General features: G+C 69.9%; 46 protein-coding genes and 1 pseudogene (2 of these 47 cut by a window edge). 13 read left to right on the plus strand and 34 right to left on the minus strand.

The annotated features are described in order from the left end of the window. Positions 1-86, minus strand: the 5' end (the start) of a protein-coding gene (locus tag AB0I71_RS09220) for a DUF2855 family protein (RefSeq protein WP_357582729.1). The gene continues 982 nt to the left of window position 1, outside the view; the window shows 86 of its 1,068 coding nt (coding positions 1-86); it begins with the start codon at positions 84-86; its stop codon lies off the left edge, out of view. Between the two features lie 145 nt (positions 87-231). Here AB0I71_RS09220 and AB0I71_RS09225 point away from each other — a divergent pair, with 145 nt between their 5' ends. Further along, positions 232-828 carry a SigE family RNA polymerase sigma factor gene (locus AB0I71_RS09225; RefSeq protein ID WP_357582730.1) on the plus strand — a complete coding sequence of 199 codons (597 nt, stop codon included), beginning with the start codon at positions 232-234 and terminating at the stop codon, positions 826-828. Next, entirely contained in the window at positions 818-2,173 is a 1,356-nt protein-coding gene (locus AB0I71_RS09230) for a hypothetical protein (protein WP_357582731.1), read from the plus strand. The genes AB0I71_RS09225 and AB0I71_RS09230 overlap by 11 nt, the downstream gene beginning before the upstream one ends. Before the next feature lie 58 nt (positions 2,174-2,231). Here the strand turns inward: AB0I71_RS09230 and AB0I71_RS09235 are convergent, their stop codons facing one another. Both AB0I71_RS09235 and AB0I71_RS09240 read right to left on the minus strand, forming a co-directional pair. Next, entirely contained in the window at positions 2,232-2,702 is a 471-nt protein-coding gene (locus AB0I71_RS09235) for an SRPBCC family protein (protein WP_357582732.1), read from the minus strand. 58 nt (positions 2,703-2,760) lie between these two features. Then, positions 2,761-8,262 carry a biotin carboxylase N-terminal domain-containing protein gene (locus AB0I71_RS09240; RefSeq protein WP_357582733.1) on the minus strand — a complete coding sequence of 1,834 codons (5,502 nt, stop codon included), beginning with the start codon at positions 8,260-8,262 and terminating at the stop codon, positions 2,761-2,763. Between the two features lie 306 nt (positions 8,263-8,568). Between AB0I71_RS09240 and AB0I71_RS09245 the strand changes: the two genes are divergently transcribed. The 4 genes from AB0I71_RS09245 (at position 8,569) to AB0I71_RS09260 (ending at position 12,367) form a co-directional block, all read left to right on the plus strand. After that, positions 8,569-8,790: a hypothetical protein gene (locus tag AB0I71_RS09245; protein ID WP_099851929.1), complete on the plus strand. Its 222-nt coding sequence runs from the start codon at positions 8,569-8,571 to the stop codon at positions 8,788-8,790. 165 nt (positions 8,791-8,955) lie between these two features. Continuing rightward, entirely contained in the window at positions 8,956-10,416 is a 1,461-nt protein-coding gene (locus tag AB0I71_RS09250; RefSeq protein WP_357582734.1) for a DEAD/DEAH box helicase, read from the plus strand. Between the two features lie 152 nt (positions 10,417-10,568). After that, positions 10,569-10,943 carry a helix-turn-helix transcriptional regulator gene (locus tag AB0I71_RS09255; protein WP_357582735.1) on the plus strand — a complete coding sequence of 125 codons (375 nt, stop codon included), beginning with the start codon at positions 10,569-10,571 and terminating at the stop codon, positions 10,941-10,943. Next, positions 10,940-12,367 (plus strand): permease prefix domain 1-containing protein, encoded by a 1,428-nt coding sequence (locus tag AB0I71_RS09260; protein ID WP_357582736.1) that lies wholly within the window; start codon positions 10,940-10,942, stop codon positions 12,365-12,367. Before AB0I71_RS09255 ends, AB0I71_RS09260 begins: the two co-directional genes overlap by 4 nt. 81 nt (positions 12,368-12,448) lie before the next feature. On the opposite strand, the gene AB0I71_RS09265 is transcribed toward AB0I71_RS09260, so the two are convergent. The 12 genes from AB0I71_RS09265 to AB0I71_RS09320 form a co-directional block, all read right to left on the minus strand. Continuing rightward, positions 12,449-13,417, minus strand: a complete 969-nt coding sequence (locus tag AB0I71_RS09265) for an ABC transporter substrate-binding protein (protein ID WP_357582737.1) — start codon at positions 13,415-13,417, stop codon at positions 12,449-12,451. 91 nt (positions 13,418-13,508) lie between these two features. Further along, positions 13,509-14,072, minus strand: coding sequence for an ATP/GTP-binding protein (locus tag AB0I71_RS09270; RefSeq protein ID WP_357582911.1), 564 nt, complete (start codon positions 14,070-14,072; stop codon positions 13,509-13,511). Between the two features lie 19 nt (positions 14,073-14,091). After that, a complete protein-coding gene (locus tag AB0I71_RS09275; RefSeq protein ID WP_357582738.1) occupies positions 14,092-14,529 on the minus strand; it encodes a DUF742 domain-containing protein in 438 nt (145 codons plus the stop codon). Further along, the gene (locus AB0I71_RS09280; RefSeq protein WP_357582739.1) at positions 14,526-14,951 is read right to left on the minus strand and encodes a roadblock/LC7 domain-containing protein; all 426 of its coding nucleotides are present in this window, start codon (positions 14,949-14,951) and stop codon (positions 14,526-14,528) included. The genes AB0I71_RS09275 and AB0I71_RS09280 overlap by 4 nt, the downstream gene beginning before the upstream one ends. Further along, positions 14,941-17,475 carry a nitrate- and nitrite sensing domain-containing protein gene (locus AB0I71_RS09285; RefSeq protein WP_357582913.1) on the minus strand — a complete coding sequence of 845 codons (2,535 nt, stop codon included), beginning with the start codon at positions 17,473-17,475 and terminating at the stop codon, positions 14,941-14,943. Before AB0I71_RS09285 ends, AB0I71_RS09280 begins: the two co-directional genes overlap by 11 nt. Positions 17,476-17,912: 437 nt before the next feature. Next, positions 17,913-18,890: an ABC transporter substrate-binding protein gene (locus AB0I71_RS09290; protein ID WP_357582740.1), complete on the minus strand. Its 978-nt coding sequence runs from the start codon at positions 18,888-18,890 to the stop codon at positions 17,913-17,915. A 57-nt stretch (positions 18,891-18,947) separates the two neighbouring features. Then, positions 18,948-20,903 (minus strand): ABC transporter permease subunit, encoded by a 1,956-nt coding sequence (locus AB0I71_RS09295; RefSeq protein ID WP_357582741.1) that lies wholly within the window; start codon positions 20,901-20,903, stop codon positions 18,948-18,950. Then, positions 20,900-22,045, minus strand: a complete 1,146-nt coding sequence (locus tag AB0I71_RS09300) for a glycine betaine/L-proline ABC transporter ATP-binding protein (protein WP_357582742.1) — start codon at positions 22,043-22,045, stop codon at positions 20,900-20,902. The genes AB0I71_RS09295 and AB0I71_RS09300 overlap by 4 nt, the downstream gene beginning before the upstream one ends. Before the next feature lie 122 nt (positions 22,046-22,167). After that, positions 22,168-23,697, minus strand: coding sequence for a GMC family oxidoreductase (locus tag AB0I71_RS09305; RefSeq protein ID WP_357582743.1), 1,530 nt, complete (start codon positions 23,695-23,697; stop codon positions 22,168-22,170). Positions 23,698-23,845: 148 nt separating this feature from the next. Beyond that, positions 23,846-24,613: a DUF2071 domain-containing protein gene (locus tag AB0I71_RS09310; protein WP_357582744.1), complete on the minus strand. Its 768-nt coding sequence runs from the start codon at positions 24,611-24,613 to the stop codon at positions 23,846-23,848. Positions 24,614-24,626: 13 nt separating this feature from the next. Then, a complete protein-coding gene (locus AB0I71_RS09315; RefSeq protein ID WP_357582745.1) occupies positions 24,627-26,219 on the minus strand; it encodes a GGDEF domain-containing protein in 1,593 nt (530 codons plus the stop codon). Between the two features lie 50 nt (positions 26,220-26,269). Beyond that, on the minus strand, positions 26,270-27,502 hold the full coding sequence (locus tag AB0I71_RS09320; RefSeq protein ID WP_357582746.1) for an MFS transporter: 1,233 nt from the start codon (positions 27,500-27,502) through the stop codon (positions 26,270-26,272). A 276-nt stretch (positions 27,503-27,778) separates the two neighbouring features. Here AB0I71_RS09320 and AB0I71_RS09325 point away from each other — a divergent pair, with 276 nt between their 5' ends. Further along, positions 27,779-29,041 (plus strand): hypothetical protein, encoded by a 1,263-nt coding sequence (locus AB0I71_RS09325; protein ID WP_357582747.1) that lies wholly within the window; start codon positions 27,779-27,781, stop codon positions 29,039-29,041. Between the two features lie 77 nt (positions 29,042-29,118). Here AB0I71_RS09325 and AB0I71_RS09330 read toward each other — a convergent pair whose 3' ends face one another. From AB0I71_RS09330 to AB0I71_RS09355, 6 genes are all read right to left on the minus strand, one after another. Beyond that, complete coding sequence (locus AB0I71_RS09330; protein ID WP_357582748.1) at positions 29,119-31,512, minus strand: ricin-type beta-trefoil lectin domain protein; 2,394 nt, start codon at positions 31,510-31,512, stop codon at positions 29,119-29,121. Between the two features lie 170 nt (positions 31,513-31,682). Beyond that, on the minus strand, positions 31,683-32,534 hold the full coding sequence (locus AB0I71_RS09335) for a sugar phosphate isomerase/epimerase family protein (protein ID WP_357582749.1): 852 nt from the start codon (positions 32,532-32,534) through the stop codon (positions 31,683-31,685). 7 nt (positions 32,535-32,541) lie between these two features. After that, a complete protein-coding gene (locus AB0I71_RS09340) occupies positions 32,542-33,729 on the minus strand; it encodes a substrate-binding domain-containing protein (RefSeq protein ID WP_357582750.1) in 1,188 nt (395 codons plus the stop codon). A gap of 22 nt (positions 33,730-33,751) precedes the next feature. Further along, a complete protein-coding gene (locus AB0I71_RS09345; RefSeq protein ID WP_357582751.1) occupies positions 33,752-34,735 on the minus strand; it encodes an ABC transporter permease in 984 nt (327 codons plus the stop codon). Position 34,736: 1 nt separating this feature from the next. After that, positions 34,737-35,711, minus strand: a complete 975-nt coding sequence (locus AB0I71_RS09350) for an ABC transporter permease (protein ID WP_357582752.1) — start codon at positions 35,709-35,711, stop codon at positions 34,737-34,739. Further along, on the minus strand, positions 35,708-37,216 hold the full coding sequence (locus tag AB0I71_RS09355; RefSeq protein ID WP_357582753.1) for a sugar ABC transporter ATP-binding protein: 1,509 nt from the start codon (positions 37,214-37,216) through the stop codon (positions 35,708-35,710). Before AB0I71_RS09355 ends, AB0I71_RS09350 begins: the two co-directional genes overlap by 4 nt. A gap of 520 nt (positions 37,217-37,736) precedes the next feature. Here AB0I71_RS09355 and AB0I71_RS09360 point away from each other — a divergent pair. After that, positions 37,737-41,288 (plus strand): ThuA domain-containing protein, encoded by a 3,552-nt coding sequence (locus AB0I71_RS09360; RefSeq protein WP_357582754.1) that lies wholly within the window; start codon positions 37,737-37,739, stop codon positions 41,286-41,288. Positions 41,289-41,423: 135 nt separating this feature from the next. On the opposite strand, the gene AB0I71_RS09365 is transcribed toward AB0I71_RS09360, so the two are convergent. The 8 genes from AB0I71_RS09365 to AB0I71_RS09400 all read right to left on the minus strand — a co-directional run bounded on the left by AB0I71_RS09365 (position 41,424) and on the right by AB0I71_RS09400 (position 49,429). Next, positions 41,424-42,404, minus strand: a complete 981-nt coding sequence (locus AB0I71_RS09365; RefSeq protein ID WP_357582755.1) for an aldo/keto reductase — start codon at positions 42,402-42,404, stop codon at positions 41,424-41,426. Next, the gene (locus AB0I71_RS09370; RefSeq protein ID WP_357582756.1) at positions 42,401-43,276 is read right to left on the minus strand and encodes an amidohydrolase family protein; all 876 of its coding nucleotides are present in this window, start codon (positions 43,274-43,276) and stop codon (positions 42,401-42,403) included. Before AB0I71_RS09370 ends, AB0I71_RS09365 begins: the two co-directional genes overlap by 4 nt. Next, complete coding sequence (locus AB0I71_RS09375) at positions 43,273-44,034, minus strand: SDR family oxidoreductase (protein WP_357582757.1); 762 nt, start codon at positions 44,032-44,034, stop codon at positions 43,273-43,275. The genes AB0I71_RS09370 and AB0I71_RS09375 overlap by 4 nt, the downstream gene beginning before the upstream one ends. Then, on the minus strand, positions 44,031-45,056 hold the full coding sequence (locus tag AB0I71_RS09380) for an alcohol dehydrogenase catalytic domain-containing protein (protein ID WP_357582758.1): 1,026 nt from the start codon (positions 45,054-45,056) through the stop codon (positions 44,031-44,033). Before AB0I71_RS09380 ends, AB0I71_RS09375 begins: the two co-directional genes overlap by 4 nt. A 61-nt stretch (positions 45,057-45,117) precedes the next feature. Further along, positions 45,118-46,350, minus strand: coding sequence for a mandelate racemase/muconate lactonizing enzyme family protein (locus AB0I71_RS09385; RefSeq protein WP_357582759.1), 1,233 nt, complete (start codon positions 46,348-46,350; stop codon positions 45,118-45,120). Between the two features lies 1 nt (position 46,351). Then, the gene (locus AB0I71_RS09390; RefSeq protein WP_357582760.1) at positions 46,352-47,179 is read right to left on the minus strand and encodes a carbohydrate ABC transporter permease; all 828 of its coding nucleotides are present in this window, start codon (positions 47,177-47,179) and stop codon (positions 46,352-46,354) included. After that, the gene (locus AB0I71_RS09395; RefSeq protein WP_357582761.1) at positions 47,179-48,162 is read right to left on the minus strand and encodes a sugar ABC transporter permease; all 984 of its coding nucleotides are present in this window, start codon (positions 48,160-48,162) and stop codon (positions 47,179-47,181) included. The genes AB0I71_RS09390 and AB0I71_RS09395 overlap by 1 nt, the downstream gene beginning before the upstream one ends. Positions 48,163-48,166: 4 nt before the next feature. Then, positions 48,167-49,429, minus strand: coding sequence for an extracellular solute-binding protein (locus AB0I71_RS09400; protein ID WP_357582762.1), 1,263 nt, complete (start codon positions 49,427-49,429; stop codon positions 48,167-48,169). A gap of 142 nt (positions 49,430-49,571) precedes the next feature. Between AB0I71_RS09400 and AB0I71_RS09405 the strand changes: the two genes are divergently transcribed. Beyond that, complete coding sequence (locus AB0I71_RS09405) at positions 49,572-50,342, plus strand: FadR/GntR family transcriptional regulator (protein ID WP_357582763.1); 771 nt, start codon at positions 49,572-49,574, stop codon at positions 50,340-50,342. A gap of 97 nt (positions 50,343-50,439) precedes the next feature. On the opposite strand, the gene AB0I71_RS09410 is transcribed toward AB0I71_RS09405, so the two are convergent. From AB0I71_RS09410 to AB0I71_RS09425, 4 genes and pseudogenes are all read right to left on the minus strand, one after another. Further along, complete coding sequence (locus AB0I71_RS09410; protein ID WP_357582764.1) at positions 50,440-51,828, minus strand: RICIN domain-containing protein; 1,389 nt, start codon at positions 51,826-51,828, stop codon at positions 50,440-50,442. Between the two features lie 363 nt (positions 51,829-52,191). Next, a complete protein-coding gene (locus AB0I71_RS09415; protein ID WP_357582765.1) occupies positions 52,192-53,295 on the minus strand; it encodes a glycosyl hydrolase 53 family protein in 1,104 nt (367 codons plus the stop codon). Between the two features lie 203 nt (positions 53,296-53,498). Beyond that, positions 53,499-54,035 carry an alpha/beta hydrolase gene (locus tag AB0I71_RS09420; RefSeq protein WP_357582921.1) on the minus strand — a complete coding sequence of 179 codons (537 nt, stop codon included), beginning with the start codon at positions 54,033-54,035 and terminating at the stop codon, positions 53,499-53,501. Positions 54,036-54,108: 73 nt separating this feature from the next. After that, a pseudogene (locus AB0I71_RS09425) lies at positions 54,109-54,372 on the minus strand (alpha/beta fold hydrolase); the annotation flags it as partial. On the opposite strand from AB0I71_RS09425, the gene AB0I71_RS09430 reads away from it, so the two are divergent. From AB0I71_RS09430 to AB0I71_RS09445, 4 genes are all read left to right on the plus strand, one after another. Continuing rightward, positions 54,262-54,498, plus strand: coding sequence for a hypothetical protein (locus tag AB0I71_RS09430; protein ID WP_357582923.1), 237 nt, complete (start codon positions 54,262-54,264; stop codon positions 54,496-54,498). The pseudogene AB0I71_RS09425 and the gene AB0I71_RS09430 overlap by 111 nt on opposite strands. Further along, a complete protein-coding gene (locus AB0I71_RS09435; protein ID WP_357582766.1) occupies positions 54,495-55,721 on the plus strand; it encodes a serine protease in 1,227 nt (408 codons plus the stop codon). Before AB0I71_RS09430 ends, AB0I71_RS09435 begins: the two co-directional genes overlap by 4 nt. A 100-nt stretch (positions 55,722-55,821) precedes the next feature. Next, positions 55,822-56,256 (plus strand): SRPBCC family protein, encoded by a 435-nt coding sequence (locus AB0I71_RS09440; protein WP_357582767.1) that lies wholly within the window; start codon positions 55,822-55,824, stop codon positions 56,254-56,256. Then, positions 56,253-57,161: an SMP-30/gluconolactonase/LRE family protein gene (locus tag AB0I71_RS09445; RefSeq protein ID WP_357582768.1), complete on the plus strand. Its 909-nt coding sequence runs from the start codon at positions 56,253-56,255 to the stop codon at positions 57,159-57,161. Before AB0I71_RS09440 ends, AB0I71_RS09445 begins: the two co-directional genes overlap by 4 nt. Before the next feature lie 44 nt (positions 57,162-57,205). Here the strand turns inward: AB0I71_RS09445 and AB0I71_RS09450 are convergent, their stop codons facing one another. Then, positions 57,206-57,671 carry the end of an endonuclease/exonuclease/phosphatase family protein gene (locus AB0I71_RS09450; protein ID WP_357582769.1) on the minus strand. The gene runs 650 nt beyond the window's last position, so only the last 466 of its 1,116 coding nucleotides appear in the window; the start codon falls outside the window, past its right edge; it ends in the stop codon at positions 57,206-57,208.

A 57,671-nucleotide genomic window follows, 5' to 3' on the forward strand; every position in this document is an offset into this window, starting at 1 on the left:
CCGGACAGCTCCGGCACGGCACTCTCCACGAGGGTGGTGCGGTTCAGCTCGACACGAGCCACGGCGAACGTCCAGGAGGCAGCCATGCTGAGACGCTAGGCAGCGAGGGCCACCGAGACAAGATGCACTGGTAGTGCAAAATCCCACTCCTCGTCGGCACCGCACAACCTTTCCTGGCGGGTCGGGGTCTTCCTGTCATGAACGATGCCCAGGCGGGGCTGGAGGGCGCAGGTGACCGATGACGGCTTCCGCGAGTTCGTCGAGGTCCGGTACACGGACCTGATCCGGACCGCGTACCTGCTCACCGGTTCCCGGCACGCGGCCGAGGATCTGGTGCAGATCGCGCTGATGCGGGCGATGGGCCGGTGGCGGCAGGTGGACGAACCGATGGCGTACGTCCGCCGGATCATGGTGAACGAGCGGACCAGGCTGTGGCGACGGTTCGGTTCCCGGGAGTTCCTCGCCGGTTTCACCGGTTCCTGGCACGCCCCGACCGAGCCGGGCCGGGACATGGCTGACGATGTCGTGGCCCGCGACGAGGTGCTCGCCGCGCTGCATCGCCTGCCGCCCCGGATGCGCGCGGTGCTGGTGCTGCGCTACTGGGAGGACCTCACCGAGTCACAGATCGCCGACGCGCTCGGATGCTCGGTGGGCACGGTCAAGAGCCAGTCCTCACGGGCACTGGCCCGGCTACGGGCGGTACTGCCGGCAGCACCGCCCCGGCCGACGACGCCGGAACGACAGGCACCACCACGGGACGTCGAAGAGGGTTCGCTGGCCGCGGTGCCGGACGCGTCGAGAAGGAGGGACCTGAGCGATGGCCGATGAGATCAGGCAGGCGCTGGCCCGGCTCGCCGAACCGGTGGTGCCGCAACCCGACCCGTACCAGCGGTTGCTACGTCGCGTGCGGCGACGCCGGCGGCGACAGACGGCGGTGACGGGTGTGGCCGCCCTGGTGCTGGCCGCGGTGACCATACCGCCTGTGGGCCTTGTGGGCCTGCTGAGGAACGACGAGTCCACGCTGGCTACGGTGGCGTACCAGCCGGCGAGTCCGATCGACGATCCGATGGTGCGGCGGCTGCTCGACTCGCCCACCCGGGGCAGTCTGGCCGGCGACACGGCGCTTGTCGCCACCATCGAACGGGAGTACCGGGCCGCCCGCGCCGAACTCCTTGTCGATCCGTCGTTGGACGAGGTGCGGGTGCTGTTCGCCCACGACGCGCCGGGGGCCCGCGTGGTGGTGGTGGCCTACCTGGACGACTCGCACGCACTGATTCGCCAGGCCACCGGCCCGGAAGGTGCTTCCGTGCCGGAGTTGCTCGGCCAGACCGGGACACCGGACGAACCGCAGGAGTTGACTCCGTACCTCTTCTTCGGACGGTACTCCCGGGTTGACGCAGACCAGCCCGACGGTCTCGCGGTCGGCCTGGCACCGGCCGGTTGCCGTGTGGAGACCTCGAACGACGGTCGGCTCCAGCCGGACGGATCCGTCATCAGGTCCTGGCAGCCGGAGACCAACGACGGTTACGTGGTGCAGGCGGGTATGCCGGGCGGACGGTGGCAGTTCACCTGCGACGGGATCGTGCGGTACGCGGGTCCGGGCCGGATCGCCCTACAGACGAACGTGCCGGTCCCTCCGGACCCGCGCCCCGACCTCAGCGTCTCCGCCGTTCGCGAACTGCGCGACATGCTTTACGGCGACGGACTCGCCGGCTCGACGCCCCAGGTGCTCTGGACCGGTCGGTTGCCCACCAGGGTTGCCGACGCGCCGGAAGCCGTCCTGGTCAGGTCCTGCTCGGCCGATGGTGGCTGTGCCGCACTACTCAAGTCCGACGCCCGCGCGCTTGCCGGACCGGAGTCAGCGGTTCTGACCTTTGACCGCACCGGCTTCGGGAGCGCCGACCTTGTCGCAGTGCCGTTGCCGGGCCAGACTGCCGGCGTGCTGGTGGCCGGGCCGGAGTCGGCGACGCGCGCCGAGCTGATCGACGCGCGGGGGTCTACGGTGACCGAGGGACCGCTCACTGGCGGGATCGGGGTCTTCGAGATCGACAGTCGCACGATCGCCGGGGTGCGGGTCCTCGACAGTGCGGACCAGCCGTTGCACACGGTCGCCACGCCGCACCTCACCGCCGACAGATACGAGTTCGCTGAACCGACGGTCTGGGCCTGGTGACGCGTCGCCCCCGAACCTGAAGGGTGCGGGGGCGCCTCGACGGTGGGGCCCGATGCGGCTACGCCGCCATGCGGCGGGTCAGCTCGGCCGCCCGGTAGGCCGCGACGCGACTGGCCTGACCGGCCACGAAGCGCCGCAGCGGTGCCGGTGCGTGAGCGGTGACCCGTTCGTCGACCCGGGTGCCCGCCGGTACCGGAGTCAGCTCGACCACCGCGCGCAGCGACACCCAGCCCGGGCTGCGCACCTCGCTGACCAGCGGGCCGTGCGGTGGCGTCGAGACCAGGCGGACCCGGATGCGGTTGTCCCAGCGCACCGGACCGACCAGCCGGAACCGCTCGACGGCGAGGTAGTCGGCGACCGCCCGGCCCTCGGCGTCGTGACCGTGCCGCACGTCGTCGACCGCCACGATCAGCGGCGACAGTCCGATGTAGCTGCGCGGATCGGCCAGGTGCGCGTACACCACCTCCGGCGGGGCCGCGACGGTGCAGGTCGTCTCGAACGCGATGGGCGGCTTCCGGTCCTCGGGCACGCCCCATGGTGGCACGCCGACGGCGGGACGGTGTCCCGCCGTCGGCGTCCCCGACCGGTCAGGACGGCCGGGCCGCCTTCTCCAGCCCGCGCTCGACGGCCGCGATGAGCTGCGGGCGCAACTCCTCGGGCCGGACGATGGCGTCCACCGAGCCGACCTCGACCGCACGTTGGATGCTGTGCACGCCGTCGAACTCGGCGGCCACCTCCGCCAGCTTCTCCGCCCGCACCGACGCGCGCACGTCCATCAGCTGCGTCACAAGTGCCGCCCGCTGCCCGCCGGTCGCCGCCGCGACGCGCGCCTCCAGCTCGGCAACCCTCGGATCCTTCGCCGTACGGGCGTTGACGTCACCGGCGAACACCACGGCCGCTGCGGGCGCGCCGCCGATGACGGAGGCGAACGAACCTTCCACGGCGAGGACCGTCATGTTCGGGTTGAGGGCCTTGGAGAAGACCACGAACGCACCACCGTGGTACCGCGAGATCACGCAGAAGACGATAGGTCCGTCGAAGTTGACGATCGCCCGGCCGATCTCCGCGCCGTACTCCAGCTGCAACTGTCGCATCGACTCCGGCGAGCCGTCGAAGCCGGAGAGGTTCGCCAGCACCACAAGCGGACGGTTCCCGCTTGCCGCGTTTATCGCTCGGGCGGCCTTCTTGGACGAGCGCGGGAAGAGCGTGCCGGCGGTGTAGGTGTCCGGCCCGTCGGTGGGCGGGAACCCGCGTCGCGGCACCGAACGGGACTCGATGCCGAGCAGGCACACCGGGATGCCGCCCAGGTGCACGTCCTGCACGACAGCCGTCTCGGCATCGGCCATGCCCGCCCAGCGTTCCAGGACCGCGTGGTCCTGGTCGGCCAAGGCCCGCATCAGCGTACGGATGTCGAACGCCTTCTTGCGGTCCGGGTTACGTTCCCGCGAGAAGATCTCACCGACGGTGGTGAAGTCACTGTCCGGTACCGCGTGCGGGTAGTCGGAGATGTCGCGCTCGACCGGGTCGGTGGTGACCGCCCGGCGTGGTCGGGTCTCCCCCGGTGCCACGTACGCGTGGTCGTGGTACGTCATCAGAACCTGGTGGGCACCGCGCAGGTCCGGCGCCCAGTACTGGGCCTGACCGTTGGGGCCCATCACCCGGTCGTAGCCGCCGATGCCGAAGTTGTCCTCGGCGGACACCCCACCGGAGAAGTCCAGCGACTGCTTGCCGGTCAGCACCATCGCCGAATCCGGGGTCATCACCAGGATGCCCCTGGTGTGCATGAGCATCGTGGCTTCGGCGTTCCAGTACGGCTGGGCACCCACGGTGATCCCCGCGACGACGATGTTGATCTCACCGCCGGCCTGGGTGAACTCGACGATCCGCTTGAGCGCGGCGGCCACCCAGTCCATGTTCTCGGTACCCGAACTCATCGAGATCCGCGCGCCGGCCGACAACGCGAACCAGTCGACAGGTAGGCGCATCCGCTCGGCCAGGTCGAGCGCGGCGATCACCCGGGCGCACTCCGGCTCGGCCAGCGCGCCCAGCGCCCTGGTCGGGTCGCCGAGCAGCACCACCCGGGTGACACCTTCCGGGTAGCGCTCGGTCGGCGTGCTCGCCACCCCGACCACGATGCCCGCCCGGTTGTGTCCCTTCGGCCGCTGCACCGGGACCAGCTCGCCGGAGTCGGCCAGGTCGTACTCGACGAAACTGCCGTCACGGCCGGCAAGCATCTCGGTCAGCTCGTACGGGTAGGTGGTGCCGCGTCGCCGAGCCGACAGCACCTTCTGCCGGTAGTCGTCGAGCGGTTGGATCAGCTCCGCCGTCGGCTCGGTGACCGAGATCCGCATGCCCTCGTCGTAGGAGATCTGCACCGCGATGTCGATCAGCTCGCCGGTGTCCTCGTCCCGCTGGCGGCCGAGGAAGAGCACCTCCTCCAGCCCGGCGTCCGCCGTGATCGGCAGCACCCGCTGGGCGACGGTGTTCAGCTCCTCGATGCTGAGGTCGTTCGGCGGCCAGACGAAGAGGGTGATCCGGTTGGTGTCGAACCGCTTCTTCGCCGGGCGCTGCGCCTGCACCTTGCGGATCGCGTCGAGGCAGGCGTCGAGCGCGCCCTCGACCGCGGGCAGCGCCAGGATCCGGCCCTCGGTGTCGCGCAGCGGGGTGAGGTCGCGTACCTGGGCCATCGCGGCGAGCCGCTCGTCGGCCGGATTGTCCGGCGCGACACAGTGGAAGAGGTACACCTCCTCGTCCGCCGAGGGGAGCCGGGTCAGGTCGAAGTTGCGGAGCCGGGGCAGTTGCAGACGCTGGGCGATCAGCGGATGCAGGCCCCGGATCACCCGGTCCTCACCGAGGTCGGACCGGAAGGTGAAGTGGTGGTGCATCTCGGTGCCGTTACGCCCGGCCACCGAGATCGTCGCCCGCTGGAGCACGTCCAGCAGGCCGGCCTGGTCGAGCACCTCCCGCAGGGTCGCGGCCATCGCCTCCACGTCGGGCTGGTCGGCCCAGGTCAGGTACACGTCGGCGACCGTCGGCGCTGGATCGCGGCCGGGAGCCGTCGGGCCGGCCGCCTCGCCGCCGACAAGCGCGGCGACCTTCGTCAGGGTCGCCGGCAGTCCGTCGAAATCCGTTGCCGCGGCGACCAGCCGGAAGCGTTCGTCGTCGCGGTCGTAGCCGGCCGTGAAGAACGACTGCCCCGCCACCTCGACGGCTCGGGCTTCGCTCGCGCCACGGTTGCCGTAGTAGCGGCGGCTGAGCACCTCGAGCATCGGGCCGTGATCGGCACCCGGCCGGCCGATGCGCTGGGCGAGCAGCCGCACCAGCGGCTCGGGTGAGGCGACCATCGTCGCGATCCGCTCGGCGCGGTCGACCGCGTCGGGGTTGCGGTCGAGGTAGCGCAGGTTGCTGCGGACATCGGCGTACACCTCGGCCCGCTTGCGTCGCAGCATCGGCTGCGCCGCCCAGCGGAACACCACGCTGCGGGCGAGGTCACCGACCACCGGGAAACGACGCTGGGTGGCGAAGATCAGGTGTTCCAACGCCTGACCGACCAGCTCGCGCAGGCTCTCGGCCGGCGGCGGCTCGGTCAGCCACCGTTGCAGGAAGGTGACGATCACCTTCACGTCGGCCGCCGCCCGCTGCTGCGCGAGGAAGATCCGGAAGACCGCCTCCTCCAGCTCCGGGGTGCGTTCGAAGCCGTCCACGCCGTAGTGGGCGAGCACCCGGGCGAGGCGCTGACGGAACGTCTCCGGCAGCGCGGCCCGATCGACGTCCAGGCACTGGAGGTAGGTGTGGAAGTACTCGCGCGGGCTGTGCACCCGGGTGTCGGCCCTGGTCTCCTCGCCGGCCGGACGGTTGCGGCTGAGCTCGGACAGGTCGGCGAAGACCTGGAGCAGCTCGACCTCCTCCTCCAGCGGCCGGTGGGGCAGTTCCTCCCGGGCGGCCAGGTAGGCGGCGAGGGCTCGGCGTTCGTCGCGGGGGTCCAGGTCGTACCCGAGCAGCAGACTGCGCAGGTCGGCGATGCCACGTGCGACGCGATCGCCGGCGGACCGGCCGGTCGGCTCGGGCGGCAGCTCCAGGTCCACGGCCGCGGACTTGGCGGGCTCGCTGGCGGCCCCGTCACCGATCGGTTCCAGGCGCAGCAGCGGCGCGCCGGTCTCCACCTGGCTGCCGACGGAGACCAGACACTCGCGCACCTTCGCCGCGAACGGGGCGCGCAGCACGGTCTCCATCTTCATGCTTTCCAGGACCAGCACCGGCGCGCCGGCCTCGACCTCGTCGCCCACCGCGAGCGGGGTCGCGACGACAAGCGCGGGTGACAGGGAGCGCAGCACCCCGCCCTCGTCCCGGCTGACCCGGTGCGTGACGCCGTCCACCTCGACCAGGTGGATGGGCCCGTGGGTGTCGGTGACCAGCCGGAATCGCCGGCCGTTGACCAGGATCCGCCCGCTGTGCTCGTCGAAGCGTTCCAGCTCGACGTCCATCGTGGACGCCTCGCCGACGCCTACCCGGAACCGGTGCGGTCCGGTCTGCGCGACCGAGACGCGGTAGGTCGCACCCCGCAGCTTCAGGTCGATCGGCCGGCCGCTGGCGTGCTGGACCTGGGGACGGCCACCGTGCGCGGTGGAGAGCAGCCGCTGCCGCTCGACGTGCGCCTCGTCCTCGTACGCCTCGATGGCGGCGGCGGCCAGCGCGACGCCGGAGTGCCGGGTGGAGACCAGCCGGCCCTCGGCGCGGACCCGGTCGATCCAGCCCGTGTCGGCGCTCGCGTCGATCACCTCGGGCTGTGCCAACAGGTCGAGCAGGAAGCTCTTGTTGCTCGCGCCACCCTCGATGATCACCGTGGTCTCGGCGACCGCGCGACGCAGCCGGCTCAGCGCCTCGTCGCGGCTGCGGCCGTACGCGATGATCTTCGCGATCATCGAGTCGAAGTCGGCGGGAATCACGTCACCCTCGCTGACCCCGGTGTCCACCCGTACACCGGGCCCACTGGGCAGCACCAGCCGTACGATCCGGCCGGGCGACGGCGCGAAGTCCCGGTCGGCGTCCTCGGCGTTGAGCCGGGCCTCGACGGCGTGCCCCGCCTCGACCGGGATCCGGTCGCCGAGCCGGCCGCCGGCGGCCACCTGGATCTGGGCCTTCACCAGGTCGAAGTCGGTGGTGGCCTCGGTGATCGGATGCTCCACCTGCAACCGGGTGTTGACCTCAAGGAAGGCGAACATCCGGTCACCTGGGTGGTAGAGGAACTCGACGGTGCCCGCTCCGCGATAGTCCACGGCCAGCGCGAGTCGCTCGGCCGCCTCCTTCAGCTCACGGGTCTGCTCCGCGTAGAGCACCGGCGAGGCGGACTCCTCGATCACCTTCTGGTTGCGTCGCTGCACCGAGCAGTCCCGTACGCCCAGCGCCCAGGCGGTGCCCTGACCGTCGGCGATCACCTGCACCTCGACGTGCCGCGCACCGGTGACCAGCCGCTCCAGGAAGACCACCCCACTGCCGAACGCGCGCTGCGCCTCCATGCTGGTGCGCTCGTACGCCTCGGCCAGGTCGGTGTCGCTGCGAACCACCCGGATGCCCCGACCGCCCCCGCCCGCGGTCGCCTTCAGCATCAGCGGATAGCCGATCTCGGCCGCCGCGCGCCGGGCCGCGTCGAGGCTCTCCACCGCGCCTCGGCTCCACGGTGCCACCGGGACACCGACCTCCTCGGCGATCAGCTTCGCACCGATCTTGTCGCCGAGCTTGCGCATCGCCTCCGGGCTGGGGCCGATGAACGTGACGCCGTTCTTCTCGCACAGCTCGGCGAAGGCCGGGTCCTCGGCCACGAAGCCCCAGCCCACCCAGGCCGCGTCGGCGCCGGTCTCGTGCAGTGCCCGTTCCAGGACCCGGTGGTCCAGGTACGGTCGCGCCGAGGCGGGCCCGAGGCAGTAGCTGTGGTCGGCCTCCCGCACGAAGGTGGCCGAGCGCTCCGCCTCGGTGTAGAGCGCGACGGTCTCGATCGGTGGGGCGTCGGTCTCGGCGTTGAGCTCGCGAACAGCGTGGATCAGCCGCATGGCGGCTTCTCCCCGGTTGACGATGGCGATGCGGCTGAACACCGAGCAGGCCTCCGGAAGATTCGTCCCTGACAGGAGGGGACGCTCCCTCGGACAGGGGGTCCCGCTCAACCAACCTTCGTGGCTACCGGCGGGTAAGGAAGACGTGGGAACTGCCACCTCCGGACAACGGATTTTGTCGAGACCCACCAACTCCACCCTCCGGTGCCGGCTCCGGGTGGCCCGGGTCACCATCCACGGCCGCCACCCGACCACGCCCGGTCGAAGCGACAAACACCCTGCGTGTCGGTGACATCTGCCAAGATCATCAACGTTTCCCTCGCGGACCTGGTGCTATACGGTCAGCAGGTGAGAGTTGAGCGTCACTGGTGGAACGGCGACCACACCCCGCGCGGGCGTCGCGACGTCTACATCCGCACCGACGGCGAATCGTGGGAGGTCGAGGCCCGGGCCGGCGGCGGCACCGGCCGCTCGAAGATCTACCCATGTCCCGGTCGCAAGTCGGCGGAGATCCTGGCCGGGGCGTGGATGGGCGGCCAGAGCCGCTGGCGGGTCGTGGCACCCTCCTGAACCTCGCCGAGGCAACCTCCGCACCGCCGGTCGGGTAGGCTGACAGTGCGATCCGCTTGACCGCGGGTCCGATTCGATGTCCCAGGCCCCGCGCCTTCGACGCGCCAGGCCACGGCCGGCACCGCAGCGCCGGGTGGGACGTCCCCTTCGACGTTCGGAGCCTTCATGGCGGCACGCCGCCCACAGCAACAGACCACCCCGCCCGCTCTCCCGACCTTCGCCGACCTGGGCGTGCCTGAGGCACTCACCCGGGTGCTGGCCACGGCCGGGGTGGACCGGCCGTTCCCGATCCAGGCCGCCACGCTGCCCGACGCACTTGCCGGTCGGGACGTGCTCGGTCGGGGCCGCACCGGTTCGGGCAAGACGTACGCCTTCGTCCTGGCCGTGCTCACCCGGCTGGCCGCGACCGCCACCCCGCGCCGACCCGGACGCCCCCGGGCGCTCATCCTCGCGCCCACCCGGGAGTTGGCCAGCCAGATCGACAGCGTGATGGCACCGCTGGCCCAGGCGCTGTCGCTGCGCACCATGACCGTGTTCGGCGGCGTCGCCGCCCGGCCGCAGATCACCGGACTGCGCGCCGGGGTCGACATCCTGGTGGCCTGCCCGGGCCGGCTGGCCGACCACGTGCAGGCCGGACACGCCCACCTGGACGCCGTCGAGATCAGCGTGCTCGACGAGGCCGACCACATGGCCGACCTCGGGTTCCTGCCGACCGTACGCCGGCTGCTGGAGCTGACCCCGCGTGGCGGGCAACGGCTGCTCTTCTCCGCCACCCTGGATTCCGGCGTCGACGTGCTGGTCCGGCGTTTCCTCACCGATCCGGTGGTGCACAGCGTCGACTCGACCAAGTCGCCGGTCGCCGCGATGACGCACCACGTGCTGCACGTGCACGCCGAGGACCGGTTCGCGGTGCTTGTCGACCTGACCGCCGCGCCGGGGCGGACCGTGGTGTTCACCCGCACCAAGCGAGGTGCCAAGACCCTCACCCGCCGGCTGGTCGCGGCCGGCGTGGCCGCGGTGGAGCTGCACGGCAACCTGGCCCAGGGTGCGCGGACCAGGAACCTCAAGGCGTTCTCCGACGGTACGGTGCGGACGCTTGTGGCCACCGACATCGCGGCCCGGGGCATCCACGTCGACGACGTGGCCCTCGTCGTGCACGCCGATCCACCCGTGGAGCACAAGGCGTACCTGCACCGCTCTGGGCGTACCGCCCGGGCCGGCGCGGCCGGGACAGTCGTCACGCTGATGACCGACACGCAGGCGCCCGAGGTGCGGGAACTGACCCGCAAGGCCGGCATCGCGGCGACCACCACCCGGCTGCGTCCCGGGGACGCGCTGTTGCGTGAACTCGCTCCGGGGGAACGGACCCTGGCGGTCGCGACGGCCGCCCGGCCGACCACCGCCCGCCGGGAGGCGTCGCCCGCACCCGCGGGTCGGGGTCGACGCGGCGGCAAGCCGGCTCAGGCCGCCTCGGCGCGGTCCACTCCGACCACCTCGGGTCGATCCGCTCCGGCCAACTCAGGTCGGTCCGCTCCGGCCAGTTCGGCGCGGTCCGGTGCCGCCCGGTCCGGTGCGGCAGCCTTCTCCGCCCGGGCCCGGCCCGGCGCGCGTGGCGGCGGTCGCTGAGCGGCACCGCCGCCCCGGACGCCCCCCGCCAACAGTCCTGAACAGCGCTTCCGAGAGCCCGCCGGCAATGCCGGCGGGCATTTCCTTGCGTCCGCCAAATACCTAGAACTACTATGCCTCATAGTTCTAGGTATTGGTGGTGGGAGGATCTCATGAAGGTCACCAAGGATCTCGTCGCCGCCTCGGCGACGCCGATGGTGCTGGGCATCCTGGCCGACGGGGAGAGCTACGGGTACGCGATCCTCAGACGGATCAACGAGCTGTCCGACGGCGAACTGGACTGGACCGAGGGGCTGCTCTATCCCCTGCTGCACCGGCTCGAACGGCTCGGTCACGTGGAGTCGAGCTGGCAGTCGGTACCCGGGGAGCGGCGACGCAAGTACTACCGGATCACCAACAGTGGCCTCGCGGAACTGGCCGAACAGCGACGCCAGTGGGACACCGTGGTCAACGCCCTCAAGGCGGTCTGGGTCGATCCCGGCGACGTCCGGCGCTCGACGGCGATTCCGCTCGGAGGCCTGGCATGACCGCGCCAGGCGGCCCCGAGGGCACGACTGCGCCGGGCGATCCGGACGGCACCACGGCGTCAGCCGGCCAGGACGGGTTGGAGGCCCAGTTCGCCCAGTGGCGTCACTACGTACGACGCCGCCCCGAATTGCAGAAGTCCGACACCGAGGAGCTGGAGGACCACCTTCGCGGCTCGGTCGACGAACTCGTCGCCGCCGGCCTACGGCCCGACGAGGCGTTCCTGGTCGCGGTCAAACGGCTCGGCGGCCTGGACGAGCTGTCCCGCGAGTTCGCCCGGGAACACTCGGAGCGGCTGTGGAAGCAACTGGTGCTGACCGGCGGCACCGACGATCCGGAGACGGACACCCGGTCCCGGCGCGACCTGGTCGCGATGATCATCTGTGCGGTCGGCGCGGCGGTGTCGATCAAGCTGCCGGAGTTGTTCGGCCTGGGCTTCCAACAGGACGGCGCCTTCTACGCGCCCAACTTCTCGCTGTTCGCGCTGCCCTGGCTGGCCGCGTACCTGGCCTGGCGCCGGCGGGCCGGAACAGCGCTGATCGGGGTGATGGTGGCCCTGTTCGCGCTCGGCGCGGTGGCCGCGAACGTCTACTCCCTCTCGGAGGACTCCCAGTCGCTGGTGCTGACCACCATCCATCTACCCATCGCCCTGTGGTTCGTGGTCGGCCTGGCGTACGTCTCCGACGACCTGCGCTCCTCGCGGCGACGCATGGACTTCATCCGCTTCACCGGCGAATGCTTCGTCTACTTCGTCCTCATCGCCCTTGGCGGCGGCGTGCTGACCGCCTTCACGGTCGGGACCTTCCAGGCCATCGGGATCGACCCGGAGGGTTTCATCTCCCACTGGTTGCTGCCCTGCGGCGTGGTGGCCGCGGTGGTCGTGGCCGGCTGGCTCGTCGAGGCCAAACAGAGCGTCGTCGAGAACATCGCTCCGGTGCTCACCCGACTGTTCACGCCGCTGTTCACCGCCGCGTTGCTGGCCTTCCTGGTCGCCCTGGTCTGGACCACCACCGGCATCAACGTCGAACGGGAGGCCCTGATCCTGTTCGACCTGCTGCTTGTCGTCGTGCTGGGACTGCTGCTCTACTCGATCTCGGCCCGCGACCCGCTGGCCCCGCCCGGCCTGTTCGACAGGTTGCAGCTCGCCCTCGTGGTCAGCGCGCTCATCATCGACGTGCTGGTGCTGTGGGCGATCACCGAACGCATCACCGAGTACGGCACCACCCCGAACAAGGCCGCAGCGCTCGGCGAGAACGTCATCCTGCTGGCCAACCTCGCCTGGTCGGCATGGTTGATGCTGGGATTCGTCCGTCGCCGTACCCCGTTCGCGGCCCTGGAACGCTGGCAGACCGGCTACCTGCCGGTGTACGCCGGCTGGGCCTGGATCGTGGTCCTGCTCTTCCCCCCGCTGTTCAACCACCTCTGAAGGCACTCCCACGCACCGTTGACGCGAAGGGGACGCGGGCCACCCGGTGGTCGGATCGGCACACCGGGTGGCCCGCGGCTGTCACTGTTCCGGCAGCCAGTCCGCCCAGGCCTCGGGGTTGGCGTCCAACCAGCGCTTCGCCGCCGCGTCTCGCGACATTCCGCTGGTGAGGTAGCTGGCAACGGTGTTCTGGTCGGCGTTGGTCCACTGGAAGTTGCGCAACAGGGTGACCGCAGTGCTGCCCGAGTTGGCGAATGACCGGTTCAACACCTTGTCCAGGTCGTAGGGCTGATAGTCACAGGCAACTTTCTTCGGGTCGGCGTCGCAACCCGGCGTGTACGGCGGCAACTTGATGTGCACCAGCTCCACCTCGGAGAGGAACCACTGCGGCGCGTAGAAGTAGCCGATAAGCGGTGTGCGCTCCTCCTCCGCCCGGCGGAACTGGTCGATCAGGGCGTCCTCACTGCCCGCGAAGACGACCTTGAAGTCGAGCTTCAGGTTCCGTACCAGGGCCTCGTCGTTTGTGACATAGGACGGATCGCCGGCGAGGAACTGGCCCTTGCCATCGGACTGCGGCGTCCGGAAAAGGTGGGCGTAGTCGTTCAGCTTGCGCCAGTCGGTGATGCCCGGGTACGCGTCGACCATCCACGGAGGGATGTACCAGCCGATGATGCCCCGGTTGCCGGTGATGCCGTGCTCGACGGCGACCTTCTCGTCGTCGATGTAGCGCTTCTTGAGGTCGTCGTGGCCCCAGTTCTCCAGAATCACATCGATCTCACCGGCGGCCAGCGCCGTCCAGGCGTCCTCCTCGGTCATGTCCCGCTCCTCGACGGTGCAGCCGAGCTGGTTCTTGGCGAGGTAGCTGACCACGGCCACGTTCGCCTCGTATCCCACCCAGGGGTTGACCGCGATGCGCAGGTCACCGCACGGCACCTGGGCTGCGCCGGGCGGCGCGACGCTCGACCGGACCTCGGCGGCGCAGCCGGCGAGCACCAGCACACCCGTGGCCGCCAATGCCAACGCCCTGATCCAGCCGGATCTGCTCCGCATGTCCCTACCTCTCCTTCTCCGCTCAACAGGTTTAACCCCACTCCGTCCACGCGGCGGCGATCCGATCGCGGCTCGCATCCGCCGCGGACGGTCACACCCCGACGGTGCGGTCACTGCGGCCGAGTCGCTGCGTCAGCACCTCTTCGGTGAGGGCCACGAGCACCTGCTTCACCGACTCGCGGCTCCGGGCGTCGCAGTCCACGACCGGCACGGTGGCCGCCAGACCGAGCGCCTCGCGTATCTCCTCGTGGTCGAAGCGCTGCGCGTGGTCGAAATTGTTGATCGCGAGGAGGAAGGGGATCTGATGGTCCTCGAAGTAGTCCAGGGCAGCGAAGGAGTCCTCGATGCGGCGGGTGTCGACAAGCACCACCGCGCCGAGCGCGCCGTCAACCAGGTCGTCCCAGAGAAAGGCGAAACGGTCCTGGCCCGGCGTACCGAAGAGGTAGAGCAGCAGCGTCTCCTCCAGGCTGATCCGCCCGAAGTCCAGCGCCACGGTGGTGGTGGTCTTCTCCCAGACACCGCGTACGTCGTCGACGCCCAGCGACGCCTCGGTCATGTCCGCCTCGGTGACCAGCGGCTCGATTTCCGAGATGGCACCGACGAAGGTCGTCTTACCCACACCGAACCCGCCGCTTATCACGATCTTCACGGCCATCGGCGCCAGCGGCTGCTGGCTAGAGCGCCCGAACACGGTCCCTGATCCTCTCGATCATCTCAATGGAAAGCTCGCCCTGCTCGACGCGTCGGAGGTAGCCGTCGACCAGGAGGTCGGCAGCGAGGACCCGCACCACCCCGAGCGGCACCCCCAGCCCGACGGCCAGTTCGGCCACCGAGGCTGGTCGCTGACAGATCTCCACGATCCGCCGAGCCTCGAAGCGGAGCGGCGCGGAGAGGGCGGCCGGTTGCGCGGAGAGCAGGCTCTCCACCCGCAGCCCGTCCTGGATCGGCTGGGTCCGACCGCCGGTGAGCAGGAACGGCCGGACCACCAGGTCGTCGTCGTAGCCGCCGGAGCTGGACGGCGCGGGCAGGGTCGGCTGCTGCTCACGTCGCGGCTCGACCTGCCAGGACGGGATCATCCTCGGATCCGGCACCCGCGGCCCGACCTCGCTCATCGCGCCAGATGCCGACGCGACTCGGAGATCAACGCCGGGGTCAGCAGCGGACCGAAGCGCTCGGCCAGCAGCGAGATCTCGTAGCCGACCAGACCCAGGTCACTGCCGCCCTCGGCGAGCACGCCCAGGCAGCTACCGCCGCTGATCGCCGAGACGAGCAGGAAACCCCGCCGCATCTCGATCATGATCAGCTTGAGCCCGTCGAACTCGTAGCGGCGGGAGGCGCTGCGGGCCAGGCTGACCATGCTGGAGACGATCGCCGCCATATGGTCGGCCTCGGTTCGGTCCAGCCCGTCCGACGCGGCGACCAGTAGCCCGTCCGAGGAGACCGCGACCGCGTCACGGACCCCGTCGGTCTGCCGGACGAAGTTGGCCAGCAGCCAGTTGAACTGGTGCCGGTCGGTGTGAGTATCAACGGTCATCGGACCTCCAGGGCTCAGTGCTGACACCATCGGTCACGGCAGCGGCCGGTTCCGCCGTCGCGGACTCGGCTCGCGACACTCCGGCGCGTAGTGCGGTCAACCTGGCCCGCACCTCGGCCGGCGAATCGTTGACGACCTGGCCTCGCTCACCTGTCGAGTCGGACACCGACGGGGACGGCTTCGCGGCTCGCGTCGTGCCGGCCGTGCCGGCCGCCTCGGTTCGACGCTGCCGCGGCGGGCGCTTCCGCAGGCCGTTGGCGGTGCGCTCGGGTTCGTCGACGGCCACGCCCACGCCGACCGCCTCCGCCCGGGCCGCCGCCGCCCGGGGCGACGAATCGACAAGCGGGTACGCCCCGGAGCCGAGACGGCGGAAGGCCGGTGGCGGCGGCGCCGCATCGGCGGTTGGGCCGGCTGCGCTGACGTACTCCACCGAAGGCCGGCCGAGGGCCGGAGCCGGGGCCGCCGGCCCGGCGGGCAGCTGAGAGCCGACCGGTGACACCGGCACGACCTGCTCACCCGCCGGGACGGATGCGACGGTGCCGGCCACCGGCGCCGCCGCCTCCGCCGGCCGGGCGGAGATGCCGGACATCACCTGCGACGGCAGCTCCGGGGGCACGGCGAGCATCTCCGCCGGCAGGACCACCCGAGCTGTGACTCCGGTGACGGGCGAGGGGGCGAGCTGGACGTCCGCACCCAACTGGCGGGCCAGTTGGCCGACCACGTAGTGGCCGAGATAGCGAGTGGGCGCCAACAGGAAGTCGTCCTCGCCACGCAGCCGGGAGTTCGCCACCGCCAGCTCGCCGACCTCCATGCCGACGCCCTGGTCGGTGATGGCGATCAGGTAGCCGTCGCCGATACGACGACCCTGGATCTCGACGTCGCAGTCCGGTGGCGAGAAGGTGAGCCCGTTCTCGATCAGCTCGGCGAGCAGATGGGCCAGGCCACTGACCACGGTGCCGGTCAGGTACGCGTCGTCGACCCGGCGCAGGGTCACCCGCCGGTACTCCTCGACCTCCGAGATGGCCGCCCGGATGACATCGGCGATCGGCAGCGCGGCCGACCACTGCCGGGGTGCCGAGGCACCGACGAGAACCAGCAGGCTCTCCGCGTTGCGTCGCATGCGAGTGGCCAGGTGGTCCAGCTCGAAGAGGTTGGCCAGCCCGGTCGGGTCAGACTCCTGCCGTTCCAGCTCGGTGATGAAGCCGAGCTGCCGGCGGAGCAGGTTCTGGTTCCGCCGGCCCAGGTTGGCCAGCGCCTCGCTCGTGTTGCGCCGCAGCATCGCCTGCTCGGTCGCCAGCTGGTACGCCACCGACTGCACCCGGTCCAGGGCGGTGGCCACCGAACGGATCTCGGCGGAGGCGCGGGCCGGTGGCCGGAACGGCTCGGGAGGTCGGGGCAGGTCCTCGCCGGTGAGCGCCTGCGCCCGGCTGACCGCCACCGGCAACCGTTCGGTGGCCAGGTTGTCCGCCTCGGCGGCGAGCCCGGCCAGCGGCCGGGTGATCGACCGGGAGGCGACGAGCAGCAGCAGGAACGCGCCGACGAGGCAGAGCAACACGATGCCGGCGAGGGCACCGACGCGCTGGGTCGCCTCGATCTGGCGTTGCTCGGCCCGCGCCTGGATCTCCGAACCCACGTAGCGCTGCATCTGCAGCAGGTCGTCGAGGACCGTGGTCAGCGCCGACCACCAGGACTGCGGGTTGACCTGCAGACGCCGACCGTCGGCCGACGCGAGCGCCACCTGCTCGAAGTACGCCGCCTCGCGGGCGGCACCGGTGTCCATGACGTATTCGCCAGCCTCGCGTTGCCGATCGGTGGCGTGCCGGGTGAAGTCGTCGTAGGCGATCTGCTTGGCGGCCCGCATCGCGGCGAACTGGAGGAATTCCTCGCCGTTGAAGCCACCGGCGGAGAACACACCGTTGAGGAAGGCGCGCTCCTGGGCGGCACTCTCGGTGACCCGGGCCAGCGCCTCCAGCGCGGCGACGTTGCGGCGCAACTCCCCGTCGGTGACCTGACCGAGGCCGAACTCGATGCCGTTGAGCGTCGCGATCCGGTCGGTGAAGAACTCGAAGGTGCCGGCCCGGTTGGCGCTGCGACTGTCGGCGGCCTGGCGGATCGCGGAGAGCCCGTCGAGCCCACCGAGGGCCCGGCGGACCCGCTCCGCCACCTCGCCGTCGCCACCGACGCGTTGCTCGACCGCGGCCCGGCGGGCGTCGACCCGCTCCCGGGCCGGCGGAATCTCCGCCCGGAAACCGACGTTCCCACCGAGCAGCCCGGCGGTGAGCCCACGCTCGGTCTGGAGTTCGAGCACCAGTTCCTGCACGGCGAGGGCGGTCTCGACCGCTTCGGTCGTCGCGGTCGACGATCGGTAGTCCGCGACCTCGACCACCGTCACGTACCCGAGCAGGAGCAGAACGGCGAGGCCGGGCAGCGCGAGGATGGTGACCAGCCGCCGGCGGATGCTCCCGCCCGGCCGGCTGTCCGGCCGGGCCGACCGCCGGCCGGAGCCTCGTCGAGACCGGTCCAGAGCGGCGGGCACGGCCCGGTCCTCGGTGGGGGCGGCCGGAGCGGGCTGCGGCCCGGCCAGCCCGGTGACGGTGTCGACGTGGCGGCGGTTACGCCGATGTCCTACCACATTCAACGCGAAGCCTCCGTGCTGCGGAGATCAGATGGGACCAGGCGGTCCAAAGGGGTTGGAGCGGTGCGGGTGCGAGAGGTCGGTCAGAGGGCCTACCAGTCCGGGCAATCCCCGCGTGGCCCGACAACGGGGTGACAGTATCCGGTCCCGCTCGCAAAGTCAGGCCCTAATTCTCCAGCAATTTGCAAGCAGCATTCCGACACTCGGCCACATTCGACAGTCGGCTTTCCGACGGCCGCGAGCGGTACGCCGCGCACTGCCGGAGTCGAGCCCACGGCGTCACGCCGGGCCTGCGTCGCAGGCCCGGTCGTGCTGCCGTCGCGACGTCAGGTACCGGCGGGTAGCCAGGCCCGCCAGGTCGACTCGTGCGCGGCCACCCATTTCTCGGCGGCGTCGCGCGCCGACATCCCGTCGAGCGCGATGTAGCTGGCGACCTCGTTCTGGTCGTCGTTGGTCCACTGGAAATTCTTGACGAACTCGAAGGCCGCGCCGCCGGTCTCGGCGAACTTCGCACTCGCGATCTTGTCAAGGGTGTAGTCGGGGTAGTCGCAGTTCACCTTCTTCGGATCCGCGTCGCACCCGTCGGTGTACGGCGGCAGGTTCACCCGGACGTACTTCTCCTTCGCGAAGAGCCACTGCGGCTCGTAGAAGTAGAAGAGCAACGGCTTCTGTTGGGCAGTCGCCTGCTGGGCGGCCTTGATCAACGAAGCCTCGCTGCCGGCGTAGACAACCTTGTAGTTCAGCTTCAGGTTGGTCACCAGCGCCTCGTCGTTGGTGACGAAGGACGGGTCGCCGTCGAGCAGCTGGCCCTTGCCGCCGGACTCGGAGGTCTTGAAGAGGTCGGCGTACTTGTTGAGGTTGCGGTAGTCGGTGATGTCCGGGTGCTTCTCGGCCATCCAGGCCGGCACGTACCAGCCGATGACGCCCTTGTTCCCGGTCGGCCCGAGGTCGACGGCGACCTTCTTGTCCTCGATGTACTGCTGCTTGAGGTCCTCGTGGCCCCAGTTCTCGACGATCACGTCGACCTCGCCGGTCTCAAAGCCCTGCCAGGAGATCTCCTCCTTCAGGTTCTTCTCCTCGACCTCGTAGCCGAGTTCCTTCTCCAGCAGGTACCCGATCACTGCGGCGTTCGCCTCGTTGCCGACCCACGGGTTGACCGCGAGCTTGACAACTCCCTTGGCGGCGTTGTCCGAGCCGCTCCCGGCGTCCGAGCTGACCCCCTGGCAGCCGCTTACCGCGAGGCTCAGCGCGACGGCCGCGGCCAGCCGTAGCGTCAGTTTCTTCTTCACGAGCGTTCCCTTCATCGAGGTTGCACCACCGCACCGATGGCGCCGTTCGTTCGGTCGCATTCCTGGTTCCGGTCAGCCGCTCCGCGGGCGCAGTCCGCGCTCCGCCGGACCTCGCCCGGCGCCCTGGGTGAGCCGGTCGAGCACCACCCCGAGCAGCACGATGCACGCCCCGGCGGCCAGTCCCTGGCCGAAGTCACTGCGCTGGGAGAACCCAGCCACCACGTCGTAACCGAGGGCGCCGGCGCCGACCAGCCCGCCGACGACCACCATGGCGAGGACCATCACGATCCCCTGGTTCGCCGCGAGCAGCAGGTCCCGCCGAGCGATTGGCAGCTGCACCTGCCAGAGCAGCTGGCGGGCGCTCGCGCCGGCCGCCGTCGCCGCCTCCACCACCGGTGCCGGTACGGCCCGCACCCCACCCTCGACGAGCCGGGCGACAGGCGGCACCGCATAGATCACCGCCGCGACCACGGCGGTGAACCGGGATGCACCGAAGAGCGCCACCGCGGGGAGCAGGTAGACGAAGGACGGGAGCGTTTGTGCCGCGTCGAGCACCGGACGGGCGACCGCGGCGAACCTGCGACGCCGCGCCGCGGTCACACCGATCCACAACCCGATCACCACCGTCAGCGCGGTGGCGACCAGAACGGTGGCGAGGGTCTCCATCGCGTGCTGCCAGAGCCCCAGCCCGGCCACCGCGGCCAGCGCCGTCCCGGCCACGACGGCCGCCCGGGCGCCACTTACCAGGCCGCCCAGCAGTACCACGGCGACGAGCAGCAGCCACCACGGTGCGGAGGTCAGCACCGTCTGCAGTGGATTGACCAACCCGATGGTGACCGCGTTCTTGATGCCGTCGGTCAGCGGAAACAGTTCCAGCTCGATCCAGGCGACGACGGTGTTGACCACCGGGGCGAAGGAGAACCGGAAGGCGTCGGGGAACCCGCCGTCGCCCGGCACCGCCAGCGCTGCCACGACCGGGGACACCCCCGCGGCGAGCAGGACGGGACGGCGCCACCGCCGCCAGCCGACTGCCGGGGTCCGGCTGGTCGACCGGGCGCCGGCCCGCTGGGCGGCCCGGGTGGTGAGGCGGTCCAGCACCACCGCCATGATCACGATTGCCAGGCCGGCGTCAAAGGCCGCGCCGACGTTCACCCGTTCCAGCGAGCGCATGATCGGCTGGCCCAACCCGGGAGCGTCGATCAGCGCGGTGATCACGACCATGGACAGCGCCATCATCAGCGTCTGGTTGACCGCCAGGATGATTGTCGGACGGGCCATCGGAAGGCGCACCTTACGCAGCAACTGCCAGCGGGTGGAGCCAAGTGAGGTCGCGGCCTGCACGGCGTTCGGATCGACCTGCGAGATGCCCAGGGCGGTGATCCGGATGGCCGGCGGGATCGCGTAGATGAGCGTGGCAAGCGTCGCCGAGGGGGCACCGATCAGGAAGAGCAGCGTCATCGGCGCCAGGTAGGCGAAGGTCGGCATGATCTGCATGACGTCCAGCACCGGGCGGAGCACGGCGCGCACCACGCGCACCTGTGCCGCCAGGATGCCCAGCGGCACGCCGACGGCGACGGCCAGGAGCACCGCGGCGAGGGTCAACGCGAGCGTGTCCAGACTCTCCTGCCACAGCCCGAGCAGCCCGAACGAGACGAAGCCGGCCCCGGCGAGCACGGCGATCCGCCAGCCGGCCAGCACGGCGCCGGTCACCACGGCGAGGGTGATCACGCCGGCCACGCCGAGCCACCCCAGCAGATCCTGGATCGCCGTGACGAGCAGCGCCACCCCGTAGCGCAGGTAGTTGACGACAAAGGTGAATACGGGCTCGCTGTTGCGGTTGGCGTCGACCCAGTCCCGGGCCGCGTTCAGCGACCGGAACACCGCCGCGTCGCTGTCGTGCGGCAGCACCTGCTGACCGCGAAAGAGCAGATAGCCGACGGCCAGTGCGGCGGCCACCACCGCGGCGACCGCCCTGCGGTCCGGCCGGCGAACGCTCCATCGCGCCGGAGTCAACTCCCCCGTGGTCACCGTGCCGGCTCCAGGGAGGACAACGGGTCGGTGCCGCCGCTGACGGCCTCGGCGCCGCTGTCCGGACGCGCGAAAACCGCACCGGTGAGCAGCGGCATCAACTGGTCGCGATCGACCACGCCGACCAGCCGGTCACCGTCGCGCACCGGCAGCGCGGCGGCGGACCGCAGCACCGGCTCCACCACCTGGCGGATCGGGGTGTCGGCCGACAATTCCGGACCGCCCGGTGTCTCGCCAGCTCGGGTCGGTCGGGCGATCCACCGGACGGTGAGCACATCGGCGCGCGGCACCTCGCGTACGAAATCGGCCACATAGTCGTCGGCCGGCGAGCCGACCAGTTCCTCGGGGCGGCCGACCTGCACCAGTTCACCGTCGCGGAGCACGGCGATCCGGTCGCCGAGCTTGAATGCCTCTGCCACGTCGTGCGTGATGAAGATCGCGGTGGTGCCGAGTTCCACCTGCAACCGGCACAGCTCGGCCTGCATCTCGCGACGGATCAGCGGGTCGAGCGCGCTGAAGGGCTCGTCGAAGAGAAGTACCCCGGGGTCGACGGCCAGTGCCCGGGCGAGGCCGACCCGCTGCTGCATCCCCCCGGAGAGCTCGTGCGGGTAGTACTCCTCGCAGCCGTCGAGACCGACAAGCGCAAGCATGTGTCGCGCCCGCTCGTGCCGCTGCGCCCGGGCAGTCCCCTGAACCTCCAGGCCGTACGCCACGTTGTCCAACACGCGGCGGTGCGGCAGGAGCCCGAAGTGCTGGAAGACCATCGCCACCCGGTGTCGACGTAGCTCGCGCAGGCGCCGGGAGGACATCTCCAGCACGTCCTCCCCGTCGATGCGTACCTCACCGCTTGTGGGTTCGATCAGCCGGGTCAGACAGCGCACCAGGGTGGACTTGCCGCTCCCTGAAAGACCCATCACCACGAAGATCTCACCGGGATGGACCTCGAAGCTCACGTCACGCACGGCGACCAGGCAACCGGTCCGCCGCTGAAGCTCCTCCCGGGGCAGTCCCGCGTCCGGACTACCGACGATCCGGCCGGACCGCGGCCCGTAGATCTTCCAGAGACGCTGTACCGAGATGGCGGCGGGTGGACCCGTTTGCGGCTCGGCGGGCTTCGGGTCGGACGCGCTGACGGTCTCCATCGGTGCCGGTCCTAACGGGTAGGTGACGGTCGTGCTGAGGGCTCACTCCGTGCTGCGTGACTGTCGGTACCGGCGGGCGTGGCCCGAGCCTGGTGGATCGGGCTGCGCGTCGTCTGGTGCGCTCAGTTGGACGATCGTGCCGCTGCGGTGAACTCCGCGGCGCGTTCGCCGATCAGGAGCACCGTGACCATCGGGTTGACGCTGGGCATGGTCGGAAACACCGAGGCGTCGGCGATCCGGACGTTCGTGGTACCCCGCAGCCGCAACATGGGATCGACCACGGCCAGCGGATCGTCGGCCGGGCCCATCCGACATGTCCCGGCCGGGTGGTACACCGTGTGGTGGGCGGCCCGACCGTAGGCGGACAGGGCCTCGTCGGTGGTCAGCTCCGGTCCGGGCGCGATCTCGCGACGAATCCAGCTCCGGAACGGCTCGGCCGCCGCCACCTCGCGGGCGGTCCGCAGGCCCGCGACGATTGTCGCCTCGTCGTGTCCCTCCGGGTCGGTGAAGTAGCGGAAGTCGAGGGCGGGCTTGGTCGCGGGGTCGTCGTCGACCAGCCACATCCGCCCGACGCTGCGCGGTCGGGGCACGTTGGGGGTCATCCCGAAGCCGTGCTCCGGCACGTCGTAACCGAGCCGGGCGGTGTTGACGGTGAAGGGGATCTGGTAGAGGTGGAACATCAGGTCGGGGCGGTCGGCGGTCGGATCCCAGCGGACGAAGAGACCCGCGTCGGAGTCCATCGCCGACTCGGCCGGCACCGGTCGGCTCGCCTCCCACAGAATCAGCGACTCCGGGTGGTCGAGAAGATTCTCACCGACACCCGGCAGGTCGATGCGGACCTTGATGCCGAGGGACGCGAGTTGTTCGGCCGGACCGATCCCGGAGAGCAGCAGCAGCCGCGGGGTGTCGATGGCACCCGCGCAGAGCACGTACTCATGCCGGGCGCGGATCACCTCGTGGGAGCCGTCTGGCATCCGCACCCGCACCCCGGTGATCGTGCCGTCGTCGTCCACGTCGATCCGGTAGGCCCAGGTCTCGGTGTGTACGTTCAGGTTCGGCCGGTCGAGATGCGGATGCAGGTAGGCGACCGATGCCGACGAGCGGACACCCGTCGCCGGGTGATAGCCGATCGGCAGGAAGCCTGCGCCCTCGGCGAACGGTCCGGCGTTGAAGTCGTCGACCACCGGTACGCCCAGCGCGGTTGCACAAGCGGCGACGAAATCCTCGGCCAACGCGTTACGGGGCGGTGCGGCACCCGGCTCGATGTTGACCATCAGTCGGGACCGGTACGGCGCAAGTTCCTCGTGGGACCAGCCGACCGCCCCCGCCGCGACCCAGTCGGCCAGATCCGCCGGGGGCGGAAAAAGACTGATCATCGTGTTGTGCGAGGAGCAGCCGCCCAGCACCCGGGCGCGGGAGTGGCGAATGTGCGAGTTGCCCCGTGGCTGCTCCACCGTGGGGTAGTCGTAGTCGAATTCCGACTCCAGCAGGTTGAGCCAGTTGCGCAGCTGGAGCACCCGGTCGTCGCCCACATCGCTCGGGCCGCCTTCGATGAGGCCGACACTCAGTCCGGGGTCGACACTCAACCGGGATGCCACCACCGAACCCGCGGTGCCACCGCCGACGACCACGACGTCGTAGACCTTCGACACGAGACCTCATTCACCGACTGTCGCCGAAGCCCCACGCATCGGCGCCGCAACAGAATGGTGCGGAACTGAGCGGCCGGTCAATGAACCCGCGACAACTTAACGGGATCGAAACATCCGCATGTTGCACCCCGACGCTTGCAGCTGCACGTCAGGACCGGATTCGACGACCATCTTCCGTCCATTGAGGACAGCTAACCGGTGGGCCGAACGCGACCGGCACCCCGGGTGAGTAGAGCACGCTTGTCGGCGGTCCCTGCGGCGGCGGCAGCCCGGCCGCGGTCACCAGCTCGTCGTCCAGGGCGAGCAGTTCCGCGTGGTGCAGTGGCCAGCGAGGGTGCCAGTTCGGCAGATGCCGGGTACGTCCGTACGCCCGGGTGTGCAGGCCCCAGCGGGCGGTGACGAAATGGTCCAGCGGCGTCGGCTCGGCGATCGGCTCGCCGATCCGGGCCTCGATCCGGCTCGTCGCGCCGGTCGGGCCGGGCCAGCGGCGCCGGCAGCGGTAGCTGAGTCGGTCGCCGTCGCGTTCCAGCCCCATCGCCGACCACAGGTACGGCAGCCGCAGGGTCGCCCGGGCGACAAGCACCGGCACCAGTCGGGAAGCGTCGAGCGAACGGAAGACCACCGCCCGTCGGCCTGAACCGTCCACCGAGTACAACCGGACGTTTGTCTCCCAGAAGCTGCCGAAGTACGGCACGCCCGGCCCGAATCCGAGCCCCAGACCGACCATCCGGAAGCCGATCAGACCGACGTAGGTCACTCCGTCGAGCGTGTCGGGGCGGGTGCCGGCGGGCAGCAACGGTGCGACCCGCTCCGGCTCGACCGGCCAGTGCAGGAAGATCAGATCCTCCCAACGTTGCCGAAGCATCGCGCGCCTGAATCCCCTGACTGGCGCGACGTCGACCGGCTCGATGTCCACGTGTCGCTCCAGCTCAGGTACCGGGGTGGCGGCTGCTCACCCGGTTTCCGCCGGCCCGCTTCGCCGCGTACATCGCACGGTCCGCGTTCGCGAGGGTCTCCCCGAGGGTGTACGCGGAACCGCTGGCCACCCCGACGCTCACCGTCACCTGCCACGTCGGCATCCCGGCCACCGCGTCGACCGTCCGCTGGGCGACCTGCTCAGCGGCGCCGAGATCCGCCCCCGGCAGGATCGCGACGAACTCGTCACCGCCCAGCCGGGCGACGAAATCGTCCCTACGGACGCTGGCCGCGGCCACCTGCGCCACGGCCCGCAGCACGTCGTCGCCGGTGGCGTGTCCCAACGAGTCGTTGATGTCCTTGAACCGGTCCACGTCCACGATCAGCACCGCCACCGGGTCGGTCGCCGCCGCCGTGGGTGTCGCCAGGTTCTCCAGGAAGTTGTCCAGGCCACGCCGGTTGGCCACCCCGGTGAGCGGGTCGATCCGCGCGGCCCGCTCGGCCCGCTCGTGCTGCCACCGCAGCACGTCGTACGACTGCATCGTCACCGCCGCGTGCAGCCAGCGGTGCCGCTGGCGCCACAGCAGCTCGGCGAGCGCGTCTCCGTAGGTCAGGCCAGGCACCGCGTCGCGTGCCCCGTTCTTCGCGAGCAGCACCGCGTGCGTACGGTGCAGCGCCGCGGTGATCAGCCAGTCGTTGTCGGGAGACAGGCCGGTCACCGCCTCCTCGATGACCCGCAGCGCCTCGCCCGGTCGCCCGGACCGGCTGAGCGCGACGGCGTGGAACGGCCGGCACAGCAACTGCTCCTGATGCCGTTGTTCGACGCCGTGCGCCTGCAACAACGCGAGGAACCGGGGGATGTCCTCGGCTGCGGCGGCCGGGTCCTGCCGGTCGGCGCGGGCGCACGCCGCGAACAGCGACGCGGCGAGCCGCCACACCTCCGCCTTGGGGCCGGAAGCCTCCGTCACCGCCCGCGCCGCGTGCTCCTCGGCCACCGTGGTGTGCTTCTCCGCCTCGGCGACCTGGCCCACCTGGTACAGCTCCAGAGCCCACATGAGGTTGAGTTCCGCCAGGTTGCACAGCCACATGGCCCGGTTGCCGTTGTCCGGGTACCCGGGTCGGCAGGTCGTCTCGTACGCCGCCTGGAACTGTGGTGCGGCCAGTTCGTAGAGACGCAGCTTGGCGTAACCGATCGCCAGCCCGGTGCGGGCGTTGCCCTCGATCACCGGGTCGGGTTCGCCGGCCAGCAGGGCCGTCTCCGCGCGGACGAGATCCCGCAGGACGGCCTCGATGTCGTACTCGGCGATGTCCTGGTCGCCGAGGCGCAGCCGCCGGTCGGCGCGCAGCGACAGTGCGCAGGAGCGCCACCCGGCGCTGCTCTCCCGCTCCGCGGCGACAAGCATCAGATCGGCGGCGGCGATCGCGGCACGCAGGTCACCGAGCCTGGTCAACGCCACGACGCGCGCGAAATGCATCGCCGCCGGTCCGTCGCGCAGTTCCCCGGTCGGTTCCCGCAGCGCCGCGACCGCCTCCGCCAGCACCTGGGCCGCGCCACCGGCCTGCGCCTCCTCCAGTAGCCGAAGGGCTCGGAGGGTCACATCGTCCATGCGGTCTCCTCCGCACCCGCCCAGGGAAGAACAGCCCGATGTTACGGTAATCAGCCCTCTTCGAGAGCCTTCGGTCGGTCTGGACTCTGCGCCAGCGGTCGCCAGGCGGCGAGGACGACGAGCGCCATCGTGATCCCGGCGATCCAGAACGGTGTCGTGACGCCCCAGGTGCTGGCGATCAGGCCACCGAGGAGGGAGCCGACCGCCGCGCCGCCCAGGTCGAGTACCGCGTACGCGCTGCCGACCCGACCGAGCAGTCGGGACGGCACCAGGCGTTGACGCAGTGACGCGACGGTGACTCCCCAGACCATGCCGTGCGCGCTGAAGACGACCAGGACGACCACCACGACCCAGACGGCGGTCGTGGTCGCCAGGATCAGATGCGTGACCATCTCGATGAGCAGCCCGGCCCGCAGCACCACTGTTCGGCCGAGAGTCCGGACGAGTCGGGTCGCCACCGCCGTGCCAGCCAGCCCACCGACCGCGAACGCGGTGAGCAGGAAACCGAAGCCGACGTCGGAGACGCCCAGCCGCTGCCGGCAGTAGAGCACGAACACCGCGAACGCGGCGCAGAAGGCGACGTTGCCCACGCCCATGCTCAGGGCCAGGGTCCGCAGCAGCCGGTGCCGCCACAGCCACCGCACACCCTCGGCGATCGAGCGGCCGATCGACAGGTGCGCGGTGGCCTCCTGAGCCGGCACCGCGGCCGGGCGGATTCCGGCCAGTAGCGCCGCGGCGGCGGCGAACGTGAGCGCGTTGAAGCCGAACGGTGCCGCCGCGGCGATGACGAACAGCCAGGCGCCCAACGGTTTGGCGACGAACTGGTTGCCGATCGTGAAGGTCGCGTAGAGCCGCGCGTTCGCGCTCGGCAGCCGGTCGGGTGCGACCACCGACGGCAGCAGCGCACCCATCGCGGTGTCGGCAAGCGTCTCCCCCGTACCGAGGAGGAAGAGCACCGCGTAGAAGACGGCCACCGTGACGGTCCCGGTGGCGATGGTGACGGTGAGCGTGGCGAGCGCGACGGCACGCGCCAGGTTCACCGCCACCACCAGACGACGCCTGTCGAGCCGATCCACGTAGGCGCCGCTGAGCAGGGCGAACAACAACCAGGGCAGCTGTTGTACGAAGACGGCACCGGCGATCAGCGCCGGGTTGTCGGTGATCGAGGCGACCAGCAGCGGGCCGGCCGCCATGGTGATGCCGTCACCGATGTTGGACACCGCCGAGGCGGTCCAGAGTTTGGCAAAGTCCGCACCAGGACGCGCGGATAGCAGGGCACGCAAAATCGCTCCTCGAGCTGAAAAGGGAAACGGCCGTCAGGGGACCGCTCCGCAGCGAGGAGCACCGTCACCGTCGGGGGACCGACGGTGGGCCGCAAGGTCAGCGCACGGTGAACTCTCGCGCCGGAGCGGGGGCCGTGACCAGGTCGAGGCGCATCTCAACTCCTGTCCGTCGACGGATGTCGAGGCGGAGGATAGCCATTCGCGTCCGCATGCCGACACCGGTTTTGCCGTGGCGAGGGCGGCCGAGATCGCGACATCGCTCGATACAGTGACCGGGTGGAGCAGATCAGCCGGCGACGGTTCCTCGACGAGATGGTGGCCGTCACCCGGGAACGGGACGCGACCACCCACCTGTACGTGATGCTGCGCGAGGGCGGCGGCATCGGCGTGCAGTGGGAGCAGCCCGGTGTCGACCATCTGCGGGAGTTCCGCGTGCTCGACCCGGACGGGCCGGCCTGCCCGCACTGCGTGATCATCGAGGCGGTCGTGGAACTTGCCCCGGTCCTGCCGCTCGACATGCTACGGACGGCCAGGTCCCGGGTGCAGTACGAGACGGTCCTGCACACCGGCATGCTGCCGGCGCCGGCGTTCGCCCGGCAGTCCGTGAGTCGTGAGGTCACCTGGCTGGGGGACTGTCACGGTGCGCCCGGCAACCCGCACACCGACGCGGACTGTGCCGAACATGCGGCGATCGGTCCGTCCCTGGTCACCGACCCACTCGACGTCGACCCCGGGGCCCCGCTGCCCCTGGCGCTGCGCGAGATGACCGGTGCCACCGACGTCCGGGAGCGGCTGCGCCTCGCCTGCGACTGGCGCGACACCGCCGCCGAGGTGGCCCGCCGCAGCCGGTACGCCGAGACGACCTGGGGTTTCCTGCGAAGTTCCGCGGTGCTCGGCGTTCCCGCGGCCGGAGTGCCGGGGGTGGTCTACGCCCTCGCCCCCGACGCGCCGGCCGACGACCGTCCCTTCGCCGACCGGTACGCGGCGACGGTGCGCGCGCTGTCCGGCCAGACGTCCCTGACGTACGCCGACCGGGTGTGCCTGGTGCCCGACCCGGTGCCGGGCGGCGAGCGGATGCCCAGCTTCGCCGGTGCGGTGGACGTGGCCACCGGGCAACCGGTTCGCACGCTGCGGCTGCCGTCCGGCGGCCGGCCGCTGAGCCGGCTCGGCCGCGGGGTCCTGCTGCTGTTCGAGGCACGGCACACGATGCTGATCCGACAGGTCGGGCAGCCTCGGGACTGGGAGTCGGAGGCGGCGCTGCACCTCTTCGAGTTCGGCATGCTGGAGGAACTCGGCGGCCCCGCGTACACCACGGCCGTCGCCACCTACCTCGACGCGCTGCGCCGCGAGGGCGACCTGCTCGCCCGACCGCAGAAGGTCCTCGACCGCCGTCAACGCAAGGCCCTCGCGCAGATCTTCGGTGACATCGACGACCAGGAACTGCACCTGTGGGGGTCGGTCGCCTACCGCAACGCGATCATGCTGATGCTCGGCAGCCAGGCCGCCTTCGCCGAACACCTTCGACGCCAGGCGGCGTGATCCCGCAGCGGCCGTCGGCGACGACCGTGCTGCGCGGGGTGAGTGGGGCCGACGTACCGGCCCCACTCACCGTGGTGTCAGTTACGCAGATTCCACTGCTGGTTGGTGCCACCGTGGCAGGCCCACAGGTGGATCACAGTGCCGTTGGTGGTGCCGTACCCGCTGGCGTCGAGGCACAGCCCCGACTGGGCGCCGGTGATGGTGCCGTTGGCGTTGACGTTCCACTGCTGGTTCACCTGGCCGTTGCAGTCCCAGATGATCGCCAGCGTGCCGTTGCTGGTGCCCTGCCCGGAGGCGTCGAGGCACTTGTTGCCGTACACCATCAGTTGCTTGCTGGCGGTGTAGGTCCATCGCTGGTTCGTCCCGCCGTGGCAGTCCCAGAGCTTCGCCTGGGCGCCGTTGGTGGTGCTCGCACCGTCGACGTCCACGCACCGGCCGGACTGGGTACCGACGATCTGCACATTCTGCTGGCTGCTGCCGCCCTGCGGACCGGCCCCGGCCATCACCGCCTGGGCACCCGAGGGCCAGTTTCCGTTCGTCACCGTCACGTTGCCGGACACCACGTTGCCCCGGTCGCCGTTCGTGACGTTCGTGCTGCCGTTCGTCGACCAGTTGTTGGTGACGGTGAAGTTGCCCATGTTCTCGGCGTACCAGTAGTTGGCGGTGGCCCAGGTGCCGGTGGACGAGAAGACGTTGTTGCGGGCGGTGTAGTAGCGGGAGCCCTCGTCGAAGTAGAGACCGAAGTAGCCGTTGGTCCGCAGGCAGTAGTTGTCGCTGATCAACCCGCCGGGGTTGGCCGACAGGGTGTAGATGCAACCACCGTCGTTCATCTGCTGCATCACGTCGTGCACGTAGTTGCCGATCAGCCGGTTGTTGGACGCGGTGGTGGCCGTCGTGTAGCGCGGCTGGTAGTTGTACAGGCCACGGCCGGCGTAGTGCTCGCTTCCGCCCGCGTCGTTGGCGCCCCAGCCGTACCCGAGGGACATGCCGGTGTACGGCATGTTGTAGACCTCGTTGTACGAGACTGTGGCGTTCGTGACGTAGGTGGTCAGCACCGAGACGATGCCGCGGTACTCGATGCCCAGGTCGTGCAGGCGGTTGTTGCTGATGGTGATGTCCCGGTTCACCATGCGCTGGTCGCTCGGGTGGTGGGCGTCGGCGCGTACACCGCCGACGACGATGCCGCCGGCCGCGTTGCGGGCGATCTCGGAGCGGGTGACGGTGATGTTGCTGGCGCCCAGACCCACCCCGCTGGCGTGGGCGTTGGCGTCGTTGCCGATCCCGATGGCGGTCTGTCCCAGGTTGACGAACTGTGAGTCGCTCAAGGTGATGTTGTTGGCGGCCGAGATCTGCACGGCGGCGGGCATCTGCTGCCAGTTCGGCCGGGTGGCCTCGAACTGCGGGCAGCCGTTGTGGCAGGAGGTGAAGCTGGGCCAGTTCCAGTTGCCGTAGATGTACGCACCCGTCTGCTGGTCCACATAGCCCTGGTTGCTGCTGGCGCCCAGCCAGGTCGTGCCGGTGAAGGTGATCCCGGTGAACGAGATGTGGTGTGCCGGCGAGGCGTAGGTCCCGCCGAGGTTGACCAGGGACTGCTGCGTCGGCAGTTCCACACTCACGCTGTTCATGTTCTGCCCGGCGAGCGGGATGTAGGACAGCGCACCGCTACCCGGGTCGAGGTACCACTCCCCCGGCGAGTCCAGGAACTCGTAGGCGTTCGCCAGGTAAAGCGGTCCGGCCCGGTGCGGGCTGGTGAAGGTGTCGTACCCGAAGTTGTTGTTGCTCCAGCCGGGCTGCTGCATCCGGATGAGGTTCCCGCTGATGCTCTGCACCGAGACGTACCGGTCGGTGAACGAGTTGACGCTCTCCATCTGGATACGGCTCTGGTTGGCCAGGTTGTTGAGGTAGCTCAGGGCACTGCTGGTGAACCGCATGCCGGTGCTGTCCGCGGTGAAGTCCGCGCGATTCACCTGGGTACGGGCCCGGGTGGCGAGCGCACCGTTGACGTAGAGCTGGCGGGTGTCGGTCCCGGCGCCGACGTTGGCCCGCCAGATGTTGCGGCCGGCGTCCACCTGCGTCCAGCCGGTGACCGCCCGCGCGCCGCTGATCACGGGACGGGCCGATGGTGCCGCCTGCCAGATGACCCGGTAGCCGTTGTTGCCGGAGTCGGCGGCGGTGAACCGTAGCGGCGACGACAGCCGGTACACACCGTTGGCCAGTTGCACGACGATGTCTCCCGACATCGAGGTGTTCATCGAACGGACGACGGACTGCGCACCTGTCAACGAACACGGCTGGGCGGCGGTGCAACTGCTGCCGCCGCCGGAGGGGGAGGCGTAGAGGGTGGTGGTCGCGGCGAGCGCGGGGGCGGCGAATGTCGTCACGGCGGCCACTGTCGCTGCGGCGGTCAGCGCCACCGTCGCGGCCGCGGCCAGCACCCGTCGGGGGGCGGCGGAGGATGGAGGTACGGACACGGGGGTCTCCTCACCTGGGCGGGTGGTGCGGTGTGGTGGGTGGTGTGTGGACGGCAGTTCATCATACGAATGATGTCTGCGCAAGGATCGATTGAGATCACACCCGGGTGGACGCCGGCCGCCCTCGCGGCGACCCCGTCGAACGGAGGTCACCGCGAGGGCGGCACAGCTCAGCCGAGGATGCTCCGGAGATAGGCGAGCCCGTCCCCCGCGAGCCGGTCCGGCGACGCGGCGAGTGGACGCCAGATCGACGCGGCGGTCGCGATCGTCGCGTTGTCCGGGGTGAACGACTCGATACAGATGGGACCCCAGTAGCCGGTGGCGGCCAGGGCGGCGAGGAACCGCGGCCAGTCCAGGTGGTCCGCCCCGGGCGCTCCCCGGTTGGTGCCGCTGACCTGGACATGCTTGATGTGTGGACCCGCCGCGGCCAGCGCCGCGTACGGGTTCGCCTCCTCGATGTTCATGTGGTACGTGTCGAGCATGAGGCCGACGTTCGACGGCAGGCCGTCGATCATCTCCAGGGTCTGCTCGAGCGTGTTGACGACACTTGTCTCGTAGCGGTTGAGCGCCTCCACACCGATGGACACCCCCCGCTCGCCGGCCCGCTCGGCGAGCGGTGCCAACGCCCGGCGGAAGTCCGCGTAACAGGCGACGCGTTCCGCCGGTGTCATCCGCCAGGTCCGGCCCACCGACGCGTAGACCGGACCACCGACGCACGGCGCACCGATGATCGCCGCACTGTCCACACAGCAGTCCAGGTACGCCACCGTGGCCTCCACCACGGCGGGTGCCGCATTCACGAGTTCCCGTCCGGGCGGGGTGACCGCACAGACGCCGGCCGCAGCCAGTCCGTACCTGGCGAGCAGGTCCCGGACGCGGTAGGGATCCCAGTCACCCGGCTGCTCGATGGGCAGTTCGACCGCGTCGAAGCCGAGCGCCGCGATCCGTGGGATCAGCTCGGCCAGGGCCTCGCCGTCGACAGGCGAGGCCCAGACCCAGGGATTGACACCGACGGCACGCACCGGACGCCTACTTCCAGCGCTGCGGGTAACCCGGCAGGTCGGTGCAGCCGCACATCGCGTAGTGCAGCGGCGGCATGTTCGTGTCGAGGTAGCTGTCCAGGTTCTCCTGGGTGATCGTCGGCTGGGGCAGCTTCCACGGGGCGGAGACCTGCTGGCCGTCGAGGATCCGCAGCGCGGCGATGATCGGCGTACGCCACTGGTAGGTCGGATAGGTGGGCGCGATCGCGGTGAGCCCCTCGTCCTTCCACATCTTCAGGAAGTCGAGCTGGTCCTCGCCGTTGATCGGAGGCACCGGCTGACCAGCGTCCTGGAACGCCTCCACCGCCGCGACAGCGACCGCGCCCGCGTCCATCCAGACGCCGTCGATGGTGCCGTGCCGCTGGATGTAGTCGTTGACGATCTTCTTGGTCTTGGCCGGGTCACCGTCGGTGAACTCGACCCCGACGACGTCGACCTGCGCCTTGTCGAACGCGACCTTCGCGGCGGACCACCGGGTCTCCAGCACGTCGACGCCGGGCAGGATGCGCAGCGCGAGGACCTTGCCGCCGGGCTTCATCTTCTGACTGACGAACTCCGCTCCGACGTGACCGAACCCGTACCCGCCGATCGGGTTGATGAAGGTCACCGGACAGTCGGTGTCGACGCCACGGTCGAAGACGACGACCGGCAGGCCGGCCTTGCAGGCCGCCTCCACGGCCGGGGTGAGCGTGGCGGTGGTGTTCGGCGAGACGATGAGCGCGTCGCAGCTCTTTCCGAGCAGGTCGTTGATGTCAGCGATCTGCTTCTGGTCCTTGCCCTCGGCGTCGACGTGGACGAACTCCTTGATCCGGTCGCCCTGTGCCTCGACCTCGGCCTGCATGGTCTTGTAGCCGACCTGTCGCCACGGGTTGTTCAGCGCCGCGTTCGAGAAGCAGATCTTGTGGGGACCGTTCTTCTTGAACTTGGCGGTGTCCACCATCTTCGGGTTGAGCACCTGCTCCCACGGCTTGTCGGCCGGTCCGGTCGGTGCGGCGTCGAGCAGGGCGAGTTCGTTGTCGTAGTCGGCCTGCACGAAGAACTTCGACTGCTCGCCGGTGCCGGCCCCGGCGGGTGGCGCGGAGGAGGCACCGGACGGGGTCGCAGCGGGCTCGTCGGTGGCACAGCCGGCGAGTGACACCAGGAGAAGCGCGGCCGTGGCCGCCATGCGTCGTTTCATTGAAGATTCCCCTTATCTCGACTTATCTCGACGTGGAACGTCGGGTTGAGACCGCCACGGCGAACAGGATGATGGCGCCCTGGACGGTCGGTCTGAGTGCGCCGGAGACGCCGTAGAAGTTCATGAGGGTGAAGAGCAGTTCGAGGGTCAACGCGCCGAGCATCGCGCCGACGACCGAGCCACGTCCGCCGCCCAGGGCGACCCCGCCGAGGACGACCGCGGTGATGGCCCCGAACTCCAGGCCGGCACCGGCCTGGAAGGACACCCCGCTGTAGCCGCCGATCAGGATCGCCGCGATCGCGGCAGCGAGGCCGCTCAGCATGAAGGCGATGGTCCGGGTACGGCGCACCCGGGCACCGCTCAGTTCCGCCGTACGCGGGTTGTCCCCGACCGCGACCAGGACCCGGCCGAAGTCGGAACGCATCAGCAGCACCGCGACAGTGGCGAGGATCAGCAGAATCACCAGGGCGTACGGGATGCGGTCGAGCAGTGGCACGTCCTCGAACGCGCGCCGGCCGAACCGGCGGAACTCCTCGGAGAGCCCGCCCTTGGGCGCGCCGTTGGACCAGAGGTAGACCGCCCCTACCAGGATCAGGAACATGCCGAGGGTGGTGATGAACGAGGGCACCCGTAGTCGCGTCGTGATCAGCCCGTTGACCAGCCCGACGAGCAGTCCGCCGGCGAGCATCACCAGCACCACCGGCCAGGTCCGCGAGGGATCGCTGTCGATGAGGCGTGCGGCGACCACCACCTGCGCGGTGACCAACGAGCCGACCGACAGGTCGAACTCACCGGAGACGATCACGAAGTACTGACCGGCGGCGAGCAGGATGATCGGCGCCGAGCGGCCGAGGAACGACATCAGGGAAGCCGGAGCCAGAAAGTCGGGCTGCCGGACGGTGACCAGGACCAGCAGCACCGCGAGTATCGCGAGCAGGGGCAGGAGGCCGCCGCGGCGTACCCGGGTCAGCTGTGGCGGCAACGGGCGGCGCTGAAGAAGCTGCATGTCAGACGACCGCCTTCCGCATGGCGCGGCGGGCGTAGACGGCCACGGCGGCGATGATGATGGCCCCTCGGATCACCTGCTTGAAGAAGGCGTCCACTTCGAGCTGGTTGAAGATGGCGTCGATGCTGGCGAGCAGCAGGACGCCACCGAGCGTGCCGATGACGCCGCCACGGCCACCGGCGAGAGCGGTACCACCGATGACCACCGCGGCGATCGACTCCAGGTCGTACAGGCCTTCGGTGCCCACCCGAGGAGCACCCGAGCCGAGCCGACTGGCCAGATAGATCCCGGCCAGGCCGGCGCAGAGTGAGCAGAGCACATGGGCGACGACGAGCACCCGGTCGTTGCGGACGCCGGAGAGCCGGGCGACCTCCGGGTCACCGCCCACGGCGACCAGGTGGTGACCGAACCGGGTCCGCGTCAAGGCGAACCAGCAGGCCCCGGTCACGGCGACCAGCAGCAGGAAGGACAGCGGGACCGGACCGATGCGCTGGTAGCCGAGGGTCTGCACGAGCCCGGGAGACGTGGTGCCGGCCGGACCGTCGTAGCCGTTGTCGAGGTATCCCTTGAGCAGCAGCCCGACGCCGAGGGTGGCGATGAAGGCGTTGATGCGCAGCCTGGTGACGAGCAGTCCGTTGAGCAGCCCGATTGCGGCGCTGACGGTCAGCGCCAGGCCGATCGCGGGCAGCAGCGCACCGTCGCTGCCGTTCATCGTCTCGGCCGCGACGAGGGTGCTCAGGCTGATCACGTAGGCGACCGACAGGTCCAGCGAACCACCCAGGATGACCAGGGTCTGGCCGACGGCGACGAGGCCCAGCCCGGCGGCGACGTGCAGCAGACTCACCGTCGTCGACTGGTTGAACAGCTGACCGCCGTTGATCATGACGATCAACCAGCCGATGGCCAGCGTGCCGGCCAGTGCCACGAACACGCCAGGCACCTGCCGTCGAGCCGGCCGCAGCGACAGCACGCTCATGCCGCCGCCTCCCGTACCGTGCCGACCGCCAGGGCGACGACGTCCTCCTCGGTGGCGCCGGCGGGCAGCTCACCCGCGACGCGGCCGTCACGCATGACGAGCATCCGGTCACTCATGCCGAGCAGCTCCGGCAGCTCGGACGAGATCATCAGTACCGCCGCACCCGCCCGGGCGAGCCGGCGGACGAGATCGTGGATCGCCGACTTCGCGCCCACGTCGATGCCGCGGGTCGGCTCGTCGAAGAGCAGGATCAACGGTTCCAGTGCGAGCCACCTGGCCAGCACCACCTTCTGCTGGTTGCCGCCGGACAGGAACCGGATCTCCTGGCCGTCACCGGCGGCCCGGACCTCGACGGCGGCGAGCAGCTCGCGGACGCGCACGGTGCGCGCCGCGCGGCCCGAGCGGGCCGGGAAGACCGCCCGGCTCGCGAGCAACGCGTTGTCGAGCACCGACTGCCGGGCGGCGATGCCCTCGCCCTTGCGGTCCTCGCTGACGTACGCGACGCCGGCCCGCGTCGCCGCGCGCGGGGAACGCAGCCGCGCCGGCTTACCGTCGATGGTGACCACGCCTGTCGTGAACGGCTCCACCCCGAACAACGCGCGGGCCAGTGCCGACCGTCCGGAGCCCTGGAGACCACCGATCCCCAGCACCTCACCCGCACGCAGGTCCAGGTCGATGTCGCGTAGCTTCCGGTTCCCGCCACCGCGCACGGCGAGCCGGACCGCACCGACGTCCCCGGCAGCGGCCCGATCCGGGTAGTAGCTGGACAGTTCCCGACCGACCATCTGGCGTACCAGGTCCTCCGCCGTGGCCTCGGCGGTGGGCATCGTCCGTACCCGGCGTCCGTCCTTGAGGACCGTGATCCGGTCGGACAGGTCGAAGACCTCGGTCAACCGGTGCGAGACGTACAGCAGGCCGATGCCCTGCTGTTGCAGCCGTCGGACCAGGCCGTAGAGCAGCTCGACCTCGTGGTCGGCCAGCGCGGCGGTGGGCTCGTCCATGATGAGCAGGCGCGCGTCGAGGGCGAGCGCCTTGGCGATCTCCACCACCTGCTGCTGGGCGACGCCGAGGCGGCCCACCACCGCATCGGCGGGCAGTGCCGTCTCCCCGATGGTGGCCAACAGATCCCTGGTGCTGCTGAGCATCTGTCGCCGGTCGACCAGTCCGCGTCGCTTCGGCTCATGGCCCAGGTACACGTTCTCCGCGACGGTCCGCTCCGGCAGGAGGTTGAACTCCTGGTGGATGATGCCGATGCCGACCCGCTGCGCGTCACGCGGGCCGCCGAACACCCGTGCCTGCCCGGCGAACTCGACGGTGCCGCCGTCCGGGGCGTACCCGCCCGAGACGATCTTCATGAGGGTGGACTTGCCGGCACCGTTCTCCCCCACCACGGCGTGCACCTCGCCCGGGGCGACGTCGAGGTCGACGCTGTCGAGGACGCGGACCCCGAAGAAGGACTTGCTGATGCCGCGTAGGGCGAGCAGCGGCACCGGTCGATCTGACATTCAAGAATCCTTACGGATAGTAATCGCCATCGGCATGGGGTGCGCCACCTCAGAATCCACTTACGACCGGCGGGTTACCTGGCTTTAGTTGTTGAAAGCGATGCTTCCTGTTCTCGTGCTCAAACTTTCGCTTGACACGACCGAAACATCACACGTATGAAGATAGATGCTCGGGGATAGGTACGCAATCCCCGATCTTCCCGGACTCCCGACCGGGCTGGTGGCAGGCAACGACGCCGGGTCAGGTCCACTGGGGAACGTGTGCGCCAACGATCAGTCCCACCCATGTTGTCGTTAACATCAAAACATGTCCATATCGATACTATTTAGGCTCCCAGCCACCACCGGGCCGGAACCCATCCAGATGTGACTCTGCGTGATATCAGGCAGAGCCGCGCCGGTGCGACGACCACCGCACACGCACCCCGTCGCGCCGAATCAGGCACCACCCGACGTGCCGTCGGAGGTGACCGGACTCGTGGTCGCACCCCCTGTTGCCCCGCCCCGACGAGGAGACGGCATGCGTCGTAAGACAGCCATCATCGGACTGATCACCGGTCTGTTACTGGCGCTCGCGCTGGTCCAGCCGGCGTCAGCGGCTCCGGCCTTCCGCGCCCTGTTGTTCACCAAGACCACCGGCTACCGGCACGACTCGATCCCCGCCGGGATCTCGATGTTCCAGCAGCAGGCCGCGTCCGACAACTTCGAACTGGTGCACAGTGAGGACTCAAACGTCTTCACCGCATCGAACCTGGCCACCTTCGATGTCCTGATCATGTTCCAGACGTCCGGCATGGTGTGGACCTCGGCCGCCCAACGTCAGGCGGTGGAGGGCTACCTCGCCAGCGGCAAGGGCATCGTGGCCATCCACAACGCCACCGACATGGGGATCGAGGCCGAGTACCCGTGGTGGGACCAGACCATCAACGCGGGTGCGCACATGCCGGAGCACTCCCCCGGCGTCCTGCCCGGCACCGCAATCGTCGCCGACAAGAAGCACCCGTCGACGGCCAGCCTGCCGGATCGCTGGAACCGCAGCGAGGAGTGGTACAACTTCGACAAGAACCCGCGCGGCGAGGTGCACGTCCTGGTGACCGCCGACGAGCGCACGTACAACCCGGGCTCCCGGGCGATGGGCCCCGACCACCCGATCTCCTGGTGTCGCAACACCGGCGGCGGTCGGGTCTGGGCCACCGCCATGGGTCACGCGATCGCGTCCTACAGCGAGACCCACTTCCGCAATCACGTCCTCGGCGGGGTGAAGTGGGCCGCCGGCAACCAGCCGGGCGACTGTGGCGGCACCGTCTGGGGCAACTTCGAGAAGCGGACCCTCGACAGCAACACCGTCGACCCGATGGCGCTGGCCGTGGCACCCGACGGCCGGGTGCTCTACGTCCAGCGTGGCGGCCAGGTCAAGATCTTCAAGCCGAGCACCAGCAACACGGTCACCGCCGGCACGCTGAGCGTCTACACCGGAGGTGAGGACGGGCTCACCGGTCTGGCGCTCGACCCGAACTTCGCCAGCAACGGGTACGTCTACCTGTACCACTCACCGGCCAGCAGCTCCACCGACATCAACCGGGTCTCCCGCTACACGCTCACCGGTGACACGTTGAACATGTCCAGCGGGGTCACCATCATCGACATCCCGGCGTACCGGGACCGGACGTACCCCGAGCCCGGCCACACCGGCGGGTACATCGACTTCGGGCCGGACGGCAACCTCTACATCGGCACCGGCGACGACGTGGCGCCGAACCTCGACCCCAACTGGCAGGGCTACGCCCCGCTGGACTGGCGCTCGGGCAAGCACATGCTCGACGCGGCGCGTACCGCCGGCAACACAAACGACCTGCGCGGCAAGCTGCTGCGCATCCGGCCCTCCGCCAGCGGCGGCTACACCATCCCGTCGGGCAACCTCTACCCGCAGGGTACCGCGCAGACCCGGCCGGAGATCTACGCGATGGGCTTCCGCAACCCGTTCCGCTTCTCGATCGACCCGGCAAACGGCTGGGTCTACCTGGCCGACTACGGACCGGACCGGAACCCACCGACCACCAACCGGGGCCCTGAGGGCCTCGTCGAACTCAACGTGATCAAGGCGCCGGGCAACTACGGCTGGCCGTTCTGCCACGGCGACAACCAGCCGTACGCGCCGTACAACCCGGACACCGGCGTGGTCGGTGCCAAGTTCAACTGCGCCGCGCCGGTCAACAACTCGCCGAACAACACCGGCCTGACCAGCCTCCGGCCGGTCGTCGCGCCCAACATGTGGTACGGCTACGGCAACTCGCAGACCTTCCCCGAACTCGGATCCGGCGGCTCCGGACCGATGGGTGGGCCGGTGTACCGCTACGACGCCGCGAACCCGTCCGCGACGAAGTTCCCGCCCTACTACGACGGTGTCCACTTCTTCTACGAGTGGTCGCGCAGCTACATCAAGGAGGTCCACTTCGACTCGGCCACCGCGGTCACCCGCACCAACCCGTTCCTGCCCACCAGCAGGTTCAACAAGCCGATGGACCTCGAGTTCGGCCCGGACGGCTCGCTCTACCTGCTGGAGTGGGGCACCAACTTCGGTGGTGGCAACAGTGACTCGGGCCTGTACCGGATCGACTACGTCCAGGGCGGCCGGTCCCCGATCGCCAAGGCCACCGGTACACCCACCAGCGGCAACGCCCCGCTGACCGTGCAGTTCTCCAGCGCGGGGTCGATGGATCCCGACCCCGGTGACACGATCAGCTACCAGTGGACGTTCGGCGACGGCACCACCTCGACGGCGGCCAACCCGTCGAAGGTCTACACCAGCAACGGCAACTACACGGCGCAGTTGAAGGTCACCGACAGCTCGGGCAAGACCGGCTTCGCCAACGTGCAGATCACCGTCGGCAACACCGCTCCGGTGGTCACCATCACCACGCCGGCCAACGGTGGCATGCTCACCTTCGGCGACCGGGTCTCGTACCAGATCACCGTCTCCGACCCGGGCGGCGCGGCGATCGACTGCAGCAAGGTCTTCCTCAACCCGGCGCTCGGGCACGACGACCACGCGCACGAGACCACCGACTACGCCGGCTGTTCCGGGACCATCCCCACCGACCTGCTCGGCGGGCATCCGGACGGCGCCAACCTGTTCTACGTGCTCAACGCCCGGTACACCGACAACGGTGGAGCGGGCGGCGCGGCCCCACTCACCGGCCGGGCCCAGGTGATCCTCCAGCCCAAGCACAAGCAGGCCGAGTACTACAGCAGCCAGTCCGGCACCCGGGTCGTCGACCAGGCCGGGGCGCAGAGCGGCAAGCGGATCGGGGACATCTCCAACAACGACTGGATCGCCTTCACCCCGATGAGCCTGTCCGGCATCAACACCGTGAGCTACCGGCTGTCGTCTCCCTCCGGCGGCGGATCGATCGAGCTGCGGGCCGGCTCGCCGACCGGCACGCTGCTGGCCACCACGCCGGTGCCGAGCACTGGCGGTTGGGACAACTACCAGTCCACGCCGCCGGTGAACGTCACGGCCCTCGCCGGTACCCACACCCTGTACCTGGTCTTCAAGGGCAGCGGCAACAACTGGTTCGACCTCGACTCGCACACCTTCGGCGGCCCCGGAGTGGGGGTCGGTGACACCGGCGGCAGCGGGATCGCCGGCCGGACGTGGACGATCACCGCGCAACACAGCAACAAGCTGATGGACGTCAGCGGTGTGTCCACCGCCGACGGCGCACAGATCCACCAGTGGGCGGCCACCGGTGGCAACAACCAGAAGTGGCAGGCGGTCGACGCCGGCGGTGGCGCCGTCTACCTCCGGGCCGTCCACAGCGGCAAGTGCGCGGAGATCATCGGCGGCTCCACCAGCGCCGGTACCTTCCTCCAGCAGGCCACCTGCAACAACAGCAACCAGCAGAAGTTCACCGCGACGACCACCGGAACCAGCGGGGTCTACACGGTGAAGAGTGCGCTGAGCGGGCTCTGCCTCGATGTCAACGGCGGCGCCACGACCGACGGCGCCCGCCTGTTGCAGTGGACCTGCCACAGCGGTACCAACCAGCAGTGGCGGTTCAGCCTGGCCTGACCGTCGCGACCACCGCGACCGTTCAAGGACCCCTCGTCGGGACCGGTTCCGAGCAGCGGAGCCGGTCCCGACCCGGGACGTGCGCAGCCACAGTGCACCTCGCCGTCCGGCGCCGGTGCGCTGTCCGAGGAACGTTCAGCGGGCCGAGGCGAGCAGCCCGGCGGTGGCCAGTGACTCCCAGAGTTCGTCGGGTACCACCGCGGTCGAGCGCCGTACCGTCTCCGTCATCTGCGTCCCGTTGCGGACACCTACCACCGTCGAGACCACGGCCGGGTGCCGGCGGACGAAGGCCAGCGCCGCCTGCGGCAGGGTTACGTTGTGGATGGCGCAGACCTCGGCGATCCGCCGGGCCCGCTCGATCAGCTCCGGTGGCGCCTGCTGGTAGTTGTAGAGCGCGTCGGCCGGCGGGTGGTCCCGTGACAGCAGTCCCGAGTTGTAGACACCCGCGATCACCACACCCACTCCCCGACTCTCCGCGAGCGGCAACAGGTCGGCGGCCGCGCCCTGTTCGAGCAGGGTGTACCGGCCGGCGCACATCATCACGTCCACGTCTGTCTCCCGGACGAACCGGGCGAGCATCGCCGACTGGTTCATGCCGGCCCCGATCGCACCCACGACGCCCTGGTCGCGCAACTCGACAAGGGCGGGCACCGCCTCCTCGGCAGCCTGCTCCCAGTGATCGTCGGGGTCGTGCAGGTAGGCGATGTCGATCCGGTCGAGGCCGGTACGGTCCAGGCTGGCCTCGATGCAACGGCGTACCCCGTCCCGGCTGAAGTCCCACACCCGGCGATGGCTCGCGGGAACGTCGAACCCCTCGGGGTCGCGCCGGTGGGCGTTCCGCGGCGACGGCTCCAGCAGTCTCCCCACCTTCGTCGACACCACGTACTCGTCGCGTGGTCGGTGCCGCAGCGCGCTGCCCAGGCGACGTTCGGACAACCCGAGGCCGTAGTGCGGCGCGGTGTCGAAGTACCGCACGCCCGCCGCCCAGGCGGTGTCGATGGCGGCGGCGAACTCCTCGTCCGTGGTCAACCGGTACAGGTTGCCGCCCTGGGCCGCGCCGAAGCCCAGCTCGGTGAGGCCGATCGCCGGACGGCGCGGCAGCACGTGTGTCCTCATGACACCCCCAGTTGGTAGCAGCTCCGGGCGGTACCTGCCCAGACCGCCGCGCGGGCGGCCGGGTCGAGGTCTCCCAACAACTCCGTGACCGCCTCGATCCAGCGTGGGTACGAGGTGGCGAGCAGGCTCACCGGCCAGTCCGAGCCGAACATCAGCCGCTCCGGCCCGAACACGTCGAGTGCGTGGTCGACGGCGGGTCGGAGATCCGCCACGGTCCAGGGTGACCGGGGTACCTCGGTCGTCAGGCCGGACACCTTCGCCGTCGTGTTCGGTGCTGCGGCGAGTGCCCGCAGGTCCCGCCGCCAGTCGTCGAACTCCGGGGCGCCCAGCGCGGGCTTGCCGAGGTGGTCGAGGACGAACCGCACCCCGGGCAGGTCACGTGCCAGCCGAGCGGCCATGGGCAGTTGGTGTTGCCGGACCAGCAGGTCGAAGACGAGGCCGGCGGCGCCCACCGCGGCGATGCCCCGGCGGACGTCCGGGCGGTCCAGGTAGGCCGGGTCGGTCTCGCTCTGGACGAGATGACGGACGCCGACCAGGTGCTGCCCACCGGGCGCGGCACGCAGCCGGTCGAGGCGGTCGGCGACGTCGTCGGCCGTCAGGTCGACCCAGCCGACGACGCCGCCGACCAGGACGTCGTCGGCCGCGGCGCGCAGCAGGTCCAGGGTTTCCCTCGCCGAGGCGATGGACTGCACGACGACTGTGGCGGTGACGCCCGCCGCCCGGGCCAGCGGAGCCAGGTCGGTGAGTTCGAAGTCGGCGTCGATGGCCGACATGGTCACCGGATCGATCCACGGCTGCGGATGCCGTGCCCGGACCCACAGGTGGTGGTGGGCGTCGACGATCCGGGCCGGATCGGGCGCTGCGTCGGTCATCGGCCCAACCATCCGCCGTCGACCGGCAGCACGATCCCGTTCACGTAGTCGGAGGCCGCCGAGGCCAGGAACACCGTGGCACCACCGAGGTCATCGGCGGCACCCCACCTGCCGGCCGGAATCCGGGCCAGGATCGCCTGCTCGCGGTCGGGGTCCTCGCGCAGGGCCCGGGTGTTGTCGGTGGCGATGTAGCCGGGGGCGATGGCGTTGACGTTCACCCCGTGGGCCGCCCACTCGTTCGCCAGTGCCCTGGTCAGCCCGGCCACACCGGACTTCGACGCGGCGTACCCGGGCACCGTGATGCCGCCCTGGAAACTGAGCAGGGACGCGGTGAAGATGATCTTGCCGTGGCCGCGCTCGACCATCGTCCGACCGATCTCCCGGCTCAGCACGAACTGGCTGTTCAGGTTCACCTCGATCACGTGGTCCCAGAGTTCGTCCGGGTGGTCGACGGCCGGGGCACGGGCGATCGTGCCGCCGTTGTTGACCAGGATGTCGATCGGCCCGAGCGCGATCAGATCACCGGCCAGCCGGCGTACGGCCGCCCGATCGGCGAGATCGGCGCGCAGCGCGGTGAACTGCCGGCCGGCGGCGCGCACCCGGCGTCCCACCTCGCTCTCCTCCGGTTCGAGGTTCGCGGAGACACCGACGACGTCGGCACCGGCCAGGGCCAACGCCTCGGCCATGGCCAGGCCGATGCCGCGCCGGGCACCGGTCACCACGGCGGTCCGTCCGGACAGGTCGAACAGCTTCGTCACCTGTCGCCCTCCCGCCAGTCCAGCAGCACCTTCATCACACCGCCGCCCTCCAGTGCGGTGAACGCCTCGGCCGCCGCCTCGGGCGGCTCGACCCGGGAGATCAGCTGCCGGGCCGGGATCGCGCCGGAGGCGACCAACCGGATCGCCTCCGCCATGTCGTCTCGCTGGTACAGGCGAGCGCCGAGCAGTTCCAGCTCGCGCCAGAAGAAGCGGTGCAGGTTGACCTCCCGGGGCCGGGGATGGATCGCCACCATCACCAGCCGGCCCCGGGCGGTCAGCACATCGACCGCGGTGCCGACGCCCGCGGCGGAGCCGGACACCTCGAAGGCGACGTCGGCGCCCGCACCGTCGGTGCGGTCGGCGACAAACGCCGCCACGTCGACCGTGCCCGGGTCGACGGCCTCGATGCCGACCTCGCCCGCCACGGCGCGGCGGGTCGGCTCCGGTTCGACGAGCAGTACCCGCGCACCCTGGCCCTGGGCCACGGTGCCGATCAGCACCCCGATCGGCCCACCGCCGACGACTACCACGTGATCGCCCGAGGCCACCTTTCCGCGCCGCACGTCGTGCACGGCGACGGCGACCGGTTCGACGAGTGCACCCTGGTCCAGTGGCAGTTCCTCCGGCAGCGGCAGGACCAGTTCCGCGGGCACGTTCCAGGAGGACTGCATGGCACCGGGCGAGTCGATGCCGAGGAAGTTCATGGCGAGGCAGATGTGCGAGTTGCCGCGCCGACAGGCGGCACATCGCCCGCACCATCTGGTGGGCAGCACCGTGACCGGCTGACCGACGGACCAGCCGGTGACGTCCTCGCCCAGCGCCGCGATCCGTCCGGACATCTCGTGCCCGATGATCGCGGCGGCACCGACCCGGGAGTCCATGTCCCCGTGGTAGATGTGCAGGTCGGTGCCGCAGATCCCGGTGTAGGCCACCGAGATCCTTACCTCGCCGCGCCCAGGCGCCACCGGCTCACGTTCCTCGACTCCGAGGTGCCGTGCCCCCCGGTAGACCACTGCCTTCATCCATCCTCCGTATCAACAGCCGCACGCCGCTCGGGCCGCCGGCCACCACCGTCGGGTCCGTTCAGTGACGTCCGGTCGGCGACACCTGGTTGCTGTTGTGTGCCGGTGTGGCAGCCCGGGCCAGCGGGAAGCCAGCGGCGGGCAGGACGTCGTCCGTCGCGGCCAGCAGCCGCCGCCCGGCCTGCTCCGGCCGGACGTTCGGGCCGTCGACAGCCGGGGCCTGGTGCCGGTCCACGGCCCGGATCCGTTGTTCGTCCACCCGCAGGCCGAGTCCGGGCGAGTCGCCGAGGACGAACGCCCCGTCCTCGACGTGCAGGTCGGCGGAGACACCGACCGGCGGCCAGAGGTTCTGCAACTCGCTCGTCAGGTGATTGGGCACCGAGGTGGCCGCGTGCAGCAACCCGAGCGGGCTGTTGCCGATCGGGCTGACCGGCAGGTCGTAGGCGTGGGCCAGGGCGGACACCCGCAGGAAGTGGGTGACTCCCCCGATCGCGGACGTCTGGACGACGTCGACCGCGCCGGCGGCGATCAGCGGACGGTACTGCTCAAGCCCGGTGAGGTTCTCCCCGGTGGCGACGGAGGCGCGCACCCCCCGACCGACGGCGGCGAGCCCTTCGGCGTCCCAGCGCCGAACCGGCTCCTCGATCCAGATGAGGTCGAGGGTGCGTTCGAGTTCGCACACGTGCCGGACGGCCTGCTTGCGGGTCCACGCCTCGTTGACGTCGAGCATCAGCCCGGGCCGCAGTCCGTGACCGGCCTCGGACAGCACCTCCTTGACCAGGTTGAGCCGACGTCGGTCCTGCTCGATGTCGAGGCCACCCTTGAGCTTGGCCGCGCGCAGTCCGTGCCCGGCGTAGCGGGTGTACGTCGAGACGAGTTCGTCGTCGGTCAGGCCGATGTCGAGGCCGGACGCGTACGCCGGGACCCGCCGGTCACGCCCGCCCAGCAACCGCCACAGCGGCTGGCCGGCCGCCTGCGCCTTGATGTCCCACAGGGCGGTGTCGAGGGCGCCGATGGTGCCGAACACCGGGCCCGCGTGACCGGCCTTGAAGGTGTGCCGCAGCATGCGGTCGTAGAGCGTGGTCACCGCCCGTGGATCCTCACCGTCGATGGCCGCGAAGATCCGCTCGATCTCGACGTGCGGGCCGATGCCGACACCCGTCAGTCCCTCGTCGGTCTCCACGACGACGATCGGTACCGGGACCTTCCCGTCGGCGAAGACGCCGTTGGCGTCGCCGACTGGGCGCCCCCATTCCTGGATCGTGGTGAGCGTCCGATATCCGGTGATGCGCATTTCAGCCCTTCGTGGAGCCGGCGGCGACGCCGTCGGCAATCTGGCGCTGGAGGAAGAGGTAGACCACCAGGACCGGTATCGCGGCGATCAGTACCCCTGAGGCGAAGGTGGGAATGTCATCGGAGTACTGCCCACGCAGCGAGGTCACACCGACCATGAGCGTGCGGTGATCCGCCGACGGCATCATCACCAGCGACATCAGAACGTCGTTCCAGCAGAACAGCGCGTTGAGGATGCCGACCGACAGCAGGGCCGGGGTGCCCAGGGGCAGCATGATCCGGCGATACACGCCGTACACGCTGTTGCCGTCGATCCGGGCCGCGTCGATGACCTCGCGCGGGATGGTCTTGTAGTAACTCGTCATCAGGAAGACGGTGAAGGGCAGGAACTGGGCCACGAAGACCAGGATCAGCCCGGGGTACGTGTCGATGAGGGCGGTGTCGGCCATGATCCGGGCGAGCGGCACCATGATCACCTGGAACGGCACGAACAGGCCCGCCAGGCAGCCCAGGAAGAGCGCCGAGGAACCCCGGAACCGAAGCTGGCTCAAGGCGAAGCCGGCCATCGACCCGAGCAACAGCAGCAGGACGACCGACGAGGTCACCACGATCAGGGAGTTGAGGAAGTACCGGTCCATGCCGACGCTGTTCCACGCCGTGCTGATGTTGTCCCAGCGCAGGGCGTCGGTAAGCGAGAACCGGTCGAGGATGTAGTCCCGGCGGGTCTTCATCGCCACGTTGGCGGTGAACAGCAGTGGGTAGATCGTCGCCAGCGCGAGCAGCGACATCGGGATGGCCAGCAGCCACCGACTCAGTCGTACGCGGTGCATCAGTCCTCTCCTCCCGCCCGCCTGAGCAGCTTCACCTGTAGCAGTCCCACGACGAGCATGATCACGAAGAGCACCGTCGACGCGGCCGAGGCGAGGGCGGGCCGGTTCATCTGGCCCTGCTGGATCCAGATGTAGTACTCCGGAAGGTATGTGGACCCCTCCGGTCCCCCGCTGGTCATCACGTAGAGCAGGCCGAACATTGAGGTCAGCATCCCGACCATCGTGGTCACGGCGACGAACGCGATGGTGCGGGACAGGCCGGGAATGATCACGTGCCGGATGACCTGGGGCAGCGACGCGCCGTCCACCCGGGCCGCGTCCAACAGTGCGGCGTCAAGGGTGGCGAACCCGGCGAGGAACACCACGAGCGCCATCCCGAAGGTGGCCCAGATGTGGACGCCGACCACCACGAACATCGCGACGCCCGGATTCCCGAGCCAGTCCACCGGGCTGATGCCGGCCGCCTCCAGCCCGGCGTTGACCGGGCCGTCGAAGGCGAGCAGCAGATTGAAGATCGCGCCGACGATGACCGGTGAGAGCACCGCCGGGAAGAAGTAGACGCTGCGGTAGAAGCGATGTCCGGGCACCCGGAGGTAGATGAAGGTCGCGAGCAGCCCGGGGATCGCCACCGCGACCGGAAGCAGCAGCACCAGCAGCCCGACGTTGCTCAGCGCGGTCCGGAACAGCGGGTCGTCGAGGAGTTCGAGGTAGTTGTCGAGACCGACAGTCGTACCGTTGCGCTCTCCGTCCCCGGTGAAGGAGAAGTTGACGCCGAGCAGCAACGGGTACAGCCGCAGCACCACGATGATCAGGATCGCGGGTGCGACCAGGACGTAGGGGGCGAAGCGCTCGGCGCGCGAGCCGCCGCGGACGGGCCGTGACCCGGTACCACGGCGGCGGCCCGCAGACCCGGCCGCCGCTGCCCCGTCGGTCCGTCCGGCGGAAACCGGACGGACCGACGGCTCTGCGTTTCCGATCGGCACGAAGTCAGCCCGCCTGGTCGGAAGCGCCCAGCTGCTTCACCGCCTCGTCGACGCTTATCGAGCCGCTGAGCAGCTGCTGGGCGATCCGCCCCATCAGATCCAGGGTCTTCGAGGAGAGCGCCACGTGCAGGGCGGGCTTACCGCTCTTGAGCGCGGCGACGATCGTGGCGGCGGCCGGGCCGGCCTGCGACACGTCGATCGTGGTGTCCGCGGCGATCGCGCCGGCCTCGGCGTAGAAGGCGTTGAGCGCATCGGTCGACGTCAGCGACCGCACCAGGTCGGCGGCGACCTTGGGATCCTTGGTCCACTTCGCCACACCGTATCCGATGCCGCCGTCGTAGGCCAGGGTCGGCGTGGTGCCGGCGGTGACAACCGGAGCGTTCATCACACCGAGCTTCTCCGGCGTCAGGAACTCGTTGAAGTCCTTCCAGTGCCCCACGTCCGACATCAGGCCGATGACGTGCGCGGCCTTGGCGGACTGGAAGAGCGCGAAGGCGTCGTTGAACATCGCTGTCGAGTTGGCCCCGTCGTTGTTCAGACCGGCGTCGCCGGCCTCCTTCCAGAGCTGGAAGATCCGCTTCACGTTCGGCGAGTTCCAGTCGCGCTTGCCCGCGATCCAGTCGTCGTACTCCTGGGCGGTGAGAATGCCGGAGCCCAGGGCCGACATCCAGAACTGGATTCCGGCACCCTCCTTGTTGCCGAGGGCGAAGCACTTGGCACCCGCCTTGCCGATGGCGGCGCAGTCGGCGAGGAACTTGTCCCAGGTCGTGGCGGGGCTCTCCGGATCGAGGCCGGCCTTCTCGTAGAGCGCCTTGTTGTAGTAGATGGGGTGGCCCTGCAACGTCACCGGACCGGCGTAGGTCTTCCCGTCCTTGGTGAAGGCGTCCCAACCGGCGAGCCGCTGCTTGTCCTCGGCCACGTACTCGTCGAGGGGCACCAGTGCGTCGACCCGGTCGCGGATCTGGCCGCCGCCGTTGAACAGCATCACGTCCGGGCCCTTGCCGGACTGGATGGCCGCGCCGAGGAGCGTGTAGTACTGGTCGAACGGCTGCGCGACGAACTCGACGGTCACGTCCGGGTGCTTCTCGGCGAAGTCGGCCTTCGCCTTGTCGATGTAAGGTCCGGCGGAAGGCTCACCGGATTTCCAGTCCCACACCACCAGCTTGTCGGTCGAGCCGCCGGAGGAGCCTGTGTCGGAGGCACTTCCACATCCTGCCGTCGCCAGTCCCACAACGAGGACGGCTGACCACAATGCTCGTTGTTTCATAGCTGTTCACCTCTGAGGGGAGTGGCTGACGGCCTGCCGCAGCCAACGTGATCAAGAACGTAACTCGTATGACGTCTGACGTCAACAGTCAGTCGTACACTGACCTGGACGTCGTGGTACGACGAGCCAATCGGAGGGGGACATGACGCCATCGCAGGAGACGGCCCTGGACAAGCTGGCCGCCCCGGCCTGGCCGCGCCGCCCCACAAACCTCGCCACGGCCGTCACCGCCGAGTTGGTGGAGCGCATCGTCCGTGGGGTACATCCGTCCGGCACGGCGTTGCCCCCCGAGCCGGTCCTCTGCGAGACCTTCTCGGTCAGCCGGACGGTGGTCCGGGAAGCGGTGAAGATCCTCCAGGAGAAGGGGCTGGTACAGGTCCGCCAGGGGGCCGGCACCATGGTCACCCCGCCCTCGATGTGGGACATGCTCGACGAACTGGTCCTCGGGGCCACCATCGCCGAGGACGACAGCCTCGCCATCCTCGACGACGTGGTGGTGACCCGGCGGCTGCTGGAGTCCGACATGGCGCACGTCGCCGCCCGGGTCGCCGATGAGAAGACCGTGGACCGCCTGCGCGCCCTTGTCGATCGGATGGACGAGCTCGTCGGCGACACCGTGGCCTACCACGAACTCGACCGCGCCTTCCACGACACCGTCATGCAGGCGTCCGGAAACCGCATCGCTCGTGGTGTCGTGAGGGCGCTGGAGAGTCAGGTCGTGAACACGGCGCGGTACACCGGCCGCACCGAGCGGTCGCTCTGCGTCGCCTCCAACCGTGGACACCGACGTGTCTACGAGATGATCGCCGCCCACGACCCGGAGGGGGCCGCGGAGGCGATGCACACCCACATCACCGAGGCCTGGCTGGTGCGGCGCAGCGGCCCGGGCAAGCCGGACCGCCTGCAGCGCTGACCCGAGCGCGGAGAGGCCGACGGGCCCGACCCCCTGGCTCACGCTGGTGTGCACACCATTGCCAGGAGGCCGGGACCCGTCGTCACAGTCGGCCCGGTCAGGAGAACTGGGCGAAGAAGCGCCAGATCTCACCCTTGGTCCAGGTGGTGATGCCACTCTCGGCGTACGTCCCGTCCACCGGGCCCGGCATGTGCCCGTTGTCGAAGGCCGCCCACTGCACCGGGTATCCGGCGCGGCAACCGGAGTAGGCAGTGGTGATGTGCGTACGGCTGCCCGCACCCGGCTCGGGCGGGTTCTGGGCGTTGCACCCGTTGTTCCGGACGAAGGTGTCGCGCAGCCCTCGGCCCTGACCGATGCTGAGGACGTTGTCCGAGATGCCGTGCAACCCGAAGTACGCGATCGGCTGCGTACCGCCGCTGCAACCGCTGATCTGCGCGCCGGCGATGACGGCGACGGCCCGGAAGACAGTGGCCCGCGCGCACGCGAGGGCGTAGCTCATGCCACCGCCCCAGCTGAAGCCGAGGGCGAAGCGCTGCCTCGGGTTGACGCACAGGTCGCTCTCGATCCGACGGATCATGTCGTCGACGAATGTGACGTCCTCGCCACCGGAGTTGCCCCAACCGTTGCCGAGCCCCTGCGGTGCGACCAGGATGGCGCTGTTGTTCGACTGCTCCTGCTGGCCGTAGTAGGACCAGGCACTCCCGCTGGTGCCACCGGAGGAGATCTCCTGCATGGTGCCGCCGCGCCAGTGGAACGCGAAGATCAGCCGGTAGGGATTGTTGTTGTTGTAGTTGGCCGGCAGCCGCAGGATGAACTGGCGGCTCTTACCGTTGCTCTGAATGGTGTGCGTGCCGTTGTTGAGCGTCGGAGCCTTGCCGCACCCGGTGCCACCGCTCGGCGGCGGGTCGCCGCCGCCGTCGACCCGGGCGAGTTGCCACTGCTGGTTGGCGCCGTTCCAGTCGGCGTACTGCACGATGTTCGCGCCGTCGGCGGTGGAGGCGCCCTGCACCTCCACGACCTTGCCGCTGTGCCGGCTGATCAGCCGCACGTGACCGCCGTCCGAATCGGCCAGCCGGAACTGCTGGTTGGTGCCGTTGTGGTCGGACCACTGCACGATCGCCCCGCCGTCGGCGGTCGAGAAGTTGTGCACGTCGAGGACCTTGCCCGAGTGCCGGGACTTCAGCCGGTAGTAGCCACCGCCGGAGTCCACGAACTGCCACTGCTGGTTGGCGCCGTTGTTGCGGGTCCACTGGCTGATCCGCGCGCCGTCGTTGGTGGCCGCCGCGTAGAGGTCCAGGGCCTTGCCGCTGTTCCGGTTGACCAGGACGTACCAGGCGTTGGTGTCCACGGTCGCCGCCGCCGCGGGCGCCGCGTTCACCACCACGAGCGCGCTCGCGGCCAGGACCGCGGCGGCCGCCGCGGCCAACCCTGACCGCAAACGGCGTCTGGGTGGGGAGGCGGGACGAGCCTCACCGATGGCCTTCATGGTCCACTCCTTCGATCGGGGCGCCCACGCGCAGTCCGTGGATGCCCTGCGTATGTGCCGGCGTCAGGTGGTGGCGTCAGCACTGTGGTGTGGTGCGGAAAGATCAGGTCACCGGAGCCGCCGACAGGCGTGACGACGTGCCCACGGTCGAGACCGGCCGGCGCGGGACCACGGCGGAGAATCGGGCTCCCGGCAGCCACAAGACCCGCTCGTGACAGCGAAGTTAGCGTTAACGACGTCATACGTCAAACGACTGAGGTCTATTTGTCGGCCCGTCCTTCGAACCCCGGACCGGCCCGCCCGAGGGCCACGGAACGCCCCCGCCAACCGGGCCCGGTGGCGACTGCCGGGCCCGGAGGGCGGTCACGGGGTCCAGTACACGTGCGGGTTGACCCGTCCGGACCAGTCGAAGACGGCCATGTTGTCCCAGCCGTTACCGGTTCCGTTGATGTCCGCCGGATCCCAGCCGTTGCCGCGCACGGCGTGCCAGGTCGGTTCCCAGTAGAAGACGCCTACCGCGCCGGCGTTGCGCGCGGTGTTCTGCACCCAGCTGAACTGCTGCGCCTGCCCGGACCAGGTGGCCGGGATGTTGTCGCAGCGCGTGGTACCGGAGATCACGTTCGGCTGGTGGTCGGCGTCGGCCGTGGTGAACGGGTACGCCGTCTCGGCGATCACCACGGGCTTGCCGTAACGCGACTTCACGTCGGCGATCACGTTGTACAGGTTGGCCAGCGTGCCGTGCCACATGCAGTAGTAGGACAACGCGGTGACGTCCCAGGCGACGCCCCGCGCCCTGATCCCGTCGTAGAACCAGCGGGCGTTGGCGTTGCTGTCCGCGTTCGCCGTGTGGATCCACACCTGGGTGCCGCCGTTGCACGCCTTGGTGGCCTGGTAGCCCTGCTTGAGCAGGCTCGCCAGCGGGGCGAAGTCGTTGTTGACCACCCGACCGGCGGGCCACAGCATGCCCACGTTGATCTCGTTGCCGATCTGCACCGCGTCCGGTGTGGTCCCCTGCGCCTTCAGCGCCGTGCACACGTCGTGGGTGTAGTTGTAGACGTCGGTCTGCAACTGGCTCAGCGAGTGGTTGGCCCAGGCCCCCGGCGGATACTGCTTGCCCGGGTCGGCCCAGGTGTCCGAGTAGTGGAAGTCGACAAGCAGCTTGAAGCCCTTGGCCTTGATCGCCCTGGCCTGCTGGAGCACCCTGGCCTTGTTGTTGTAGCCGCTGGCCGGGTTGTTCCAGATGCGCAGTCGCAGATAGTTGACGCCCTTCGACGCGAGGATGTCGTACGGGTCGGCCGGCGCGCCGGAGGCGTTGTAGTAGCGGGCACCGAGGTCGAGACTGCGTTGCAGCGAGGAGACGTCCGCGCCGCGCATGGTGAGGGTGTTGGCCGCCTGCGCGGGAGCGGTCAGGGCCAGCGGGGCCGCGAGGACTGCCACCCCCACGAGGACCCGGAGGGACGGTTTCATGGCGCTCCTTCACATCCAGGGATGCGGGTGCCCGACGGTTCGGGCACGTCCGGCCGGACTGCCGGACGGTCTCGGCACCAGGTGAGGTGGTGATGGTCATCGATGACTCAGGCGTGACAGTCAGGGTGACCCATGCCGGTGCCCCCGCACCAGCCCCGAACGGATGCCGCGCCGCGGACCGGACGCGAGGTGACGGTGAGCGGTCAGGCGAGAAAGCGGTACAGCGCGGCGGTCAGGTCGTCGGGGTTCTCCTCGGCGACGTGGTGTCCGGAGTCGATCGGGTGGCCGCGCAGATCGTCGGCCCAGGGGCGCCAGACGGCGAGTGGATCGCCGTACAGATCCTCCAGGTCGTCGCGGGTCGACCAGAGCAGCAGGGTCGGGCAGCGCACGGTGCGACCGGCCCGCCGGTCGGCCTCCTCGTGCGCCCGGTCGACCCCGAGGCCGGCGCGGTAGTCCTCCAGCATCGCCCGGACGGTAGCCGCGTCGTGGATGGCCTGTCGGAACTCCCGGTGGTTCTCGACTCCCATGCGGTCCGGCCGCGCCTTGTCGCCGTACCAGGCGTCGGGATCGGCGCCGATGGCCCGCTCAGGCTTGTCCGGCTGGGCGAAGAAGAACCAGTGGTACCAGCTCTGGGCGAAGGTCGCGTCGCACCTGGCGAGGGCCTCGCTGATGGGCACCCCGTCGATGACCACCAGCCGACTGACGGTGTCGGGATGATCCAGCGCCAGGCGTAACGCCACGTAGCAGCCACGGGTCGTGGCCGACCGTGGCGAACGTCGCGTGACCCAGCGTGTGCATGAGCCGGACCATGTCCGCCGCCACCACGCGCTTGGACTGCTGGGAATGGTCCGGCAGGATCCGCGCCTTGCCGGACTGTCCGTAGCCGCGCATGTCCGGACAGACCACCGTGAATCCGCGATCCACCAGCCGCGGAGCGACCCGGTGCCAGGTCGATCCGGTACGCGGATGCCCGTGCACGAGCAGGACGGCCGGCCCGTGCCCGGCGTGGCGGACGCGGAGTTCCACCTCCCCCACGTCGATCCGCTCATCGGTGAATCCGTCGAACATGCGCGACATGTACCCACGCCGGCGCCGCGTCAACAAGCCTTGTTTACATTGACAGTCTTGCATGTATCGATCGCGTTCCGGTATGAAGACTTAGGAATCGTTCAGGTTCCGCTTCCTTGGGAGGAGCGACGATGAAACCTGCCCTGCGCCGCCTACGCACGGTGACCGTCACATTCGCTGCCTGCGCACTCGGGCTGAACCTGCTGTCGGCACCCGCCGAGGCGTACCCGGTGCAGCCGGTCGCGCCACTCTCCGACCGGGCACCCGAGTCGGACCAGTTCTCGGCCGAGGGTGTGACGACCGTCGGTGAGCTGCGCACCGTCGACGGCTCGTTGTCGTACGCCCGCGACGGCCGGACCCAGATCATCCGGCACCCCGGCGCCACGTACGTCAAGGTGCACTTCAGCTCGCTACGGCTGGCGCCCGGCGAGTACGTCACAGTGGCGAGCCCGGACGGCCGGGAGAGCTACCGGTACGACCGCCACCTCAACCGGGCGACCGGCGCCGACTACACCACCGACGGGCGGCCCGGCTTCTGGGCGATGTCGGTGGAGGGCGACACGGCGGTGGTGACGCTGCACGGCAACCGCTCCTCCCGGGGCAGCGTGGCGACCATCGACAGGTTCTGGCGCGGCTACGACCGCACGGAGATCACCCAGTACAACTTCTCCACGCAGTCGGTGTGCAGCACCGACGCCCGCCGCGACGTGGTCTGCTACCAGAGCAGCCACCCCACCGAGTACGCCCGGGGCAACGCCGTGGCGCGGCTGCTGATCAGCGGCGGCGGCATGTGCACCACCTGGCGGGTCGGCAACACCAACCGCATGCTGACGAACAAGCACTGCTTCTCGACGCAGGCCGCGGTCAGCGGCAGCGAGATGCAGTTCAACTACCAGTGCGCCACCTGCGGCGGGGCGAACCCCGGGGCCGGTACCAAGGTGAGTGGTGCCACGCTCTACCGGGTGAGCAGTGGTGGCTCCAGCCAGCTCGACTACGCCCTGTTCTCGGTGAACAACTTCGCCGCCATCCAGGGATTCGGCACGCTCTACCTGGCGACCTCGGCCACCACCACCGGGACGCAGATGTACATCCCGGGGCACGGTGACGGCAGCCCGAAGCGTCTGTCGATCTTCGAGGACACCCAGAACGGTGCGCGCTGCACCGTACGGAACGCCAACTACAACACCTGGAACATCAGCTACAGCTGTGACACCTCCGGCGGGAACTCGGGCTCGCCGGTGCTGAACAGCAGCCACCGGGTGATCGCCCTGCACCACCTCGGCGGTTGTCCGTCCAACCAGGGCGCGAAGGCACACCTCATCTACAACGAGATCGCGAGTCTGATCGACAACGGCTGACCACGACCGTGGCGACCCGGGCGGAGCGCGTCGCCCGGGTCGCCACCGTCGCCGCGACCCTGACGGGCCACTCACCGCTCGCCGCCGTACCATCCGGTACATGACGATTGCCGTCGAACAGCACGTGGACGCCGAGCCCGCCACCGTGTGGCGAACAGTGAGCGACGTCGACCGCTGGGCCGAGTTGCTGCCCACCATCGACGAGATCAGACGAATCGACGACGCCGGGCCGGTCACGGTCGGCAGCCGCTTCCGGATCCGCCAGCCAGGGCTGACCCCCGCGACGTACGAGGTCACCGACTGGCGGCCCGAAGCCGGCTTCACCTGGGTGGCCCGTACGGCGGGTGTCCGGACCACGGCGCGCCACGAGCTGCGTCCGGAGGGCTCCGCCACCCGGCTGCGGCTGAGCATCGACTGGGACGGCCCGGGCGCCCGCCTGGTCCGGCTGCTGTACGGCAAGCGGACCCAGCGGCTCCTTGAGCAGGAGGCGACGGCTTTCGCGAGGCTCGCCGCGCGCGGGGAGGGTGAACGATGACCCCGGTGGAACGCGTACCCACCCGGTGGGACGTCCTGGACGAGCGGTTCCAGGCGGTGAGCGGTGACCACGTGGTGCAGCGACTGTTCGACGGCGGGCGTTGGCTGGAGGGCCCGGCGTACTCATCCGCGTGGCGTTGCCTGCTGTTCAGTGACATCCCGAACGACCGGGTGTTGCGTTGGGACGAGATCACCGGGCGGTGCGACGTCTTCCAGACGCCCGCCGGTTACCCGAACGGCCGTACCATCGACCGTCTCGGCCGCGTCGTGACGTGCGAGCACGGCCATCGCCGGGTCACCCGGACCGAGCCGGACGGGTCGCTGACCGTCGTGGCGGACCGTTGGCAGGGCAAGCGGTTCAACAGCCCGAACGACGTCGTCGAGACCAGCGACGGCTCGTTGTGGTTCACCGACCCGAGCTACGGCATCGACAGTGACTACGAGGGGCACCGGGCAGATCCGGAACTGGACGGCTGCCACGTCTACCGCTGCTCGCCGGACGGCCGGGTGGAACGGGTCGCCGACGATTTCCTGCGTCCCAACGGTCTCGCGTTCTCGGCGGACGAGCGTCGGCTGTTCATCGCCGACACCCGTCGACGGCATCTCCGTCATTTCGACGTGGGCCCCGACTGGACGCTGCGTGACCGTGGCGTGCTCGCCGAATGCGACGCCGGGTCGTTCGACGGGATCCGACTCGACCAGGAGGGCCGGCTGTGGGTCGCCGCCCACGACGGCCTGCACTGTTTCGACCAGGAGGGCACGCTGCTCGGCAAGCTCCGACTGCCGGAGATCTGCTCGAACCTCACCTTCGGTGGCCGCAAACGCAACCTGCTGTTCGTGACGGCCACGACCTCTGTCTACTCGCTCGCGCTGAACGTCACGGGCGCGGGCCCGACGGCCGGATAGACAGGCGGTCCCGGTACCGCGGGTGCCGGTCCCTGCCCGACCGGTCAGCGGTCGGGCAGGGACAGCACCAGTTCCTGCGGACGGTGGTCGGACACCCCCTGCCCGGCACCGAACCGGTAGGAGTGCACCCGGACGCCGGGTGAGACGAACGCCCAGTCCAGCCGCCACCACTGCGGCCAGCCGGGGCTGTCGGCCCAGCTCGCCGGGTACAGCGACGGCATCGCGTAGCTGGCGTCGCGCAGGCCGTCAGGCAGCTTGCGCCGGTCACCCATGGCGGGGCTGGTGTTCAGGTCACCGGCGAGCAGCACCGGGTGCGGGTTGGCTGTGACGTCCGCGGCCAGTGCCCGCCACTGCGGTTCGCGCTGCGCGTGCTGTTCGCGCAGCACCCGGTAGAAGTCCCTGTCGAACAGTCCGTGGTCGGGTGAGAGCTGCACGGGCAGGTGCAGGTTGTACGTCGACAGCACCCGGCCGCCGCCGACGTCCAGGTCGGTGCGCAGGGTCTTGTAACGC

This window comes from Micromonospora sp. NPDC049891 (genome assembly GCF_040660295.1).
GTDB lineage: Bacteria > Actinomycetota > Actinomycetes > Mycobacteriales > Micromonosporaceae > Micromonospora.

Bases quoted from the DNA above. Each gene is read 5' to 3' on its own strand.
- AB0I71_RS09230 (WP_357582731.1), top strand. From the start codon at position 818: ATGGCCGATGAGATCAGGCAGGCGCTGGCCCGGCTCGCCGAACCGGTG.
- AB0I71_RS09250 (WP_357582734.1), top strand. From the start codon at position 8,956: ATGGCGGCACGCCGCCCACAGCAACAGACCACCCCGCCCGCTCTCCCG.
- AB0I71_RS09255 (WP_357582735.1), top strand. From the start codon at position 10,569: ATGAAGGTCACCAAGGATCTCGTCGCCGCCTCGGCGACGCCGATGGTG.
- AB0I71_RS09260 (WP_357582736.1), top strand. From the start codon at position 10,940: ATGACCGCGCCAGGCGGCCCCGAGGGCACGACTGCGCCGGGCGATCCG.
- AB0I71_RS09265 (WP_357582737.1), bottom strand. From the start codon at position 13,417: ATGCGGAGCAGATCCGGCTGGATCAGGGCGTTGGCATTGGCGGCCACG.
- AB0I71_RS09270 (WP_357582911.1), bottom strand. From the start codon at position 14,072: ATGGCCGTGAAGATCGTGATAAGCGGCGGGTTCGGTGTGGGTAAGACG.
- AB0I71_RS09275 (WP_357582738.1), bottom strand. From the start codon at position 14,529: ATGAGCGAGGTCGGGCCGCGGGTGCCGGATCCGAGGATGATCCCGTCC.
- AB0I71_RS09280 (WP_357582739.1), bottom strand. From the start codon at position 14,951: ATGACCGTTGATACTCACACCGACCGGCACCAGTTCAACTGGCTGCTG.
- AB0I71_RS09290 (WP_357582740.1), bottom strand. From the start codon at position 18,890: ATGAAGGGAACGCTCGTGAAGAAGAAACTGACGCTACGGCTGGCCGCG.
- AB0I71_RS09300 (WP_357582742.1), bottom strand. From the start codon at position 22,045: ATGGAGACCGTCAGCGCGTCCGACCCGAAGCCCGCCGAGCCGCAAACG.
- AB0I71_RS09315 (WP_357582745.1), bottom strand. From the start codon at position 26,219: ATGGACGATGTGACCCTCCGAGCCCTTCGGCTACTGGAGGAGGCGCAG.
- AB0I71_RS09340 (WP_357582750.1), bottom strand. From the start codon at position 33,729: ATGAAACGACGCATGGCGGCCACGGCCGCGCTTCTCCTGGTGTCACTC.
- AB0I71_RS09345 (WP_357582751.1), bottom strand. From the start codon at position 34,735: ATGCAGCTTCTTCAGCGCCGCCCGTTGCCGCCACAGCTGACCCGGGTA.
- AB0I71_RS09350 (WP_357582752.1), bottom strand. From the start codon at position 35,711: ATGAGCGTGCTGTCGCTGCGGCCGGCTCGACGGCAGGTGCCTGGCGTG.
- AB0I71_RS09355 (WP_357582753.1), bottom strand. From the start codon at position 37,216: ATGTCAGATCGACCGGTGCCGCTGCTCGCCCTACGCGGCATCAGCAAG.
- AB0I71_RS09360 (WP_357582754.1), top strand. From the start codon at position 37,737: ATGCGTCGTAAGACAGCCATCATCGGACTGATCACCGGTCTGTTACTG.
- AB0I71_RS09365 (WP_357582755.1), bottom strand. From the start codon at position 42,404: ATGAGGACACACGTGCTGCCGCGCCGTCCGGCGATCGGCCTCACCGAG.
- AB0I71_RS09370 (WP_357582756.1), bottom strand. From the start codon at position 43,276: ATGACCGACGCAGCGCCCGATCCGGCCCGGATCGTCGACGCCCACCAC.
- AB0I71_RS09380 (WP_357582758.1), bottom strand. From the start codon at position 45,056: ATGAAGGCAGTGGTCTACCGGGGGGCACGGCACCTCGGAGTCGAGGAA.
- AB0I71_RS09385 (WP_357582759.1), bottom strand. From the start codon at position 46,350: ATGCGCATCACCGGATATCGGACGCTCACCACGATCCAGGAATGGGGG.
- AB0I71_RS09390 (WP_357582760.1), bottom strand. From the start codon at position 47,179: ATGCACCGCGTACGACTGAGTCGGTGGCTGCTGGCCATCCCGATGTCG.
- AB0I71_RS09400 (WP_357582762.1), bottom strand. From the start codon at position 49,429: ATGAAACAACGAGCATTGTGGTCAGCCGTCCTCGTTGTGGGACTGGCG.
- AB0I71_RS09405 (WP_357582763.1), top strand. From the start codon at position 49,572: ATGACGCCATCGCAGGAGACGGCCCTGGACAAGCTGGCCGCCCCGGCC.
- AB0I71_RS09410 (WP_357582764.1), bottom strand. From the start codon at position 51,828: ATGAAGGCCATCGGTGAGGCTCGTCCCGCCTCCCCACCCAGACGCCGT.
- AB0I71_RS09415 (WP_357582765.1), bottom strand. From the start codon at position 53,295: ATGAAACCGTCCCTCCGGGTCCTCGTGGGGGTGGCAGTCCTCGCGGCC.
- AB0I71_RS09430 (WP_357582923.1), top strand. From the start codon at position 54,262: ATGCCCGTGCACGAGCAGGACGGCCGGCCCGTGCCCGGCGTGGCGGAC.
- AB0I71_RS09435 (WP_357582766.1), top strand. From the start codon at position 54,495: ATGAAACCTGCCCTGCGCCGCCTACGCACGGTGACCGTCACATTCGCT.
- AB0I71_RS09440 (WP_357582767.1), top strand. From the start codon at position 55,822: ATGACGATTGCCGTCGAACAGCACGTGGACGCCGAGCCCGCCACCGTG.
- AB0I71_RS09445 (WP_357582768.1), top strand. From the start codon at position 56,253: ATGACCCCGGTGGAACGCGTACCCACCCGGTGGGACGTCCTGGACGAG.